Annotated in this window: 51 protein-coding genes (1 of these 51 running past the window's edge); 29 read left to right on the forward strand and 22 right to left on the reverse strand. The window is 68.9% G+C overall.

Annotated features, from left to right (window positions below):
- From arc to NM1_RS44445, 6 genes are all read left to right on the forward strand, one after another.
- Positions 1-1,052, forward strand: a 1,052-nt coding sequence (gene arc / locus NM1_RS15695) for a proteasome ATPase (protein ID WP_068020151.1), incomplete at its 5' end; no start/stop codon positions are given.
- 212 nt (positions 1,053-1,264) lie between these two features.
- Positions 1,265-2,746, forward strand: coding sequence for a serine/threonine-protein kinase (locus NM1_RS15700; RefSeq protein ID WP_068020153.1), 1,482 nt, complete (start codon positions 1,265-1,267; stop codon positions 2,744-2,746).
- Positions 2,733-3,992 carry a DUF7373 family lipoprotein gene (locus NM1_RS43045; RefSeq protein ID WP_068020155.1) on the forward strand — a complete coding sequence of 420 codons (1,260 nt, stop codon included), beginning with the start codon at positions 2,733-2,735 and terminating at the stop codon, positions 3,990-3,992. The genes NM1_RS15700 and NM1_RS43045 overlap by 14 nt, the downstream gene beginning before the upstream one ends.
- Positions 3,989-5,464 carry a serine/threonine-protein kinase gene (locus NM1_RS15710; RefSeq protein WP_068020157.1) on the forward strand — a complete coding sequence of 492 codons (1,476 nt, stop codon included), beginning with the start codon at positions 3,989-3,991 and terminating at the stop codon, positions 5,462-5,464. Before NM1_RS43045 ends, NM1_RS15710 begins: the two co-directional genes overlap by 4 nt.
- 74 nt (positions 5,465-5,538) lie before the next feature.
- Positions 5,539-6,168 (forward strand): TetR/AcrR family transcriptional regulator, encoded by a 630-nt coding sequence (locus tag NM1_RS15715; RefSeq protein WP_068020160.1) that lies wholly within the window; start codon positions 5,539-5,541, stop codon positions 6,166-6,168.
- A complete protein-coding gene (locus NM1_RS44445) occupies positions 6,165-7,694 on the forward strand; it encodes an ArnT family glycosyltransferase (protein WP_281278067.1) in 1,530 nt (509 codons plus the stop codon). The genes NM1_RS15715 and NM1_RS44445 overlap by 4 nt, the downstream gene beginning before the upstream one ends.
- A gap of 303 nt (positions 7,695-7,997) precedes the next feature.
- Here the strand turns inward: NM1_RS44445 and NM1_RS15725 are convergent, their stop codons facing one another.
- Positions 7,998-8,726 carry a peptidylprolyl isomerase gene (locus NM1_RS15725; protein WP_246011304.1) on the reverse strand — a complete coding sequence of 243 codons (729 nt, stop codon included), beginning with the start codon at positions 8,724-8,726 and terminating at the stop codon, positions 7,998-8,000.
- Positions 8,727-8,963: 237 nt separating this feature from the next.
- On the opposite strand from NM1_RS15725, the gene NM1_RS15730 reads away from it, so the two are divergent.
- The 5 genes from NM1_RS15730 to NM1_RS15750 all read left to right on the forward strand — a co-directional run bounded on the left by NM1_RS15730 (position 8,964) and on the right by NM1_RS15750 (position 13,941).
- The gene (locus NM1_RS15730) at positions 8,964-9,242 is read left to right on the forward strand and encodes a hypothetical protein (protein ID WP_147288972.1); all 279 of its coding nucleotides are present in this window, start codon (positions 8,964-8,966) and stop codon (positions 9,240-9,242) included.
- A gap of 138 nt (positions 9,243-9,380) precedes the next feature.
- Positions 9,381-10,802: a dihydropyrimidinase gene (hydA, locus tag NM1_RS15735; RefSeq protein ID WP_068020165.1), complete on the forward strand. Its 1,422-nt coding sequence runs from the start codon at positions 9,381-9,383 to the stop codon at positions 10,800-10,802.
- Between the two features lie 22 nt (positions 10,803-10,824).
- Complete coding sequence (locus tag NM1_RS15740; RefSeq protein ID WP_068020167.1) at positions 10,825-11,871, forward strand: TIGR03842 family LLM class F420-dependent oxidoreductase; 1,047 nt, start codon at positions 10,825-10,827, stop codon at positions 11,869-11,871.
- Between the two features lie 47 nt (positions 11,872-11,918).
- Positions 11,919-13,229 carry an aspartate aminotransferase family protein gene (locus NM1_RS15745; RefSeq protein WP_068020171.1) on the forward strand — a complete coding sequence of 437 codons (1,311 nt, stop codon included), beginning with the start codon at positions 11,919-11,921 and terminating at the stop codon, positions 13,227-13,229.
- Between the two features lie 31 nt (positions 13,230-13,260).
- Positions 13,261-13,941: a TIGR00266 family protein gene (locus tag NM1_RS15750; RefSeq protein ID WP_068020174.1), complete on the forward strand. Its 681-nt coding sequence runs from the start codon at positions 13,261-13,263 to the stop codon at positions 13,939-13,941.
- A gap of 155 nt (positions 13,942-14,096) precedes the next feature.
- Here the strand turns inward: NM1_RS15750 and NM1_RS15755 are convergent, their stop codons facing one another.
- Entirely contained in the window at positions 14,097-14,612 is a 516-nt protein-coding gene (locus NM1_RS15755; RefSeq protein ID WP_084519676.1) for an NUDIX hydrolase, read from the reverse strand.
- A gap of 1 nt (position 14,613) precedes the next feature.
- Positions 14,614-15,342, reverse strand: a complete 729-nt coding sequence (locus NM1_RS15760) for a GntR family transcriptional regulator (RefSeq protein ID WP_068020178.1) — start codon at positions 15,340-15,342, stop codon at positions 14,614-14,616.
- Between the two features lie 161 nt (positions 15,343-15,503).
- On the opposite strand from NM1_RS15760, the gene NM1_RS15765 reads away from it, so the two are divergent.
- The 5 genes from NM1_RS15765 to NM1_RS15785 all read left to right on the forward strand — a co-directional run bounded on the left by NM1_RS15765 (position 15,504) and on the right by NM1_RS15785 (position 19,659).
- Entirely contained in the window at positions 15,504-16,787 is a 1,284-nt protein-coding gene (locus tag NM1_RS15765; RefSeq protein WP_255286193.1) for an MFS transporter, read from the forward strand.
- A gap of 27 nt (positions 16,788-16,814) precedes the next feature.
- A complete protein-coding gene (locus NM1_RS15770; RefSeq protein WP_211339396.1) occupies positions 16,815-17,564 on the forward strand; it encodes a LamB/YcsF family protein in 750 nt (249 codons plus the stop codon).
- Complete coding sequence (locus NM1_RS15775) at positions 17,561-18,226, forward strand: 5-oxoprolinase subunit B family protein (protein WP_068020181.1); 666 nt, start codon at positions 17,561-17,563, stop codon at positions 18,224-18,226. Before NM1_RS15770 ends, NM1_RS15775 begins: the two co-directional genes overlap by 4 nt.
- A 73-nt stretch (positions 18,227-18,299) precedes the next feature.
- Positions 18,300-19,163, forward strand: coding sequence for a 5-oxoprolinase subunit C family protein (locus NM1_RS15780; protein WP_068020267.1), 864 nt, complete (start codon positions 18,300-18,302; stop codon positions 19,161-19,163).
- Positions 19,164-19,281: 118 nt separating this feature from the next.
- Entirely contained in the window at positions 19,282-19,659 is a 378-nt protein-coding gene (locus NM1_RS15785; protein ID WP_068020183.1) for a nitroreductase family deazaflavin-dependent oxidoreductase, read from the forward strand.
- Positions 19,660-19,674: 15 nt separating this feature from the next.
- Here NM1_RS15785 and NM1_RS15790 read toward each other — a convergent pair whose 3' ends face one another.
- A complete protein-coding gene (locus tag NM1_RS15790; RefSeq protein WP_211339397.1) occupies positions 19,675-21,147 on the reverse strand; it encodes an alpha/beta fold hydrolase in 1,473 nt (490 codons plus the stop codon).
- A 391-nt stretch (positions 21,148-21,538) separates the two neighbouring features.
- Here NM1_RS15790 and NM1_RS15795 point away from each other — a divergent pair, with 391 nt between their 5' ends.
- Positions 21,539-23,068, forward strand: coding sequence for a glycosyltransferase family 39 protein (locus tag NM1_RS15795; protein ID WP_246011305.1), 1,530 nt, complete (start codon positions 21,539-21,541; stop codon positions 23,066-23,068).
- Positions 23,069-23,343: 275 nt separating this feature from the next.
- On the opposite strand, the gene NM1_RS15800 is transcribed toward NM1_RS15795, so the two are convergent.
- From NM1_RS15800 to NM1_RS15835, 8 genes are all read right to left on the reverse strand, one after another.
- Entirely contained in the window at positions 23,344-24,909 is a 1,566-nt protein-coding gene (locus NM1_RS15800) for an FAD-dependent monooxygenase (protein ID WP_068020187.1), read from the reverse strand.
- A 47-nt stretch (positions 24,910-24,956) separates the two neighbouring features.
- Positions 24,957-25,571: a TetR/AcrR family transcriptional regulator gene (locus tag NM1_RS15805; RefSeq protein WP_068020189.1), complete on the reverse strand. Its 615-nt coding sequence runs from the start codon at positions 25,569-25,571 to the stop codon at positions 24,957-24,959.
- Between the two features lie 174 nt (positions 25,572-25,745).
- The gene (locus NM1_RS15810) at positions 25,746-27,116 is read right to left on the reverse strand and encodes a condensation domain-containing protein (RefSeq protein WP_068020192.1); all 1,371 of its coding nucleotides are present in this window, start codon (positions 27,114-27,116) and stop codon (positions 25,746-25,748) included.
- On the reverse strand, positions 27,116-28,570 hold the full coding sequence (locus tag NM1_RS15815) for a condensation domain-containing protein (RefSeq protein WP_068020194.1): 1,455 nt from the start codon (positions 28,568-28,570) through the stop codon (positions 27,116-27,118). Before NM1_RS15815 ends, NM1_RS15810 begins: the two co-directional genes overlap by 1 nt.
- Positions 28,561-30,051, reverse strand: a complete 1,491-nt coding sequence (locus tag NM1_RS15820) for a condensation domain-containing protein (RefSeq protein WP_068020195.1) — start codon at positions 30,049-30,051, stop codon at positions 28,561-28,563. The genes NM1_RS15815 and NM1_RS15820 overlap by 10 nt, the downstream gene beginning before the upstream one ends.
- Before the next feature lie 369 nt (positions 30,052-30,420).
- Entirely contained in the window at positions 30,421-32,481 is a 2,061-nt protein-coding gene (locus tag NM1_RS15825; protein WP_169814275.1) for a CocE/NonD family hydrolase, read from the reverse strand.
- Positions 32,482-32,729: 248 nt separating this feature from the next.
- A complete protein-coding gene (locus NM1_RS15830) occupies positions 32,730-33,917 on the reverse strand; it encodes a PucR family transcriptional regulator (RefSeq protein WP_068020200.1) in 1,188 nt (395 codons plus the stop codon).
- 18 nt (positions 33,918-33,935) lie between these two features.
- Positions 33,936-35,726 carry an AMP-dependent synthetase/ligase gene (locus NM1_RS15835; protein WP_068020202.1) on the reverse strand — a complete coding sequence of 597 codons (1,791 nt, stop codon included), beginning with the start codon at positions 35,724-35,726 and terminating at the stop codon, positions 33,936-33,938.
- Positions 35,727-36,306: 580 nt separating this feature from the next.
- On the opposite strand from NM1_RS15835, the gene glnA reads away from it, so the two are divergent.
- On the forward strand, positions 36,307-37,743 hold the full coding sequence (glnA, locus tag NM1_RS15840) for a type I glutamate--ammonia ligase (RefSeq protein WP_068020207.1): 1,437 nt from the start codon (positions 36,307-36,309) through the stop codon (positions 37,741-37,743).
- A 3-nt stretch (positions 37,744-37,746) separates the two neighbouring features.
- Here glnA and NM1_RS15845 read toward each other — a convergent pair whose 3' ends face one another.
- Positions 37,747-38,085: a hypothetical protein gene (locus NM1_RS15845; protein WP_068020271.1), complete on the reverse strand. Its 339-nt coding sequence runs from the start codon at positions 38,083-38,085 to the stop codon at positions 37,747-37,749.
- Between the two features lie 176 nt (positions 38,086-38,261).
- On the opposite strand from NM1_RS15845, the gene NM1_RS15850 reads away from it, so the two are divergent.
- A complete protein-coding gene (locus NM1_RS15850; protein ID WP_084519680.1) occupies positions 38,262-39,488 on the forward strand; it encodes an NsdA family TPR-like regulatory protein in 1,227 nt (408 codons plus the stop codon).
- Here NM1_RS15850 and NM1_RS15855 read toward each other — a convergent pair.
- Positions 39,477-40,178: a hypothetical protein gene (locus tag NM1_RS15855; protein ID WP_068020208.1), complete on the reverse strand. Its 702-nt coding sequence runs from the start codon at positions 40,176-40,178 to the stop codon at positions 39,477-39,479. The two genes, NM1_RS15850 and NM1_RS15855, sit on opposite strands and share 12 nt — an antisense overlap.
- Complete coding sequence (locus NM1_RS15860; protein WP_068020209.1) at positions 40,171-41,124, reverse strand: glycosyltransferase family 2 protein; 954 nt, start codon at positions 41,122-41,124, stop codon at positions 40,171-40,173. Before NM1_RS15860 ends, NM1_RS15855 begins: the two co-directional genes overlap by 8 nt.
- Positions 41,125-41,205: 81 nt before the next feature.
- Here NM1_RS15860 and ribH point away from each other — a divergent pair, with 81 nt between their 5' ends.
- A complete protein-coding gene (ribH, locus tag NM1_RS15865; RefSeq protein WP_068020210.1) occupies positions 41,206-41,673 on the forward strand; it encodes a 6,7-dimethyl-8-ribityllumazine synthase in 468 nt (155 codons plus the stop codon).
- A 33-nt stretch (positions 41,674-41,706) separates the two neighbouring features.
- Here the strand turns inward: ribH and NM1_RS15870 are convergent, their stop codons facing one another.
- Both NM1_RS15870 and NM1_RS15875 read right to left on the reverse strand, forming a co-directional pair.
- Positions 41,707-43,518 (reverse strand): type IV secretory system conjugative DNA transfer family protein, encoded by a 1,812-nt coding sequence (locus tag NM1_RS15870; protein ID WP_246011311.1) that lies wholly within the window; start codon positions 43,516-43,518, stop codon positions 41,707-41,709.
- A gap of 65 nt (positions 43,519-43,583) precedes the next feature.
- On the reverse strand, positions 43,584-45,047 hold the full coding sequence (locus NM1_RS15875) for a hypothetical protein (protein WP_068020214.1): 1,464 nt from the start codon (positions 45,045-45,047) through the stop codon (positions 43,584-43,586).
- Positions 45,048-45,237: 190 nt separating this feature from the next.
- Between NM1_RS15875 and NM1_RS15880 the strand changes: the two genes are divergently transcribed.
- From NM1_RS15880 to NM1_RS15890, 3 genes are all read left to right on the forward strand, one after another.
- Positions 45,238-45,648 carry a nitroreductase family deazaflavin-dependent oxidoreductase gene (locus NM1_RS15880; RefSeq protein ID WP_068020216.1) on the forward strand — a complete coding sequence of 137 codons (411 nt, stop codon included), beginning with the start codon at positions 45,238-45,240 and terminating at the stop codon, positions 45,646-45,648.
- Between the two features lie 29 nt (positions 45,649-45,677).
- The gene (locus NM1_RS15885; protein ID WP_068020219.1) at positions 45,678-46,046 is read left to right on the forward strand and encodes an arsenate reductase family protein; all 369 of its coding nucleotides are present in this window, start codon (positions 45,678-45,680) and stop codon (positions 46,044-46,046) included.
- A gap of 112 nt (positions 46,047-46,158) precedes the next feature.
- Positions 46,159-46,518 carry a nuclear transport factor 2 family protein gene (locus NM1_RS15890; protein WP_068020221.1) on the forward strand — a complete coding sequence of 120 codons (360 nt, stop codon included), beginning with the start codon at positions 46,159-46,161 and terminating at the stop codon, positions 46,516-46,518.
- A 115-nt stretch (positions 46,519-46,633) separates the two neighbouring features.
- Here the strand turns inward: NM1_RS15890 and NM1_RS15895 are convergent, their stop codons facing one another.
- Positions 46,634-48,421: a DUF4873 domain-containing protein gene (locus NM1_RS15895; protein WP_068020272.1), complete on the reverse strand. Its 1,788-nt coding sequence runs from the start codon at positions 48,419-48,421 to the stop codon at positions 46,634-46,636.
- Complete coding sequence (locus NM1_RS15900) at positions 48,418-49,317, reverse strand: AurF N-oxygenase family protein (protein WP_068020223.1); 900 nt, start codon at positions 49,315-49,317, stop codon at positions 48,418-48,420. The genes NM1_RS15895 and NM1_RS15900 overlap by 4 nt, the downstream gene beginning before the upstream one ends.
- A 99-nt stretch (positions 49,318-49,416) precedes the next feature.
- Here NM1_RS15900 and NM1_RS15905 point away from each other — a divergent pair, with 99 nt between their 5' ends.
- Both NM1_RS15905 and NM1_RS15910 read left to right on the forward strand, forming a co-directional pair.
- Entirely contained in the window at positions 49,417-50,157 is a 741-nt protein-coding gene (locus tag NM1_RS15905) for a TetR/AcrR family transcriptional regulator (protein ID WP_068020227.1), read from the forward strand.
- A 45-nt stretch (positions 50,158-50,202) separates the two neighbouring features.
- Complete coding sequence (locus NM1_RS15910; protein ID WP_068020229.1) at positions 50,203-50,934, forward strand: DUF6882 domain-containing protein; 732 nt, start codon at positions 50,203-50,205, stop codon at positions 50,932-50,934.
- Positions 50,935-51,107: 173 nt separating this feature from the next.
- Here NM1_RS15910 and NM1_RS15915 read toward each other — a convergent pair whose 3' ends face one another.
- The 3 genes from NM1_RS15915 to NM1_RS15925 form a co-directional block, all read right to left on the reverse strand.
- Positions 51,108-51,854, reverse strand: coding sequence for a TIGR03943 family putative permease subunit (locus NM1_RS15915; RefSeq protein WP_068020231.1), 747 nt, complete (start codon positions 51,852-51,854; stop codon positions 51,108-51,110).
- Positions 51,851-52,864, reverse strand: a complete 1,014-nt coding sequence (locus NM1_RS15920) for a permease (RefSeq protein ID WP_068020232.1) — start codon at positions 52,862-52,864, stop codon at positions 51,851-51,853. Before NM1_RS15920 ends, NM1_RS15915 begins: the two co-directional genes overlap by 4 nt.
- 68 nt (positions 52,865-52,932) lie before the next feature.
- Positions 52,933-54,129 (reverse strand): DUF418 domain-containing protein, encoded by a 1,197-nt coding sequence (locus NM1_RS15925; RefSeq protein WP_114699586.1) that lies wholly within the window; start codon positions 54,127-54,129, stop codon positions 52,933-52,935.
- Between the two features lie 209 nt (positions 54,130-54,338).
- Here NM1_RS15925 and dop point away from each other — a divergent pair, with 209 nt between their 5' ends.
- The 4 genes from dop to prcA form a co-directional block, all read left to right on the forward strand.
- The gene (gene dop / locus NM1_RS15935) at positions 54,339-55,838 is read left to right on the forward strand and encodes a depupylase/deamidase Dop (protein ID WP_068020238.1); all 1,500 of its coding nucleotides are present in this window, start codon (positions 54,339-54,341) and stop codon (positions 55,836-55,838) included.
- 135 nt (positions 55,839-55,973) lie between these two features.
- The gene (locus NM1_RS15940) at positions 55,974-56,168 is read left to right on the forward strand and encodes a ubiquitin-like protein Pup (RefSeq protein WP_068020240.1); all 195 of its coding nucleotides are present in this window, start codon (positions 55,974-55,976) and stop codon (positions 56,166-56,168) included.
- On the forward strand, positions 56,144-57,019 hold the full coding sequence (gene prcB / locus NM1_RS15945) for a proteasome subunit beta (protein WP_068020242.1): 876 nt from the start codon (positions 56,144-56,146) through the stop codon (positions 57,017-57,019). Before NM1_RS15940 ends, prcB begins: the two co-directional genes overlap by 25 nt.
- Positions 57,020-57,092: 73 nt before the next feature.
- Positions 57,093-57,671, forward strand: the 5' portion of a protein-coding gene (gene prcA, locus NM1_RS15950; protein WP_068020244.1) for a proteasome subunit alpha. 222 nt of this gene lie beyond the right edge of the window; 579 of the gene's 801 nt are visible here — the first part of the coding sequence; it begins with the start codon at positions 57,093-57,095; the stop codon falls past the right edge of the window.

Here is a 57,671-nt window from a genome sequence, read left to right on the forward strand (position 1 = left end):
AGATCGAGCAGATCCGCGACGCGGTGGAACTGCCGTTCCTGCACAAGGATCTGTTCCGCGAGTACGCGCTGCGGCCGCCCAAGGGCGTGCTGCTCTACGGCCCGCCCGGCTGCGGTAAGACGCTGATCGCCAAGGCGGTCGCGAACTCGCTGGCGAAGAAGATCGCCGAGGCGCGCGGTGAGGATGCCAAGGAGGCCAAGTCCTACTTCCTCAACATCAAGGGCCCCGAGCTGCTGAACAAGTTCGTCGGCGAGACCGAGCGCCACATCCGGGTCATCTTCCAGCGAGCGCGCGAGAAGGCCTCCGAGGGCACCCCGGTGATCGTGTTCTTCGACGAGATGGACTCGATCTTCCGCACCCGCGGCTCGGGTGTGTCCTCCGACGTGGAGACCACGGTCGTCCCGCAGCTGCTGTCGGAGATCGACGGCGTCGAGGGCCTGGAGAACGTCATCGTGATCGGCGCCTCCAACCGCGAGGACATGATCGACCCCGCCATCCTGCGGCCCGGCCGCCTCGACGTGAAGATCAAGATCGAGCGTCCGGATGCGGAAGCGGCGCAGGACATCTTCTCGAAGTACATCACCGAGGAGCTGCCGCTGCACGCCGACGACGTCGCCGAGTTCACCGGCGACAAGTCCAAGTGCATCAAGGCGATGATCGAGCGCGTCGTCGACCGGATGTACGCCGAGAGCGAGGACAACCGCTTCCTGGAGGTCACCTACGCCAACGGTGACAAGGAGGTCCTGTACTTCAAGGACTTCAACTCCGGCGCCATGATCCAGAACATCGTGGACCGCTCCAAGAAGTACGCCATCAAGGCGGTGCTCGAGACCGGCAACCCGGGCCTGCGCATCCAGCATCTCTACGATTCGATCGTGGACGAGTTCTCCGAGAACGAGGACCTGCCCAACACCACGAATCCCGATGACTGGGCCCGCATCTCGGGCAAGAAGGGCGAGCGGATCGTCTACATCCGCACGCTGGTCACCGGCAAGAACGCCAGTGCCAGCCGCGCCATCGACACCGAGTCGAATACCGGCCAGTACCTGTAAACCGGGAAATCGCAAGGGCCGCAACCCCGTCGGGGTTGCGGCCCTTTTGCGTTCGGTCGCCCGCGAAAGACCATGAAATCGGGGGCCATCGATTGTCTCCGCCGCCGCTGTCCGCGCTGCTAGAGTCCGAATTCGGAGGCCGGTACCTGTCACAGGTTCCGTGGTGCGGAAGTCGCCGCGCCGGCTCGGGGATCGCGGGAAGGGGAGCCCGTTTGGAAATCACCACCGGTACGACTCTCGGGGGATACCGCATCGAGCGCCGGCTCGGTTCCGGCGGCATGGGCACGGTGTACCTCGCCCAGCACCCGCGGCTGCCGCGCAAGGATGCGGTGAAGGTGCTGTCGGATGCCGCGGCGGGCGACGGTGAGTTCCACGCGCGCTTCCTTCGGGAGGCGGAAATAGCCGCGCGGCTGCATCATCCGAATCTGGTGGCGATCCGGGACCGCGGTGAGGACGACGGTCGGCTGTGGATCGCGATGCAGTACGTCGACGGCATCGATGTGGCGGAGCTGATCCGTCGCGAGGCCGGTGCACCGGATGCGGTGCGTGCGGTGCACATCCTCACCGAGGCGGCGCGGGGCCTCGACGAGATCCATCGTGCCGGCCTGGTGCATCGTGATGTGAAGCCGGCCAACATCCTGCTCGCCGAGCAACCGGACGGGGCCGATCGCGTGCTGGTGACGGACTTCGGAATCGCCCGTCCCGCGGACGATTCGGCCACCTTGGCCAGTACCGGCGGGATGGCGGCCAGCCTCGCCTACGCCTCACCGGAGCAGCTCAGCGGTGAGCCGCTGGATCGGCGCACCGACGTGTATTCCCTGGGGTGCACGCTGTTCCAGATGCTCACGGGCTCGGCGCCGTTCCCGCGGAACAGCCCGGGCGCGGTGATGTACGCGCACCTGTACGAATCGCCGCCGCCGGTCTCGCGGTGGAATCCGCGGCTGCCGACGGCATTCGACACGGTCATCGCGACGGCGATGGCGAAGGACCGGGACGCACGCTATGCGAGCTGCGGTGAACTGGCCGCGGCGGCGCGGGCGGCTCTCGGCCTACCGGGTCCGAGTCCCGTCGCGATGGCGCCGGTCCCATCCCCGGGAAACCGTCGCCTGCGCGCACCGGCGATCGGCGCGGCGCTGGCATCGGTGCTCCTGGCCGTGGCGGTCCCGGCGTGGCTGTGGTTCGATCGCGACGAGGGCGTTGGCCTGCGACTTCCGCAGCCCGTGCCCGCACCGCCGGTATCGCCGGACTGGGGTGCCCACGCGTACATGGTCGAGCCGTTTCCGCAATTGCTGCCGTACTCGCCGGACGACATCGGGTACGGCGAGCTGACCCTCTGCAAGGCCCTGGACGAGCGGAACGGGGCGGCCTCCTTCGACCGGCGCGGGCCCGACGGCCACGTGCAGTGCTTCGGCGACCGGGATCCGCTGGTTCTGCTGCGTGTCCACTGCAATGCCGACCGGACGGCGATGCGGCCGGTGTCGAGGACACGGGTCGAGGGCGAGGAGCGTTGGTCTCGTTCCTCGGGATCCGGAACGATCCGGTGGAGCAACTTCACGAATACTCGCAACGATGTCGTGGGGCGAGTCGAGGTGTACTTCGACACTCCGGACCGCAACTTCTGCCGGTTGGAGGGGATCGGCGGCGTCTCCGGCAGTGAACTGCAGGCAGGCTGGTGGCCTGATGTACCAGTGTGACAAGGGTATTCGGAAGACCGCGGAGCGGTGCGGCACCACGGTGGTCGTGGCATGCGCCGCGATGCTGCTCGCCGGCTGTGTCGTGTCCGGAAGTCCGGTGCCGTTCACCTCGCAGCTGGCGACACTGGAGGTCGGCAGATACCCTGCCGAGCCGCCGCCCGAGCCGCACGGCAGCGACGAAAAGTACGGCCGCGTCGTGGAATCGGTGCGGATGGGTGAGGCCGTGATAGATCCGGTCGAGGCCGATCCGGACCTGGCCTTCGGGCCGCCCGCGGGAGCGCAGCCACTCCCGGCACCGGCGAAGACCCTGGGGCTGCTGGCCGCGCCGACGCGGACGGTGCTGGAGCAGCGCGGCATGCTGGCGGGATTCTCGGTGACCGCGAGCGACCGGAACCTGTCGACAGGTCCGATCGTGGGCGCCTCCAGGCTGTTGACCGTGGTGTTGCTGCGATTCCCCGATGCCGAGGCCGCACGGCAGGCGGCCCAGGAGATCGACTCCGCCGACGCCGCCGTGAATACCGACAACGTGCCCCTGGCGGTGCCGGGATTCGCGCAGGCCCGGGCCCATTGGCGGCCCGCCGTGCCCACGCTGGCCGCGACCATGGCGCACGAGTCGATGGTGATCAGCCTGCTGGTGGGACACACGGCCCCCGACGCATCGGCACTGGGGGCGCTCGCCGGCCGGGCCTTCACGGCCCAGCTGGCGCGGCTGAAGAGCTTCGTGCCGACGCCGCGGGACCGGTTCGCCACCTTGCCCTTGGACCGCGACGGTATGCTGCGGCGTCTGGTGCCCGAACGACCCGGGGGGTGGCCGTATCCCGTGGTGGCAGAGCTGGGTACGGGGCCGCATGCGGGATGGGCCAGCACGGTGTGGGCGAGCGGTGTCGTCTTCGGCCCGCACGCGGTGCGGCTGCGCGGCGCGCGCCCGAGGACGGTACCGACCGTCGAGCTGGGCGCCGTGAGCGGCCATTCCTCGCTGGCCCGGTATCCGACCGCGGCGGTCGCACGCCGCGCGGTCGAGAGCGAGGATGGAATCGGGCCGCTGCGCCGTGCGGCCGCCGCGCCCAAGGGTCTTCCCGAGGCCGTGTGCGCCGAGCGGATCGATCTGCAGGAGTCCTTTGCCAAATACGAGTGCCGGATCCACTACGGCCGCTACCTGGCGCGCGTCGCCGGCCGCGACCTCGTGCGCACGCAGCAGAAGACCGCGGCGCAGTACGCGCTACTGGTAGCGAGCGGACCGGGATGACCGGGAATCCGGGTCCGGGCGCCCTGTTCGCGGGTTACCGCCTCGAGCGTGTCCTGGGCAGGGGCGGGATGGGGACGGTGTTCCTGGCGCAACACCCGCGGCTGCCGCGGCGGGATGCCGTGAAGGTGCTGTCGGACGACCGTGTGGGGGACGAGGCATCGTGCGCCGGGTTCGTGCGCGGCGCGGATCTCGCGGCGCGGCTGGACCACCCGAATGTCGTTGCCGTGCATGACCGCGGCGTGGAGCACGGTCGGCCGTGGATCGCCATGCAGTACGTCGACGGCTCGGACGTCGGCGCGCTGCTGCGCCGCGCACCGTCGGGGCTTCCGCCGCGGCGGGCGGCGCACATCGTGGCCGAGGCGGCCCGGGGGCTTGATGCGGCGCACCGGGCCGGGCTGGTGCATCGCGGCGTGAAACCGGCCGACATCCTGGTAGCGCCGCGTCACGCCGGGCCGGATCGGGTCCTCGTCACCGATTTCGGGATCGCCTGGGCCGCCGTGGAATCGGGCGCCCCGCGGGCCGAGTCCGGGTCCTCCGCGGTCGCCTGCGCCGCGCCGGAATTGTTCACCGGGCAGCCGGTGGACCATCGCGTGGATGTGTACGCCCTCGGATGCGTACTGTTCGAGTTGCTGACCGGCGTGGAGCCCTATCCTCGCGCGAATTCGGCCGCGGTCGTCCGGGCGCATATCGCGGATCCACCGCCGCGGCCTACCGCAGTGCGTGCCGGGCTGCCGCCGCATATCGATGGGGTGGTCGCCCGTGCGCTGGCGAAGCAGCCGGACGAGCGCTACCCGTCGTGCGGTGCGCTGGCGGATGCCGCGATGGTCGCGCTGTCCGGACGGCTGCCGGTTCCGGCCGGGCCGGCGAAGCGGGACCGGCGGGCGGCCCGCTGGATCGCGGGCGGGCTCGTCGTGGCGACCGCGACGGCCGGCGGCGCCGTCGCGGCGACCATGCGGTCGCCCGAGGTCGGGGTACCCGCTCCTGCCCCGACGTCGGCGGGTCCCACCGCATCGCCGACCGCTCCTGCCACCGGCGTCGTGCTGACGTGGGGCAGCCACGGGGTCGTGGCGGCGAGGTTCCCCGGGCTGCTGCCTGCGACCCCGGCCGACAGTGGCTATCAGGGAATCAGATGTGCGGCGGTGGATCCCGCGGGGCGACCGATGGACCTGACCGCGCCGGCGGGATCCGAGATGCGGGTGCAGTGCACCGGAAATCACGAGCCGGTCGACCTGCTGACGGTGCGGTGTCAGATCGGCGGCGGTGGCTACGAGGTGCCGACGGAAGCCGAGGGCAGTGAGCGATGGCAGCGGGCCTCGGGTACCGGAACGGTGACATGGGGGACGGTCCGTGACCGCGGCGCGGTGGTCGTGCGGTTCGAGACCAGTCCGCGCAACGAGTGCGGGATGGTCGTCACGGGCGGGAGCTCCGGACAGGATCTGCTCGAACGCTGGTGGCGAGGGGCGCCGATCTGACGCCGCCGTGGCACGCGATGTGACCGCGACCGGCGGAGATGACATGACCTGACCGGTCGCGCTAAAATTTGGCCATGCGGCCAGAAAATAGTCCGAATGGACAACGGCGGTCGTTCATCGAGGAGGCGCGGCGGCGGCAGATCATCGCCGCCGCCGTGGAGGTGATCTCCGAGATCGGTTACGGCAACGCCTCCTTGGCGAGGATCGCCAGGCAGGCCGGGATCTCCAAGGGCGTCATCTCCTACCACTTCGACGGCAAGGACGACCTGATGACGCAGCTGGTGATCCAGCTGTACGTCTCCGCCGCCGAACAGATCGCGCCGCGCGTCGGCGCCACCGAGGGGGCGCGCAATCAGCTGATGGCGTATCTGTCGTCGAATCTGGAATTCATCGACGCGAACCGGACGTACGTGGCGGCGATGACGGATGTGGTGCTGAATCTGCGCGACGACGAGGGGCGGCCGCGTTTCGCGATGGGGGAGGGCGAGCGCGCGATCATCCAGCCGCTGATCGACATGCTGCGTGCGGGACAGCGCACGGGGGAGTTCGGCGATTTCGATCCGGTCGCGATGGCGAAGTCGATTCGCGATTCGATCGACGGCGCGGCCGGGCGCGTGATCCGGGAGTCGAACTTCGACATGCCCACGTACTCGGCCCATCTGTGCCGGCTGTACGACGTGGCCACACGGAAGGAGAACGGGTGAGCACCAGGATGCTGGAAGACGAGCTGCCGCAAAAAGATACGCGTGCGCCGTCACCGCGGTACGCGACGGGTGCGGTCTCGGCGGTGGCCGCGATCGGGACGGCGGCCATGCTGGTATCGATCGGCCGGTACGGATTCTTCGGCGACGAAATGTATTTCATCGCCGCGGGGCGCCGGTTGGCGGTGAGCTACGCCGACCAGGGGCCGCTGCTGCCGGTGATCGCGCGGCTGATGGATCTGGTGGCGCCGGAATCGATGGTGGCGCTGCGGATTCCGGCGGTGCTGGTGACCGTCGCGGCGATCTTCGTCAGCGCGCAGATCGCGCGGGAGTTCGGCGGCGGGCGGGCGGCGCAGGTGCTGACCGCCCTCGCGTACACCACCTCACCGTTCCTGCTCGTGCAGGGAACTCAGTTGGCCACCAACACGATCGACACCGCGCTGTGGGTGCTGATCAGCTGGCTGCTCATCCGCTGGGTGCGGACGCGGCGGGACGCGCTGCTGCTGTGGGCGGCCCTGGCGACGGCCGTCGATATGCAGGTGAAGTGGCTGATTCCGTTCTTCTGGCTCGCGGTCGGCGTCGGCGTGCTGATCTTCGGGCCGCGGGAGTTGCTGCGGCGTCGCGCGCTGTGGGCCGGTGCCGCGCTGGTGGTCCTGACGATGATCCCCAGCCTGATCTGGCAGGCCGCCCACGGCTGGCCGCAGTTGGGCATGGGGGCGGCGATCGCGGCGGAACAGGACGGGATCGGCGGTCGTCTGACCTGGGTGCCGATGGCGTTGATCGCCGCGGGCCTGCTGGGCGGAATCCTGCTGCTGGGCGGAATATGGGCCCTGTTGCGCGCGGAGACGCTGCGGCCGTACCGATTCCTGGGGCTGGTGCCGCTGGTGCTCACGGTGGCGTTCCTGATCACCAACGGGCGGCCGTACTACGCGGTCGGATGCTACGCGGCCGTGATGGCGGCGGGCGCGGTGTGGTGCACGCGCAGCCCGGTGGCGCGCTGGCGGAAGGTCGTGGTGGTGCCGCTCGTCGTGGTCTCGGCGGTACTGGTGGCGGCCTCGCTGCCGCTGCGGCCGGAGGGCGATATCGAGCCGGTGCCCGACGACGCGAATTTCGCCGCGGCGCTGGGTGCGAACGGGAAACTGGGCTGGCCGGAACTGGCGGATTCCACCGGCGCGGCCTACCGGTCGCTGCCCGAACCGGAGCGCGCGCACGCGGTCGTCGTCGCCGACTCGTATTGGCAGGCAGGCGCTTTGGCGGTCTATCGGCAGGATGCCGGACTGCCCGAGATCTACAGCCCCAGCCGCGGTTTCGGCTACCTCGGGACGCCGCCCGATACGGCGACGACCGTGGTGTGGGTCGGCGGTGACGGCAGCGAACCCCGCTCGCGGTGCGCCACAGTGACCGAACTCGGCCGGGCAGATGCGCGGCTCGGGATCCCGGAGCTGACCCGCGATGTGCCCATTCGGCGGTGCGACGGACCACGGGAGCCGTGGTCGCGGGCATGGCCGGATATGTTGCGACTGGGCTGATACCAGGAGCGAGTGCGCGGCGTCGATGCCGGGCCGGGCGGCGGCCCGGGTCCGGACCCGACCACCCGTGTCCGGATCTGCGCCCGAGTCCGGATTAGTGGCCGGGTCTGGATCTGGGACCGAGTGTGGATCGGTGGTCGGGTCCGGATCTGCGACCGTGTTCGGATCGGTGGTCGGGTCCGGACTTGCGCCCGAGTCCGGATCGGTGGCCGGGCCCGGATCTGCAACCGGGCCCGGATCTGCAACCGGGCCTGGATCGGCGGCCGCGCCCGGCTTCTGCGGCCGGGTCCGGGCCGGTGGTTCTCAGCCCTGCCCGGCGGTGACGGACTCGAGGGACACATCGGTGGCCGGGGGGCCGTCGGGCGCGCCGTCCCTGGCTCCGCCCCCGGCGATGTTCTGCAGCACGTCCATTCCGGCGGTGATGCGGCCGAACGGGGTGTACTTGGGCGGCAGCGGGCTGTCGGCGTAGACGAGGAAGAACTGGCTGCCGTTGGTGTTGGGGCCGGAGTTCGCCATGGCCACCGTTCCGGCCGGATAGGTTGCGCCGGTGAGGTTTTCGTCATCGAACCGGTAGCCGGGAGTGCCGGTGCCCGTGCCGGTCGGATCGCCGCACTGCAGCACGAAGATGCTCTCGGTGGTCAGGCGGTGGCAGCGGGTGTGGTCGAAGTACTGCTCACCGGCCAGGAAGGCGAAGGAGTTGACGGTGCGCGGCGCGCGGGCGGCGTCGAGGGACAGGGTGATGGCGCCGCAGTTGGTTTGCAGCGTCGCGGAGTAGGGGAAGCCCTGGTCGATCGCCATCGCGGGTTCGGCGGGCCACTGTTTGCCGTTGGGCTGCGCGCCCGAATCGGTCATGCAGCCCGGGCCGGCGGTGTGCGCCGGCAGAGGGGCCGCGAAGGCGCGGCCGGTGACCACGATCGCGATCGCCACACCCGCGGCCACGAGCCCGATGCGGCGCAATGTCTTGCGCTGCTTGCGAATCCGGCGTTCCGGACGGTCGATACCGGGCTGTTGAGGTTGCGCGACGCTGTTCACCGGGGTTGGCCTCCTACATCAGGGTGGTACGGGGACGATATCGCCCGGCATCATTCCACGCCCGGCCGCCGCTGTGGTGGGGATGGGCGGATCGGTCCGAGTTCGGCCGGATGCGCGGACGGGGTGCCGGGCGCGGTTCCCGCGGTGCGGGGTGTGGCGGAGTTACAGTTGCTGCGCAATTGCTCGTATCCGACGGTAAGCGGCGCTGCGGCGCCGGGGCGAGAAACGGAGCAAGGGATGAAACGCGTCGCTTTCGGTCTGGCGGGGGTCTGTACGGCGATGGTGAGCGCGGGGGTGCTCGCGGCGGGCCCGGCGCCCGCCGTCGCCGTCCCCACGGGCGTCTACTGCTTCCAGACGATCTGTTACAACAGCACGCCCGATACCCAGGCCGTCACCGGGACCGTCGTGTGCCCGTGGACGGAGTTGCCGGTCACCTGGGCCATCCCGCCGCACAGCGCCGCCTCGGTCGACGCGGCGTGCCCGGCGGGCGAGCGGTCGGAGGGCGTGCGGTTCTGACCCGCCGACGCTGATTTCGGTTCCGGGGACCGCCGGAGAACAAACCGGCGGCCCCGCGGCGGAGTGATCGTTCGGCCGCGCGGGAACTGGGTGAATGCGACACTGGGCACGACGACCCCGACGCTTACGGGAGCCCTGATGACACGCATACTCGTTCGTGGCGGGACGGTGGTGTCCGCCACGGGATCTCAGCCGCTGGACGTGATAATCGACGGTGACACCGTCGCGGCGGTGCTCCGGCCGGGCTCGGCAGTTCTCGGTGCGGACCCGGCGGCGAGCGTGGACACCGTCATCGAGGCCGCCGGGAAGTACGTGCTGCCCGGTGGCGTGGACGGGCACACGCACATGCAGATGCCGTTCGGCGGCACCGAGGCGTCGGACACCTTCGAAACCGGCACGCGCGCAGCGGCCTTCGGCGGGACCACCACCATCGTCGACTTCGCGGTGCAGAAACCCGGTGTGCGCGTCCAGGATTCGATCGCCGCCTGGCACGACAAGGCGGCCGGGAACTGTGCGATCGACTACGGATTCCATCAGATCGTCGGCGACGTGAACGACGAATCCCTGAAGGGCATGGCGGAACTGGTGGCCGAGGGCGTCACGAGTTTCAAGCTGTTCATGGCCTATCCGGGCGTGTTCTACTCCGACGACGGACAGATCCTGCGGGCCATGCAGACCAGCGCGGAGCTCGGCGCACTGCTGATGATGCACGCGGAGAACGGCATCGCCATCGACGTACTGGTCGCCCAGGCGCTGCGGCGCGGCGACACCGCCCCGTACTATCACGGAACCACCCGGCCCTGGCAGCTCGAGGAAGAGGCCACGCACCGGGCGATCATGCTGGCACAGGTGACCGGGGCGCCGCTGTATGTGGTGCACGTATCGGCCAAGCAGGCCCTCGAGCAGATCGTGCAGGCGCGGAGCAAGGGGCAGAACGTCTTCGGGGAGACCTGTCCGCAGTATCTGTACCTGTCGCTGGAGGAGCAGCTGGGCGCGCCGGGCTTCGAGGGCGCGAAGTGGGTGTGCTCGACGCCGCTGCGCTCGCGCGCCGAGGGGCATCAGGACGAGCTGTGGCGGTACCTGCGCACCGGAGGCGTCACCACGGTCGCCACCGACCACTGCCCGTTCTGCATGAAGGATCAGAAGGATATGGGGGTCGGCGATTTCAGCAAGATTCCCAACGGCATCGGGGGTGTGGAGCATCGCATGGATCTGATGTTCCAGGGCGTCGTGGACGGGCGGCTGTCGCTGGAACGCTGGGTCGACGTCTGCTGCACGACGCCCGCGCGCATGTTCGGGATGTATCCGAGAAAGGGCGTCATCAGCCCGGGCGCCGACGCCGATATCGTCGTCTACGACCCGAACGGGCATACCAGCATCGGCGTGGGCAAGACCCACCACATGAACATGGACTATTCGGCGTACGAGGGCTTCGAGATCGACGGGCACGTCGACACCGTGCTGTCGCGGGGCCGGGTGATCGTGGACGGGGGCCGCTATCTGGGCCGTCCCGGCGACGGGCGGTTCCTCGAGCGCGGGCTTTCGCAGAACCTGCTCTGAGCACCGGAACGGAGTGTGCGACATGGATATCGGTGTGGTCCTGCAGTGCACGCCGCCGGCCTCGCGCGTGGTGGAGCTGGCCAGGGTGGCGGAGACACACGGGTTCTCGCACGTGTGGACCTTCGATTCGCATCTGCTGTGGCAGGAGCCCTATGTCATCTACAGCCAGATCCTCTCCGCCACAAGGAAAGTCGTGGTGGGGCCGATGGTGACCAATCCGTCGACCCGGGACTGGACGGTGACCGCGTCGACCTTCGCCACGCTCAACGACATGTTCGGCAACCGGACCGTGTGCGGTATCGGCCGCGGCGACTCGGCGGTCCGGACCCTCGGCGGACGACCGGCCACGCTCGCGACGCTGCGCGAATCCGTCGAGGTGATCCGCGAATTGGGCAACGGGCGCAGCGCGCGCGTCGGCGAGACCACGATCCGGTTCCCGTGGGCACACGCGTCGCGGCTCGAGGTGTGGGTGGCCGGATACGGGCCGCGCGCACTGGATCTCACCGGTGAGGTCGCCGACGGGTACATCCTGCAACTGGCCGATCCGGACATCACCGCGTGGACCGTCGGCCGGGTGCGGGCGGCCGCCGAGCGGGCGGGCCGCGATCCCGCCGAGATCACCGTCTGCGTGGCCGCGCCCGCCTACATCACCGACGGCACGGTGGCCGCGCTGAAACACGCCCGCGAGCAGTGTCGGTGGTTCGGCGGTATGGTCGGCAACCACGTCGCCGAGATCGTCGCGAAATACGGTGCGGGCGGCGAGGTCCCGGCCGCGCTGACCGACTACGTCGCCGGGCGGCGGGGCTACGACTACAACCAGCACGGTCGCGCGGGAAATACCCATGCCGACTTCGTACCCGACGCCATCGTGGACCGGTTCTGCCTGCTCGGCACCGCGGACGACCACCTGGCCCGGCTGGGCGAGCTGGCGGAACTCGGCGTCGACCAGTTCGCCGTGTATCTGCAGCACGACGCGAAGACCGCGACGCTCGAGGCCTACGGCGAATCGGTGCTGCCCCGCCTGGACGCACCCGTCGTCGCGACGGAAACGACCGGCACCGCGCCGTGATTGTGTCCGGTAGACCGGACAGTGGATCTGGTGAGAAGGGGAATGTGATGGACCACGTCTTCTATCCGTGGAGCGCGCAGGCGAGCGTGGACCCGGTGCCGATCACCGGCGCCGAGGGATCGTGGTTCTGGGACGCGACCGGCAAGCGCTATCTGGACTTCTCGTCGCAGCTGGTGAACGTCAATATCGGACATCAGCATCCCGACGTGGTGGAAGCGATTGTGGCGCAGGCGAAATCGCTCACCACGATCTCGCCGACCGTCGGCAACGAGGCGCGCAGCGAACTGGCGCGGCTGATCGTGGAGCGTGCCCCCGGCGACCTGAACCGGGTGCTGTTCACCACCGGCGGCGCGGAAGCGGTCGAACACGCGGTGCGCCTGGCGCGCAGCTACACCGGGCGCACGACGATGCTGTCGGCCTACCGCTCCTATCACGGCGGCACCGGCACCGCCATCGGACTGACCGGCGAGCCCCGCCGCTGGGGAGCCGAACCCACCAATGTGGACGTGGTGCGCTTCTTCGGTCCCTACCCGTACCGATCGGCCTGGGGCGCAACGACTCCCGAGGAGGAGTGCGACGCGGCGCTGCGGCATCTGCGTCAGGTCGTCGAACTGGAAGGGCCGCAACACATCGCGGGCCTGATCATGGAGACCGTGGTGGGCACCAACGGGGTACTGGTGCCGCCGCCCGGATACCTGGCCGGGGTGCGGGCGCTGTGCGACGAATTCGGCATCGTCTACATCGCCGACGAGGTGATGGCCGGATTCGGCCGCGTCGGTGAGTGGTTCGCGGTGCAGGCCTTCGACGTCGCGCCGGATCTGATCACCTTCGCCAAGGGCGTGAACTCCGGCTACGTTCCGCTCGGCGGCGTCCTGATCGCCGAACGCATCGCCGAGCGCTACGACCACGCCGTCTATCCGGGCGGACTCACCTACGCGGGGCACCCGCTGGCCTGCGCGGCCGGGGTCGCCTCGGTCGAGGTGTTCGAACGCGAGGGCATCCTCGACCACGTCCGCGCCGTGGGCGCCGACGTGCTCGGAAAAGGACTGCGGGACTTGGCGGCCCGGCATCCGTCGGTCGGTGAGGTGCGCGGGATGGGTTTCTTCTGGGCGCTGGAACTGGTGCGCGACCGCGGCACCCGGGAACCGCTGATCCCGTTCGCCGCCGCGGGCGCCGCGGCGGAACCGATGCAGCGCGTCACCGCCGCGGCGAAGGGACGGGGCGTGTGGCCGTTCAACGTCGCCAACCGCTTCCAGATCGCGCCGCCGCTGACCACCTCGGCCGAGGACCTGCGGCAGGGCTTGGACATCGTCGACGAGGCGCTGACGGTAGCCGACGGCTATGTGAGTTCGACCTGATCGACACCTTGCGGTGCTAACGTTCGCGGATGTGAAGGTGGAGTTGCGGCACAACCCCTCGTCGACGATCGCGCGCTGCGTACTGGCCGGCGGCGAGCCGATGCGGGTGGAAAGCGGTGCCATGGTGGCGCATTCGGCCGGGGTCACGCTGGCCGCCAAGGCGGAGGGCGGGATTCTCGCCGGGCTCAAGCGGTCGGTGCTGGCCGGGGAGTCGTTCTTCGTGTCGACGTTCACCGCGCCGCCGCAGGGCGGCTGGGTCGACGTCGCGCCCGCCCTGCCGGGCGATATGCTCGCGCTGCCGATCGCCCCGGACCGCCCGTTCTTCATCAGCCGCGGCAGCTGGTGCGCCAATTCCCATGGCGTACAGGTGGAGACGCAGTGGGCCGGGTTCGCGAACCTGTTCGGCGGCGAGGGCGGATTCGGACTGCGCGCGCACGGGCAGGGCGAGGTGGTGCTCGGAGTGTTCGGGGCCATCGACGTGATCGATCTGCAACAGGGCGAGGCGGTCACCATCGACAGCGGACATGTCGTCGCCTACGACCTGGCCATGAACTTCAGTATCCGCCGGGCGGTTTCGGGCCGGTCGCTGCAGTCCTTCAAATCGGGGGAGGGCCTCGTCTTCGACTTCACCGGCCCGGGTCGGGTGCTCCTGCAAACCCGCAACCCGGGCGCCTTCGCGGCTTGGGCGGGCGCGGTCACCTCCTCCGGCTGACGCCAGCCACTCTTATTACCGGCACGCTCTTGGCCGGAATCCGATCGAGACGTAGGGATTCCGGCCAAAGGCGTGCCGGTAATGACGTGGTCGAGCGTGCCGGTAATGACGTGGTCGAGCGTGCCGGGATGGCGTGGGTGGGTTCGGCCGGGAGCTCAGTCGAGTAGGTCGTCGATGAGCTGACGGGTGTCGGGGACGAACGGCCAGCTCGGATCGTCAAGGCGGGCACGGAGTTCCGCGTCGGTCCACCACCAGCCGTCGGCGATCTCCTCGGGCTGGTGCCGGATGGGGCCGTCGTAGCGCAGCTGGTAGGCGAACAGGTGGCAGCGCATCGGCGCGCCCTGCCAGACGCCGTCCCACGACGCGGTGGCCAGCGGGAGCGGCCCGTCGTCGGCGCCGAGTTCGATGCCCAACTCCTCGCCGAGTTCGCGCACCGCCGCCTCGGCGGGGTCCTCGCCGGGGCTCAGTACGCCCCCGGCGAGGCAGTCGTGCATGCCCGCGAACACCATCTTGCTGTCGGTGCGCCGATGGACGTAGAGCCGCGCACCGTCGCCCGACCGCACCAGCACTCCCGCACTGGCGTGCCACAGCCCCTTGGCGTAGACCACCGACCGCTCGGCGCTGCCGATCTCGCGCCCGGCCCGGTCGTAGACCGCGATGACCTCGCCCATGTCAATAGGCCTGATCGATACCGGCGTAGGCGGCGAGGATCTGTGACTCGGCATCGCCGAGATAGTCGGCGAGCATATCGGCCGCGTCCGCCGCCCGTCCGCCCGCGAGGGTGTCGAGCACCTCGTGATTGCGGCGCAGATACGGGTGGTGGAAGGCATTGGGATCGGCCACCACGTGGAAGATCAGCCGCAGCTCGTTCCAGACGTTCGACATCAGCGCGTCGAGCAGGCGGCTGTCGTTGAGCGCGGTGACGGCGCGGTGGAAGTCGACGTCGGCCGTGCCGACACCTGTCCAATCACCCTGTGCCGCACACTGATCCGCGCGCACCAGGGTGGCCGCGACCGGGCCCAGATCGGCGCCCGTGCGCGGATGGTCACGCAGCGCGGCGCATTCGACGATGCGGCGGCACTTGTAGACCTCGGCGACGTCCTCGGCGCTCGGAATCCGTACGAACACACCGCGATTGAGCTCGTGTACGACGAGCCGCTCCTCGATCAGCGTGCGAAACGCCTCGCGCAGGGTGTTGCGCGAAACTTTCAGCGCCGCACATATATCGGGCTCCGACAGCCGGGTGCCGGGCCGGAACGTGCCGTCCAGGATGCGGTCCCGGACGATATCGGCCACCTGGGCGCTGCGGCTGGCGCGATCGAGGCGCCCGCGGTGCGCGGCCAGCGCCGCATAGCCCTCGACCGCCGCGCCGGGCGGTGTGCTGGCAGACGCCGACGTCATCGAAGTCCTCCTCGTGGTGCCGACCGATTGTGCGGGATCGACGTTACCCGCTCGGCGCCACGATTCCAGAACGATCCGTTCGTGGTATTGCAGGATCGTTGAACGATTTCGTACGATCGAGACCTGCACCACACCCTCCCCGAGATGCCCGAGGGGTCATCATGACGGATATGCCCACCACCACCGCTTCGGCCGGTACCCGCGCGTTCGCGGGCTTCTTCGACTGGTTCCGCAGCTTCAGCGCCACCGGGAAGCGTGCCTTCTTCGGCGCCTTCGGCGGGTACGGCCTGGATTCCTACGACTTCCAGGTGCTGCCACTGTCGCTGGGCGCGATCGCGTCCTACTTCGCCATCAGCACCGGCCAGTCCGGGTTGCTCACCACCGTCACCCTGGTGGTGTCGGCGGCGGGCGGCGCTATCGCCGGTGTGCTGGCCGACCGGATCGGCCGGGTTCGCACGCTGCAGCTGACCATCGCGGTGTACGCGCTGTTCACCGTCTTGTGCGGCCTGGCCTGGAACTTCGAATCGCTGCTGGTGTTCCGCGCGCTGCAGGGCCTCGGATTCGGCGGCGAATGGGCGGCCGGGGCGATTCTGGTCGCCGAATACGCCAAGCCGGAGTACCGCGGCCGGGCGGTGGCCTTCGTGCAGAGCGCCTGGGCGGTCGGCTGGGGCCTGGCGGTCTGCGTGTACACGGTCGTGTTCCAGATGTTCGACGAGTCGCTGGCCTGGCGGGTGCTGTTCTTCACGGGTGCGCTGCCGGCGCTGCTGATCGTGTGGGTGCGCCGCAGCGTCACCGATGCCGAGGCGGTCACGGCCAAGCGCGAGCGGGCGGTCGGCGAGCGCGGGCGTTTCGGCGTGATCTTCGGGCGCGACCTGGTGCGTACTACGTTCTTCGCGAGCCTGATGGCCACCGGCGTGCAGGGCGGCTACTACACCCTGGCGACCTGGCTGCCGACCTATCTGAAGAAGAGTCGCGACCTCACCGTGGTCGGGACCGGCGGATACCTGTTCTTCCTGATCGGCGGCGCGTTCCTGGGCTATGTCACCGGCGGCGTGCTGACCGACCGGATCGGTCGCAAGCGCAACATCCAGCTGTTCGCGGTGCTGTCGGTGGTCTTCATGGTCGCCTACACCCAGATTCCGGACGGCGCCAACACCCTGGTCCTGGTGCTCGGTGTGCCGCTGGGCTTCTCCACCTCGGCCATCTTCTCCGGCTTCGGGTCATACTTGGCAGAGCTGTATCCGACCGAATTCCGCGGTACCGGTCAGGGATTCACCTACAACATCGGCCGCGGAGTGGGCGCGGTCTTCCCCACCGCGGTCGGCTACCTGGCCTCGACGACACTCGGGCTGGCGGGTGCCATGCTGTTCGGGGCGCTCGGCTACGCGATCGCGGTGCTGGCGCTGTTCGGCCTGCCCGAGACGCGGGGCCGGGAACTGGTGTGAGATAAGCGATTTCGCGAGGCGGTGAGTGTGATGATCGATCTGAACAGCGACCTCGGCGAGGGGTTCGGCGCCTGGTCCATGGGTGACGATGCCGCCCTGCTCGAGATCGTCACCAGTGCCAATATCGCCTGCGGGTTCCACGCGGGCGACCCCTCGATCATGCGGCGCACCTGCGAGCTGGCCGTGGCGCGCGGGGTGCGGATCGGCGCGCACATCTCCTATCGCGACCTGGCCGGGTTCGGCCGCCGCGCGATGGCCGTGCCGCCGCGCGAGCTGTCCGACGAATGCCTGTACCAGATCGGCGCGCTGGACGCGTTCGCGCGGGCCGCGGGGGACCGGGTCCGGTACGTGAAACCGCATGGGGCGCTGTATCACGCGGCCTCGGCGGACCGGGCCGTCGCCGACGCGGTGGCCGGTGCGGCGGCGAGCTTCGGCGGGCTCGGACTGCTCGGACTGCCGGGGTCGCAGCTGGCGGCGGCCGCGGCGGCGGCCGGAATCGAGTTCTACGCCGAGGGATTCGCCGATCGCGCGTACACACCGGCCGGGACCCTGGTGTCGCGCTCGGCGCCCGGCAGCGTGCTGGACGAGGAATCGGCACTCGCGCAAGCGGTTTCGATCGCCGTCGATGGACAGACCAGCGACGTGGACGGGGCTCGGGTCGCCGTGCATGCCCGCAGCCTGTGCGTGCACGGCGATTCGCCGGGGGCCGTGGCGATGGCGCGGGCGATCCGGGATGCGCTGGTGGGCAAGGGTATCGGGGTCGAGGCATTCGCATGAGTGAGACATCGACGCTACGCGACGTCCGAGTGCTACGGATCCTGCCCGCGGGGGACCGGGCGCTGCAGTTGGTCCCGGCCGATGCCGACACCCTGGCGGGGCTGGTGGACGAGCTGGCCCGCCGCCCGATCGAGGGAGTCCGCGACTTTCTGCCCGCGGCACAGACCGTGCTGGTCACGCTGGACCCGCGGGTGCGGGTGGACAAGGTGGAGGCCCGGCTGCGGGAGGTGGCCGAGGCCGCCGCGACGCATCGCCTCGAACCCGCCGGTGCGACCGAGGCGGTGCGGATTCCGGTCCGCTACGACGGTGCGGATCTCGCGGAAACCGCCGCACTGCTGAACATTTCGGTACCCGACCTGATCGAGCGGCATACCGGGGCCGAATGGCGGTGTACGTTCATCGGTTTCGCGCCGGGATTCGGATATCTCGAATCCCCCGAGGCGGGGCTGACGGTTCCCCGGCGTGCGCAGTCGCGCACGGTGGTGCCCGCCGGATCCGTCGCGCTGGCCGGTGGATACAGCGCCGTCTACCCGCGCAGCACGCCCGGTGGCTGGCGCATCATCGGCACCACGGAGCTGCGGATGTGGGACCTGGAACGCCCCGAGCCCGCGCTGCTGCGTCCCGGCGCCCGGGTCCGGTTCGTCAGGGCGGGGGAGGCATGAAAACGATTGCACGCGTTGCGACCAGCGGCCGCGGGCAGGAACGGTCGCTGTGTGAGGAGGTCCGGTGAACGGCATGGCGGTGCGCGTCGTCGCCCCCGGGTTGCTCAGCACGATCCAAGACCTGGGGCGGCACGGCTGGTTTCACGCCGGGGTCGGCGTATCCGGCGCCGCCGACCGGCGCTCGTTCACGCTGGCCAATCGGCTGGTCGGCAATCCCGAATCGGCGGCCGCGATCGAATGCGTGCTGGGTGGGCTGCGCCTCGAATTCCCGGAACCGGCGATGGTCGCGGTCACCGGCGCGCCCGCGCCGATGAGCGTCGACGGCCGCCCGGAGGCGACGGCGTCGGTGCTGTTCCTCGACGCGGGCCAGCGGCTGGAACTCGGCATCGCCGAGGCCGGGCTGCGCTGCTATGTGGCGATGCGGGGCGGCATCGATGTGACGCCGGTGCTCGGCTCCCGCAGCCGCGACACCCTCGCGGGGCTCGGGCCCGCACCGCTGCGGGCCGGAGACGAGCTGCCGCTCGGGCATCCGCCGCGGACATGGCCTTCGGTCGAGGTCGCGCCGGTGGCGGCGCTGACCACCGACACCGTGACGGTGCGCGCGCGGCTGGGCCCCCGGGACGACTGGTTCGGCAGTCCGGCGGATCTGTTCACCGGATACTGGCAGGTCTCCACCGATACCGACCGCGTCGGCGTGCGCCTGGACCGGGCGGACGGCCCACCCTTGACGCATGCGGGCGATGCGGAACTGCCGACCGAGGGGATGCCGCTGGGCGCGATCCAGGTCCCGCCGTCGGGACAGCCGGTGGTGTTCCTCGCCGATCATCCGATCACCGGCGGCTACCCCGTGGTCGCGACGGTGATCGACCCGGACGTGGACGTGCTGGCCCAGGTCCGGCCCGGGCAGCGGGTGCGGTTCCGGGAATGGCTGCCATGACGCGCTGCCGAATGGGGTTGCGTGCCAATGGCATAGGCGGTTGCCGGGCCGAACGCGACGCGGATCCGAGGGTGTGGGCGTAGCCTGTGCAACGCAGGACATCCGAGAGGGGAAGCTCATGCCGTTGCCGCAGGCGCTGGCGAAGTTCAACCGACGGGTCACCAACCGGGTCGCGGGGCTGGTCGCCGGGCGCGCGCCCGGACTGGCAATCATCGTGCACAAGGGCCGGAACTCGGGCCGGGTCTACCGGACGCCGGTCACGCTGTTCTCGCAGGATGGCGTCTACCGGGTCGCGCTCACCTACGGCCGCGATGTCGACTGGCTGAAGAACATCCTCGCCGCGGGGGAATTCGAACTGGAAACCAGCGGGCACACGGTCACCGGCCGCGACCCGATCGTGCGCCACGACCCGAAGGTCAGCTGGGCGCCCCAAGGCGTCCGCCAGGCCCTGAGCGCCATCGGCGCGGAGTTCTACGTCGAATGGCACCCCGCCTGACCCTCGCGCGGGAAGCTATCGGGGTGGTTGGTCGGGGTGGCAGGTGATGTCGGTGGCGGGGAGGGTTCCCGTGGCGAGGTAGCCGTTGATGGTGTCGTTGATGCAGGTGCTGAGGTCGGGGCGGAAGGTCATGTGGATGCGGACGTCCTGCAGGGTGGCCAGGCGGGAGGCGGTCAGGTGCTCGTGCAGCCGGACGCCGTGCGGGTAGGGGGTGCGGGGATCGCCGGTCGCAGCGAGGATCAGCGCGGGTACCGGGTTGCGGACCACGGTCGCGGGCTCGGCCGGGCGCGGCCAGAAGGCGCACGGCTGAATGTTGCCGGCCATCGCCCCGAACACCGGCTGTGACTCGCGGGTCGCCTCGATAGTGTTCCAGTACCACGCCGGATCCTCCGGAGCGGCGGCGTCACCGCAGGCGATGTAGGCCAGTTCCGAATTCTCCTCGTCGCGCAGCGCCTCGAGGAAGGCTTGCAGGCGTGGCGTCTGCGCCGTTCCCGGCGGACGGCCCGCCGCATCGGCGAGCTCCCGAATGCTGTCGGCCAGAGCCTGATTCGAGCGGAAGCTGTTGAGGAAGTTGTGCAGCAGGAACGGGAGCCAGTGGTCGTCGACGCGGAAGCCGTCGAGGACGATGGGTTCCCCCGCCGCCGAACGGATCAGGTCCTCGATCGTCGTCCGCACCTGCTCCGCCGTGCTGCCGAAGTGGTAGGTGTCGTCGCGGGTCGCGGCCCAGGATGCCCAATCGTCCAGGGCCGCTTCGTCGGACGGGCCCCAATCCTGCACCAGGCCTTCCCAATACCGGTCCGGATCGATCGCGCTGTCGAACACCATGCGGTCGCTGTGCTGCGGGAACAACTGGGTGTACACCGCGCCGAGGTAGGTGCCGTACGAGACGCCGAAGTAGCTGATGCGCGGCTCGCCCAGGGCCGTCCGCACCACGTCCATGTCCCGGGCCGTATTGCGGGTGGTGAGTTGCCGGGCGGTTTCCGGGTCGGGGGTCACGCAGTCCCTCGCCATGGTGGCGGCGCGGCCGGTGTCGTGCAGGAAGCCGTCGAGGTCGAGGCCCGCGGAGTGCACCATCTCGCCCGCCGCCCAGCCGCATTCCCGCCCGCCGTCGGACTTCCCGACTCCGCGCGGATCCATGCCGATGAGATCGTATTGCGCCCGTACCTGCGGGCTGAGCACATCGCCGAGCAGCTCGATGCTGTCGCGACCCGCCGCGCCGGGGCCACCCGGATTGGAGAAGAGCACGCCGCGCCGCTGTTGCGGATCCGCCGCCCGCACCCGTGAGATCGCGACAGTGATGGTGCGCCCCAACGGATTCGCGTAGTCCAGCGGAACCGGCACGGCCGCGCACTCGGCACCGGCGGCGTCCAGGCTCTCGCTGTGGCAGGCCTGCCAGTCGATCTGCTGATGTGCGAACCAGTCCGCCTCGTCCCAGTCCGATCCGAACCGCGCCCCCGGAGCCGCCAGCACCACCGCCAGCACCGCCACACCAACCGCACACCGAACTAGGTTCGCCAACAACCGTCTTAGCCTCTCCACCATCGAACTCGCAGCCACCGTAACCGCTCCACCCCGCTGCCGCCGAGTACGGGAAGCCGCACAGCGCCGGATGAAGCCCGCGCCCCACCGCACCGCAATCCCCGCCCGCGCAAGTCCCGCTTCACCCGCTGCCCGTCCAGATCGTCTCGTTGCACGCGTGACCCGTGCAGGTCTCCCTATTACCCGCTGTCCGGGCGCCCTGGCGCCCGGACAGCGGGTTACCGCAGGACCGATACCAGGTCCGGCCATAGTGGCGGCGACTCGCCTGGCGGGTGGACGTCAGGGGGCCGGGGGACCGATAGATTCGGCGGGTCCGTTGATCCGACTCGTGGAGGCGCCGGTGACCGACCTGGTGGATCGTCCGCTCGACGCAGCGCGCGCTGAGCGGCCGCCCCTGGCCGTTCCCGCGGTGGCGGTGATTGCGGTGGTATCGGCGGCGGTGCTGGTGTTCTCGGCGTCGCGGTACGGGTACTTCGGGGACGAGCTGTATTTTCTGGCGGCAGGGCGGCGCCCGGCGTGGGGGTACGCGGATCAGGGTCCGGTGCTGCCATTGGTGGCCCGGCTGATGGACGTCCTGGCGCCGGGGTCCTATCTGGTGCTGCGGCTGCCCGCGGTGACGCTGACGGTGGCGGCAATCGTGTTGTGCGCCATGCTCGCTCGGGAGTTCGGCGGCGGGCGGGCGGCGCAGGTGCTGGCGGCCGTGGGGTACGCGTCGTCGCCGTTCCTGCTGTTGCAGGGGGCGATGCTGACCACGAACGCGGTGGACACCGCGCTGTGGGTGATCATCACGTGGCTGCTGGTGCGCTGGGTGCGGACCCGCCGCGACGTGCTGCTGCTGGCGGCGGCGCTGGTGACCGTCGTCGACTTCCAGGTGAAGTGGCTGATTCCGTTCCTCTGGGTCGCGCTGGCCGCGACCAGCCTGGTATTCGGTCCCAGGGATCTGGTGCGGCGGCCGCTGCTGTGGCTGGGCGGGGCCGTCGTGGTGGTGTCGGCGATCCCGGAGCTGCTCTGGCAGGCACGACACGACTGGCCGCAGCTGTCGATGGGCACCGAGATCGCTGGCGAACAGGACGTGCTGGGCGGGAAACTGATGTTCGTGCCGATGTCGGTCATGGTGGCCGGACTGCTCGGCGCACCGCTGCTGCTGTTCGGCCTCTGGGTGTTGCTACGCTGGAAATCGCTGCGGGACTTCCGTTTTCTCGGTGCGACGCTGCTGGTGCTGTTCCTCGTGTTCATGGTTACCGGGGGCCGGATCTACTATTCGGCGGGCATGTACGGCGTGGTGATCGCGGCCGGGGCGGTGGGTGTCGTCACGGTGCTCCGGCAGTGGCGGCCGCGCTGGCGATACGGGGCGAGCGCCGTGGTGATCGCGCTCGCGGCCTGGGCGCTGGCGGTGACCCTGAACTCCACGTCCTGGCGCCCGGCGGACGAGGTCGCGCCGCCGCGCGACGATGCCGAGGCGGCACTGGCGATCGGCGTCTACGGCCGCTTCGGCTCGCCCGAACTGGACGACGCGGTGACGGCGGCGTACGACGCGCTCCCGCCCGACCGGCGGGAGCACACCGTCATCATCACCGACACCTATTGGCAGGCAAGCGCTCTGGACCAGCTCGGCCGCGACGACCTACCGCCGATCTACAGCCCCAGCCGCGGCTTCGGCTATTTCGGCACGCCACCAGACGACGCCGACGTGCTCGCCGTCGGAGGCTACGAGGCGGTGCTGCGCACCCAGTTCGAGCACGTCGAACCCGTGGGAAAGCTCGACACCCGCCTCGGCTTCCCCGGCAACACCCAGAACGTGACGATCTGGAAATGCACGGATCAGCGCAAGCCATGGTCACAGGTATGGCCGACCTGGCTCCACCTGTAGCCCCACCACGCCACCCGCCATTCCGACATACTGTCGCCGGGATCCACCCGGTGGCGGTGCGCTGGATCCCGGCCAAAACACGCCGGGACGACGAATGCCGTCGCGGCCCTGCGGCCGCCCAGTATCCCGCGCCTCGCGGCCCCGGGGCGCCTAGTATTCGCCGCTTCACAGCCCTGCGGCTGCCTTGTATTCCCCGCCTCACGGCCCCCTGGGGCCGTGAGGCGGGGATCGGGTGGATGCCGGGACGAAGTAGCGAATATCGCGGCGGTATCGGATCAGTCGGCGGGGGCGTAGGCCCGCGCTGGGCCGAACCAGCGGGTGAGTGCCGCGTGGAGGCCATCGCAGCTGGAATCCGTTGCGGCCCACGCTACATAACCATCAGGACGGATGAGGAGGGCGGTTGCCGAGGCCTCCGCATCGGTGGCGGTGATGGTGACCACATCGACACGATCGTCCCACCCCTGCGCGGCCTCGCCGAATGTTCCGGTGAGGTCCAGCAGCACCGGCCGCGCCGTCCGCAGCAGTTCGGCGACTGGCATCCGCCGCTCATCGACGGTGACGGTGAAGTCCGGAACGAGGCGCCCCGCCAGCGGATGGTCGTCGCCGATGTCGTAGCGGACATCCGATCCCGCAAGGAGATTCGCGATGTGCGCGGTGACCTCCGGGATGTGCAGCAGCTCGCCGAACAGCTGCCGCAGCGCGGTGACCTCGGGCCCGGGGGCCATCAGGGCGGTCTGCGAGAGGCTGTGCATCATGACGCGCTCGGCCACCGGATAGCGTTCGGACTGATAGGTGTCGAGCAGTCCCGCCGGCGCCCGGCCCTGCACCTCGGCCGCCAGTTTCCAGCCGAGGTTGATCGCATCCTGCAGGCCGAGATTCAGCCCGGGACCGCCCATCGCGGAGTGCACGTGGGCCGCGTCGCCGAGCAGAAACACAGCACCCTCGCGGTAGCGTTCGGCAAGCCGGGTGTTCTGATCGGCCATGCGGCGCAGCGCATGTGGCCCCGGGCCCTGCGGTGGAGTCATGGGGACCGGAACACCGAGCACGCGCTCGACGCTGTCGTGCAGTTCCTGGAAGGTGATCGGCATGTCGTCGGGAGGCGCCTCGCCGCCGTACTCGGTCACACCGATCATCGGGCGCCCGGGTACCAGTTCCGCGAACACGAACATCCCGCGCTCGACCCTGTTGTGCCCGAACGAGAATCGACCGGCACCGGGGATCTCGATCCCGCCGTCGGCGGTCCGGAGTTCGGACGGCACGGTGGCGTGGCCGAATCGTGTGATGTGGTCGTCGGCGGTGATACCGGGGAAGCCGATGCCGCTTCGCTTGCGGACCTGGCTGGTGCCGCCGTCCGCACCGACGAGAAACCGCGAGGTCAGCTCGTAGGGCCCGTCCGGGCCGGAAACGGTGATGCGCACCGTGTCGCCTCGGGTGTGGAAGTCGGCCAGGGCGTGGCCCCAGCGGACATCCACCGCCAGCTCGGCCGCCCGCCCGGCGAGCAGCCGGGTGAGGCGCGGTTGGGGAATCCCGGTCGCATACAGCGGATTGTGCTGTAGCCCACCGAGTTCCAGCGACAAGCCGCTGAAGATATAGCGGGGGATCGGTTGTGGCCGTGCGGGAACACCGGCGAGGTCGGTGAATTGATCGGCATCGGACAGCCCCCGCATATCCAGCAGCCGGACGGCCTGTCCGACAATGCCGTTGGCCTTCGGTTCGCTACTCGGCTCCGGTAGTTGCTCGAGGACGACGGGTCGCACCCCGGCGAGTGCGAGTTCACAGGCGAGCATGAGCCCGTTCGGGCCCGCGCCGGAAATGACGACGTCGATGTGTGTTTCGGGCATGGCGAATTACGCCCCCATTCGTGTCGGTTATTCGTTTGTCGGTTGTGTCAGTGGGCCGGTTCCGGGATCCCGTCCGCCATCGCCGAAAGGGCTTGGCGCAGCACGGTTGTGATGACCACCGGGGGGTCGGAGTGGACGTAGATCTCGGATGCGGCCTGATAGGCCGCGGCGACCGCTCCGGCCATCAATCGGGGGTAGAGGTCCCGGTTTGGATCGGTGCCGCTCCGCTCGGCGATGACCGCGGCCATGTCGTGAAAGGTGGTCCCCGCCAGCACGCTTCGGATCTCGGGAGATTCGACGATCTTGCGAACCTCGGCCAGTTGCGCCCGCGTGGGCCGCGCATCGGGCACCTCGTCGGCATGGAACGGTTCCAGTACCGCCGCCGTGATCGCCGCCCACATCGGTTCCTCGGCGGGCCGGGTGCGCAGCAGTTCGATGCTGCGCCGAATCCGCTCGATCTGCCGGTAGCCCAGCGCCTCGTGTTTGTTGGCGAAGTAGTTGCTGAAGGTCCGCACCGAAACCCCGGCCCGTGCCGCAATATCCTCGCGCACAACGTTTTCCAGGCCGCGTTCGAAGGTGAGCTCCAGCGCGGCATCGCTCAGCGCCCGGCGGGTGTCGAGCTTCTTCCGATCGCGGAGCCCGAGGGTACGTTCGTCGGCCATGCACCCAGTATCACCCAAAAATGCCCACTAGGCAATATTGCCCACAAGGCACGTTTATGTCAGCCGTGGCCCCGGCTCCCCGCACTCCCTGCGCGTTCCCGCACTCCCTGCAGCACGTGTAGGGAGTGCGGGAAGAGGCGAGGGTGCGGGAAGTATGGCCCGTGTGAGGGCCTGTCAGCCGCGGGCGGAGGTTTGAACAAGATCGGTGAGGACACAGAGGAATTCATCGACCACAGCGCGCGCCACCCCCGTGTCGGGAAATCGGGTGCGCAGTGTCAGGCCGTCGTCGGTGCGGGCGAACCACAGCTGGACGTCGTCCACCGGGGCGGAGCGGCTGATCTGGGTCGCCCGCCGGGGCAGCGCGCGCCCGGTGTCGCTGCGCGAACCGCCGGGGAGATGCCGGTAGTCGGTGTAGGAGACACTGAACAATCCGTCCCTGGTGCGGCGCAGGCCGGTCGGCATCGAGTCGAACACCGTGAGGGCGGGTACCTGTGCGAGCCGCTGCCCGGTCCGGATCGCCGCGTCCGCGCCCGGCACCGTCGCCGCCGGATCTGCCTCGGCCCGGATGCGAGCCGGAGCGTTGGCCACCAGCCAGCCGAATGTGTTGTGGTTGCGCGGTTCTCGCCGGGTGTGTACCGGAAATACGAGGTCGGTGTGGCCGGGCCCGCCGAGTTTGGCCACGGTGTGCGCCACCGCCGCGAGCAGCGTGGCGAATACCGAATGTCCGTCGGCGCGCGCCTTGCGGTGCAGCGCGGCCATGCTGCTCGGTGCGAGTATCGACCGGACGTCGCCCGCGGGCGGGGCGAGGGTTCCGGCGGGCACGCCGAGATCGAGTGGGAAGTGCGGCAGATCGTTTCCGGCGGCCTGCAGGAACTCGTGCCAGTCGCGCAGCAGGGGACCGGTGGTCGCTCGGGGCGCGGCCGCTTCCCTGGTGCAGTAGCACAGGAAGCTGCCCGGCTCCGGCAATCTCCCGGCGGCCGTCGCGACCGCGGCGTGCCCGTCGTCGGAGGCGACCCGGTACAGCTCGGTCAGCTCGGTGACGGCGACGGTGATCGACCACGCATCGCAGATGGCGTGATCGAATCCGCAGATCACCGTGGAGGTTTCTGGCCTGCTGATCGCTCCGAGGAAGTACGGCGGGAAGGTGAACGGCGCGCACGCCGCATCGAGCCGTTCACCCAGCAGCTCGCGCAACTCGCTGCCCGACGACACCGGCACCGCCGGTAGCGGAGTCAGCCGAATCTCGTCGTCGGCCACCAGGTGCACGGCGGGTCCGCCGGTGCCGGTGTCCGAGAAGCAGCAGTGCAGGGCGTCGTGACGGGGCAGCCAGGCGGCGAATGCGGCCTGCAGCGCCGGTTCGTCGATCGGGCCGGGCACGTCGAAGGCGGCGGCCAGCCAGGTGGTCGGGCCGCCGGTGGACAGATGCAGGGTCTGGTTGGCGGTGGGCGGCGTCGGATCGGGCGCCGCGCCGGGCTCGGCCGACACCGCCCACTCCAGCAGGGTGCCCGGCGGCACGGCCAGCTGGTCGAGAAATGCGAGATCCATTAGGTCACCTCGGAACCCGATGCCGCAGAGGTGAATTCACCGGTGGCCGCGACCTCGCGCAGCACGGTGCGCAGCCGTTCGAGATAGTTCGTGACCGAGGCGTGCGCCCGCTCGGTATCGGGGAACATCACCGCGACATGCACCCGGTCGGCCTCCCGGTTGAACCACAGCGGAGAGGGTTGTGCGATCCGCGAGGAGGACCCGAGTCCGCGAATACCGTGCAGGCCCGGCAGCGACCGCTCCAGCATGTCGCCGGAGATCGGCCGCATATCCATGTACGACACCCAGGGCCAGTCGCGGACGGGCGGCAGTTCCCGCCCGGCGAGTTCGGCGGCGCGGGGGAGCGCGGCCAGCAGTGGTATTCCGGTCAGCGGTTTGATGTCGTTGAGCGCGGCGCGGGCGCGGGCGGCGAGCTCGGTGAACCGTGCGTCGTGGCCGACCTCGAAGGCGACGGGCAGCAGATTGATGAACCATCCCTGGGTGAACTGGAACCGCGGATCGTTGCGAGTTCCGACCACATTGAGGCCGAGATACTGTGTGCGCCCTGCCAATTCGAGTTCGGTGAGCGCGACGGCCGCGTACAGACCGGAGGCGAACGATCCACCGGCGTCCGCGCAGGCGGCGGTGAACGCGTCGCACTGGTCCCCGGTCAGCAGGTCGAATCGCAGGCCGGTGCTGTCGCCGAACTCGCCGGGCTCGAGACCCAGATCCCAGGGCGTGGGCCGGATGTGGTCGGCGTTGTCGGCGAGCAGGCGGGCGAGCCGTTCCAGCTCCGGGGGCCGCCCGGACACCAGATCCCGCTCCTGCCGGGCATATTCGGCGTATCCGGCGACGGCGGGCAGCGCGGGAGCGGCGTCTCCGAGGTACGCGGAATAGAGCTGATGCAGTTCGAAGATCGCGGCGACCAGGGAGGTGCCGTCGGAGAACGCGTGATCGACGCTGAAATAGACCGTGAATCCGTCGGTTCCGTGGTCGATGGCGCCGAGCGCGAAGGCGGGCCACGCGGTCGGGTCGGGCGCCTGGAACCGGGCGGCCAAGCGGTCGCGCAGCGCCTCGCCGGAGGCGTAGGCGCCCACGAACACCGTCTCCAGTTCGACGGTGTCCGCGTCGAGCAGGTGCCGCGTCATCGTCGTGTCGTCCACATCGAACCAGCAGCGCAGGCTGTCGTGGCGGCGCAGGAACTCGGTGAACGCCTGGCGCAGCGCGGTGCGGTCCAGCGGTGTGGCGATGCTGAAGCAGAGCGACAGCTCGGTGCGGACGCTGCGGGCGACCTCGTCGGGCTCGGCCGCGCGGCGCTTCTCCCGCCAGTACCGAATATGGAATTCCTGAATGTAGGAGGGCGGGATCGGCGCGGGCGGCGCCGCGGCCGCGGCCAGCGAAGCGGTTGCGGTGGGCACGAATTCGAGTAGTTCGCCGGGCTTGGGCAGCCAATCGGTGAGGTGGATCATCTCCATGTCGACGCTCCTTGTCCGATGCTCCGGGAGGTGGGGGTGGTGCCGAACGGGTCGTGCGATGCGATGCGCAGGCGGGCGTCGCCCCGGCGGGCGTAGTCGTCGAGCAACCGGCGCACGCGCAGCACGTGCCGGTGGACGTCGCGGGTGGCGCGAGCTGTCCCGGGGTAACGCATATTGAGCGTGACGCCGGCGGTGGTGCGCAGGAACCAGAAGAAGAACTCGTCGGCCGACCGGGTGCGGCTACGCAACCACCGGGTGTCGGTGCCGGGCCAGTCGTCGGCGCCGATCATGGCGCGAATATCCATGTAGGACACCATGAGCGAGATGCGCGGGCGGATGTCGAGGAGTTCGCTCACCCGTGCGAAGGGCACGGTCGCGGCATCGCGCACGCGGCGCAGTTCGTCTCCCGACGGCGCGATGAGGTCGGCGAGACCCCGTGCGTCACAGTCGATTCGGTACGGCGCCAACCCCACGAACCAGCCCAGGCTACCCGCCCAGCGCGGTTCGTCGCGGGTGTGCATCGGCACCACGGACCGGAATTCGGCGGCGCCGGTGGGCTCGGTACCGGCTGCGGCGAAGGCCGCGAGCAGCGCGGCGACCAGGCCGTGCCCCTGCTCCCGGGTGGCGGCGGCGGCGCGCTCGGTCGCCGCGGCGTCGAGCACCTCGATCGCCAGTGTGCGTTGCGGCGCAGCCGCATGCACGGCGTCGTCGGGCAGTACCGGTGTCACCGGCCGGGCGGCGGCATCGGCCAGTACGCCGGGACGCGGGCGCTCGCCGGCAGTGCCGGACAGGAATTCACGCCAGCGGGCCACGGCCGGGTGGTCGGTGCCGGTGGCGTCGGCGCGCTGCCGCTCCTTACCGCAGAAGTCCACGTAGCTGGCGGTTTCGGGGAGTTCCGCTCGGCCGCCGGAGCGCGCCGCGGCATAGAGGGCGCGCAGCTCGCCGCCGATCGAGGTGGTCGAATACCCGTCCATCACCGCGTGATCCGCGGCCACGATCGCGGTGAACGAATCGCGCCCGTCGATGGTCACGCACAGGTGCGCGGGCCAGTCCAGCGGTGAGGTGCGGTCGTCGAGCAACTGCTGCACGAGCCGGTAGGTGGACATCGCGGTGGCGGGCTGCGCGGCCTCGACCGGACGCACCCGGACCGCGCCGGGGCCCAGGGTGTAGCGGGCGGTGCGGCCGCCCTCCACGGCGACGTGGCTGCGCAGCACCTCGTGGCGGTCGACCCACGCCTCCAGCGCGGTCTGCCAGGCCGGGCCGTCGAGCGGTCCGTCGATGCGCAGGACGTGGCCGAGCCAGCTGTGCTCCCGGGTGCGGACCCGGCTGTGCTCGAGGGCGTTTCGCAGGTGATATTCGTGGTTGTAGGAGACGGCGCGAGAGTCGCGCGGCCAGTCGGCCCAGTGTGTCCGGGCGGTGGGCAGCCATTCGGTCACCCGCCCGGCCCGCACGGGGTAGTCGGCCAGTTCGATGAACTCCATTAACATCCCTCATCCGATGTGTTCAGAAAATGTCGAACGGACGGTGATTTCCCGGTTCGGCACGGGAAATATGGGCGCACGTGTCGGGGCGTGCGCGGATTGTCGGAATTTACCGGTGACCTCGTCGTTCGCCGGAATGCGGATGACTCTAGGACATTCGACCAGTGGATGTGACGGTGAGTTCGATCACCGTAATCGGCCGTGCCGCAAAAGAAAGAGAGCTACCGACCAGTTAATTTCGGACGGTAGCTCTTCTGCCTTACCTTATGACGTGTCATGTAGTCCGATTGTGTATTCGGTTGTCAGATCGGGGGCTGAATCCGACAACCGGAATTCACCTCGGCTTCGCGCGATTTTTACGGTCGCCGATCAGCGCCCGAACGAGCGCGCGGGCGCCAGCGGCACCACCAGCTCCGACGGCCGCGCCGCATCCCGGTGGATCTGCTGCGAGGAACCGAGCAGGCGCGGCAGGTCGGTGGGGATCGGGATGGTCGACGGGAAGGTGCCGCTGGTGATCCGCAGCCGCAGGGCGTGCCCGGGTTCCAGGCGGTAGAACGTCGGCCGCAGCTTGATCTCCAGCGGCACCGTCTCGCCGGGGGTGAGCAGTCGCTCGTTGTCCTTGCGCACCGCGTGTTCGGGCGCGTAGACCGTGCCGTCGGCCGTCCGCCAGGTCTGCGCCTCGTCGAGGGTGCGCTGGCTGGCCAGCTGCGACCCGCCGGTGATGTTGACCGAGCTGCCGTCGGGGGCGACGTCGTCGAGCCACACCTGCAGGGCGGCGTCGGTGCTGGTCGAGGACGCGTGCACCGTGACGCTGGCGGGTCCTGCCAGGACCGTCGGCTCGGTGACGGGATCCATGGTGTACTTCGGTCCGGCGGTCGGCGGCAGCACCCGCTCGGTGCACGGGTTGTACGCGTTGAACACCCGGAACAAGAAGTCCAGCAGGCCGCCGGTGTACTGCGCGAGGGTCTGCCTGTTGCAGATGTTGTCGATTCCGGTGTAGTCCAGGCGATCCGACGCCTCGGCCACGGTCGGCGGCTGCGCGACCAGGCGATCGCCGTCGAGGTATCGGCGCTGAATTGTGCTCTGCTCGAACGGATATCGCGCTGTATCCGCCGCGACATTGTTCGGATCGATGACATGCAGTGGAGTATCGGTGTTGTCGACGCCGTTGGGAATGTCCTTGAGCCAGCGGTCGAACCAGGCCAGCACGATCTTGTCGGTATCCAGCCGCGATCCCGGCCCGAAGCCGAGGCCCACGTGGTACCAGGGGCCCATCAGTAGCTGAAAACGCCCGTCCGCCTGCTGATCCGGTGCCATCGGTGCGAACTGGTCGCGGCCGGCGGCGAGGTTCTGCAGCTGGGAGTAGTTGCGCCACGGGCCTTCCTGATAGAGATCCCAGAGCCCGCCCACCTGGTACATGGCGATCCCGTTGTCGGTCAGCTTGTGCAGGTCGGTCTCGAAGCGGCGGTCGGTCCAGTACTGCTCCTCGTAGGCGGTGGGCCCGCCGGTGTAGGCGTCGAGCAGCATCCGGACCGTGCTGTCGGATCCGGCGATGGCCTGCAGGTGGTCGACCAGGGACTTCAGGAACAGCTGCGGGGTGATCGGCGCGGACAGGAACGGGCCGATGAGGCTCATGTACGGCACCATCAGCGCGATGACCGTCAGCAGCAGCGGGCTCATCATGCCGTCGTGGCCGAGCACCTCGTTGAAGATGTTGTTGGGCATGGCCATCGGCACGATCGCCTTCAACGGCGAACCGGGGCCGACGGTTTCGGCCGTGCGCAAGGCGTTGAGCGCCGGGAACGAGTAGCCGTACATGCCCACCTTGCCGCTGGACCCCGGCAGTCTCGCTGCCCAGTCGACCAGTTGCGCGCCGTCGGCGCCGTCCTGCGCCGACGCCGGATTCCACGCGCCGGTGGAGGCGCCGGTGCCGCGGACGTCGGCGACGACCTCGATATAGCCGTGCCGCACCAGCATGTCCTGCGCGCTGGTGGCCTGGTTGATGATGCGGCGGGCGTCCTTCAGCTGATCGGGCAGCGGGATGTGCAGTTCGTCGATGACGCTGGTGACGGCGGCGGTCAGCGCGCTCGACACGGCACCGTAGGTGGTGAAGTTCAACACGACCGGGAACTCACCCGCCGCGCGCTGCCCGGTGGCGGGATCGGTGGGGTAGCGCACCTCGGCCTGGATCTGAGTGCCGTCGGCGAGCGGAACCACCTGTCCCAGTTGATATCCCACGCCGTACGGGGCGGGTGTGGGCTGGTAGTCGGCGGGCAGGCCGAAATTCGCGGGGGCGTCGGGCACCGGTCCCGCGGCGGGGACCGCACCGGCCGTCGGCGCGCACTGCACGGTGAGCGCGACCGCGGTGACTCCCGCGGCGGCGAAGGTGACGATGCGGCCGCGCCGGTGCGGCCGGGTCGAACTTCTCAACGAATCCACCTCTACTGAAATCCCTCTGGCCGCGCGCGACCGCGCGTGACCTCTTCGTCGGTTTCAGCACACCGCACAGAGATATGTGTCGGGTACCGGCAATAGCCAAGACCGGGGCGGAACGGGTTGTGCATCCGAACAAGATCGCCGAGGTTGTGGGGCCTAAGCGGGCGCATCTCTGGACGTCTCGCAATGCGCCGCGCGTCGGCCTCCTCGCGCCGCCCCTCGATGGCGCCGTGATCTCCGAATTATGGTGCGAACGAAGCGGATTCGAGCTTGCGCGCGATCCGCGCCGCGGACAGCGTCATGGCGTCGGTCGGCCGGTGCGGGTCGAGGCCGGTCAGCTCATGGACGCGGGCGAGCCGGTAGGTGACGGTATTGCGGTGGATGTTGAGCTGGCGGGCCGTGGCGAGCTGGTTGAAACCGCTGTCGACGAAGACCTCCAGGGTCTCGGCCAGCAGTGGCTGCGGATCCAGCGGGGCCAGGACAGTGGCCAGGCCGGGCCGGGCCGCACCACTGGCCGCGACCGTGTACTCGAACTGCAGGTCCCGGCGGTCACAGACCAGCTCCGAGCGGTTCAGGCAGCGGCCCAGTTCGGCCAGGGTCCGGGCCTCGGCGAATACGGCCGGGATATCGGCGCGGGATCGGGCCGAGCCGACACCCACCCAGAACGGCGGCGCGGACTGGCCGGTGCGGGCGGGCAGCCGCCCGGACAGGCTGGCGACCGTCGCGGTGCCGTCGTCACCCGGCTGCAGCGGCACCAGCGCCGTCCAGCCGCCGCTGTCCAGGCGCAGGAACACGCCCGGAATCGACTCGATGCAGTGCCGCAGTTCGCTGGTGTCGCCGCCCGTGCGGCCACCCGCGCCCGGCCCGAGGCGGAACACCGCGACGAGAAATGCCTCCGGTACGGCGATGGCGGGCTCGTCCGCCCACTCCACCGGATCGCGGCCGGTGAGCAGGGCGTCGGCGATGCCGCGGCGGCGCTCCAGCAGTTCCCAGCGCGGATCGTGGGCGCGGCGCACACAGGCCGTGGCGATGCGTTCCACGACCAGCGTGACGTACTGCAGCAGCGGCAGCGCGGCATCGGCGAGCAGTTCGCGTTCGCGCGCGCTGGCGGCCGCGCGCAATCGGTCGAAGATGAACTCGGCGCCTTGGCGATAGCGGCCCAGCACCTCCTCGAGGGGTTCGCCGTCGCGCACCCGGTCCAGCGCGAGCTCGACCAGCTCGCGAGTGTCCTCGGGCCCCGGCATGTTCCCGTGGCGCAGCAGGTCGAAGAACAGTTCGATATTCAGCTTCGCGCCGCGCTCCCAGCCGGGCATCACCAGCGAGCGCGGGATGCTCCGATACGGCGGAATCGAATCGGAATAGTCCCGCATGAGCGCGCCGGCGCGCAGATACAGGGCCTCGAGGGCACGGTCCCGGGTCGGCGTCTCCACTGCTTCCTCCGTCCCGCCTCAGCCGGCGTACAGGGATTCGATGGTATCGGCATAGGCCGCGGCGATCGGTTTGCGCCGCAGCTTGCCGGTGGCGGTGAGGCAGTCGGTGCCCGGCTGCCAGACCTCGGGGAGCAGCGCGAACTTCTTCACCTGCTCCACTCGTGAGAGCTTCGCATTGGCGGCCGCGATGCCCCCCTCGACCGCGGCGCGTACCCGCGGATCCCGCGCGAGGGCGGCGATGCTGTGATCGGGTAGCCCGTGCCGCTGTGCGAACGCGGTCGCGAGATCGGGATCCAGGCAGATCAGCGCGGTGTTGAACGGGCGGTTGTCGCCGATCACGGCCACGATGCCCGCGAGCGGGGTGCTCTCGGTGACCGTGTTCTCGATATTGGTCGGCGACATGTTCTTGCCCGCCGCGTTGATGATCAGTTCCTTCTTGCGGTCGACGATCTTCAGATAGCCCTCGGCATCGAGTTCGCCGATATCGCCGGTGTGCAGCCAGCCGTCGGAATCGACTGTCTCCGAGGTCTTCTCGGGATCACCGCGGTAACCGCGCATCACCATCGCGCCGCGGATGAGCACCTCGCCGTCGGGGGCGATGGAGATCTCGGCACCCGGCAGGGGAGTGCCGACGGTGCCGATCTTGACGCGCTCGGGACGCGTCACGGTGGCTCCGGCGGTGCATTCGGTCATGCCGTACCCCTCGCACAACGGCAGGCCGATCCCCAGGAAGAACTCGTGGGTGTCGCGGGGAATCGGTGCGGCCCCCGTCACCGCGATCCGCACCCGGTCCATGCCGAGCTTGGCCCGGATGGTGGACAGCACCAGGCGGTCGGCGAGCCGGAACTGCGCGGTGGCGAGCGGTCCCGGGGTCCGGCCGTCGGAGATCGCGCGCGCCCGGGCGCGGCCGGCGCCGATCGCCCAGGCGGCCAGCGCGCGGCGCACCGGATTCTCGGTGGCCAGCCGATCCTCCAGCGCCGCTTTGACTTTCACCCAGATGCGCGGCACGCCGAGAAAGACCGTCGGGTGCACCTCCGTCAGCGCCTCGGCGACCTGCTTCAGATCGGGCACCGTGGTGATCTGACCACCCTCGAGGAGGTTGAGGTAGTGCGCGAACCACCGGTTCGCGGCATGCGCGTCGGGGAGGTAGGACACCACCCGGTCGTCGATGCTGCCGCCGCCGAATTCGTCGACGATGCGGGCGTTTTCGATGAAGTTGGTGTGGGTGAGCTCCACGCCCTTGGGGCGGCCGGTGGTGCCGGAGGTGTACACGATGGTCAGGAGGTCTTCGGGATCGACTGCGCGCCAGGCGGAATCGAAGTCGAAATCGGGTGTCTCGGCGGACTCGAGGTCGGCGAGCGAGAAAGTGCCGGACGGGGCGCCGTCCACGCAGACCACATGTTCGACTCGGTGGCCCTGTTCGGCGGCCCGCGCCACCGCGTCGAGGATCTGCGGGACGAACTGCTGTTCGCAGATCACCACGGTATTGCCCGCGTTGCCGAACTGGTAGGCGAGCAGCTCCGCCGGATTGGTGTTGTAGACCGAGAAAGGCGTTGCGCCCGTGTGTAATACGGCGGTGTCGCAGAGGTGGAACTCGGGGCGGTTGGTGAGCATCAAGGCCACGGTGCCGCCCTGCCCGACGCCCAGGCCGGCGAGCCCGGTGGCGAGGGCGCGGACGCGGGAACCGTACTCGCGCCACGTGATTCGCGTGTCGTCACCGAGGGTCCGCAGCGCGACGGCGTCGGGATGGCGGGCGACATTGTTCTGGAATGCCTCGCACAGGGTGCGGGGCCGGGCTGCTGAACTCACAACCTACCTCTGGCTCACGGGTGGTCCGCGGTCACGGTGGTGGCCGCGGTGTGGTGTCCAGCACACCGCAGTGCGGCGGTCGTCGGTACCGGCAATAACGCAGAGCGAGCCCGGCTGGTTTGTGCACCGTGCACTACCGACGAGCGGCGGCCGGTCGCGTGAGCAGTGATGACGCGGTTCAACAAGGGCTCCGATCTGGCGAAACGGCGGAACTGGTCAGTAATGTTATCGGATTGTCGTCCGTTCGTCCGGAATTGCCGCAGATTGGAACCCTACTGTCCCGGACAGCTCGGGGTCGAGTGCTGTGTGCCCGGCGCTCCAGTCGAGTCGGGGTGTCCCTTGCCGTGCTTGCCGCACATTCCGCAGCTCGAGGCGGGTAGGTGCGCCGCGACCGTTCCGCCCGATCGCGGTGATCTTGAATGATCTTGGTACACAATGCGATTCGTACTCCGTAGACGATCGAGAAGTCGTATGGTGGACCACGACGAGGAGACTGCCGGACCCCGACCGGGGCGCAGCCGACCGGGACCAGGCCGCCTCGCGGAAAGTGCGCGTACCGCGAGTTCACGAGGAGTTACCGGTGATCAGCCCCACCACCGACGGAGTATCCGACTACATCCACGCCGAGAACGTCGAATACGTCGACGTGCGTTTCTGCGATGTGCCCGGCGTGCAGCAGCATTTCTCCATCCCCGCCAAGATGTTCGGCGCCGATCTTGTCGACAACGGCATCGCGTTCGACGGCTCGTCGGTGCGCGGCTTCCAGCAGATTCACGAATCGGACATGCTGCTGCTGCCGGACCTGCGGACGTGCCGGTTGGATCCGTTCCGGGCGGCCAAGACGCTGAACGTGAACTGTTTCGTGCACGACCCGCACACCCGCGAGGCCTACAGCCGCGATCCGCGCAATGTCGCGCGGAAGGCCGAGGAGTATCTGCGCAGCACGGGCCTCGCCGATACGGCCTATTTCGGACCGGAGGCGGAGTTCTACATCTTCGACGCGGTGCGCTACAAGACGACGATGAACGGCGCCTTCTACGAGGTGGATTCGAAGTCGGCGGACTGGAATACCGGCGAGAAATACAATCCGGACGGCACGGTGAACCGGGGCTACAAGATCCGGGCGAAGGGCGGCTACTTCCCGGTGGCTCCCTACGATCACGACGTCGATCTGCGCGATGTGATGTGCACGAACCTGCAGCGTGCGGGCCTGGAACTGGAGAAGGGGCACCACGAGGTCGGCACCGCGGGGCAGGCCGAGATCAACTACCGGTTCAATACGCTGCTGGCCGCCGCGGACGATCTGCAGCTGTACAAGTACATCGTGAAGAACACCGCCTGGGAGCACGACAAGACGGTGACCTTCATGCCGAAACCACTGTTCGGGGACAATGGTTCGGGCATGCATGTGCACCAGTCGCTGTGGAAGGACGGGTCGCCGCTGTTCTACGACGAGGCGGGCTATGCCGGATTGTCGGATCTCGCCCGGCACTACATCGGCGGGCTGCTGCATCACGCACCGTCGCTGCTGGCGTTCACGAATCCGACCGTGAATTCCTACAAGCGCCTGGTGCCGGGTTTCGAGGCGCCGGTGAATCTCGTGTACAGCCAGCGCAATCGCTCTGCGGCGGTGCGCATTCCGGTGACGGGAACGAGCGCCCCGGCCAAGCGCCTGGAATTCCGCTGCCCCGATTCGTCCGGCAACCCGTACCTGTCCTTCGCGGCGATGATGATGGCGGGCCTGGACGGCATCACGAACAAGATCGAGCCCGCCATCCCGATCGACAAAGACCTCTACGAACTCACCCCGGAGGAATCCGCCGAGGTAATCCAGACACCTCCCAGCCTGGACGCGGTAATCGACCGCCTCGAGGCCGACCACGACTACCTCACCCAGGGCAGCGTCTTCACCGACGACCTCATCGAAACCTGGATCCGCCTCAAGCGAGAGGCCGAAATCGGCGAAATCAACGTCCGCCCCCACCCCTTCGAATTCGACCTCTACTTCGACGTGTAGATTTCACACACCGTTCAACTCCGGCAGCTCACCGTTGCCCCACCGGGCATAGGTGGCCTCCGGCGACACGGTGATCACGTCTGCGATGGCGACGAGGTCCGCCGGAATTCGGCCGTCGAAATGGGCGGCGCTGGGTACGAATACGGCGTCGACTTCCAATCGGGTTGCGACGATGCCCAGCCGGTACACCGGGTGCACAGTGTGCGTGTCGAAGGTGATGGTCTTCCGCAGGTTGTAGCCCAAACGCTGTGCCAGGGAACGCATCTGGATCTCATCCCATCGCTGGTGAATCCCGGAGATGTCCTTGCGCAGATAGCCGATAGCGTCCGGCGCGGCATTCATGTCGTGCGCTCCTTCTGTCGGATCAATGGTGGTGAGCACCCGCTGCCGGGAACGCCGGGCTGCGGGATCGACCTGGCGGCGGGGCCGTTTCGAGCATTGCCCGAATCGGGTGGGAGTCGACGAGAATTCGCGTCCACAAGCGTCTACAGCTGCGGTAATGCGCATAGGCTGGACTGGTGGAACCCGATCCGGTCACCGGTGCCCGCCTGCGTGCCGCGCGCGAGGCGGCGGGGCTGAGCCTGTCGGCATTGTCGGCGCGAACCTATCTGAGCAAGCCGCTGCTGGGGATGTTGGAGACCGGGCAGCGCCGGATACGGCCCGAACACATTGCCGCTTACGTGTCGGCGCTCGGTCCGGGCTCGCTGGTGTTCACCGAGGCGGCGGACGGTGAGCAGGCGGCCGCGGAATGGCTTCGGCGCGTTGCCGTCTCCGATGTCGGTGGCGACACCCTCGACCGGTTGGAGATGGCGGTAGACGAACTGGCGGCGGGCTATCCGACGATCCCGCCGGACGATCTTCTGGTGCAGATTCGCGCGCATCTCGGCTATGCCGCGCGCTTGCTGGACGGCAAGAAGACCCTGACCCAGCATCGCCGGCTGTTGGTAGCGGTCGGATGGCTGTCACTGCTGGCGAGTACGTGTCATATCGACTTGGGCGAGCTACCGGCGGCGGCCGCGCGCGGGCACTTGGCGTGGGATCTCGCCGCCGAAGCGGAGCACCCCGAGATATCCGCGTGGTGCCTGGAGACGAGGGCGTGGCAGCAACTCACGGACGGCAGGTTCGTGGCGGCGGCGGAGCTGTCGCGCGCCGCTCAGGCCATCGCGCCGGAGGGCAGTTCGGCGTTCATTCAGGCGACGGCGCAGGAGGGCCGTGCATCGGCGCGACTCGGTGACAGCGAGGGCACCTACGGTGCGCTGCGCCGGGTCGCCAGACTGGTATCCGGATGGCCGATGCCGGACCGGCCCGAGCACCACTTTCACTACGACCCAGCCAAATCCGACGCCTACGTGGCCACCACCCTGGCCTGGCTCGGCGACCCGGCCGCCGAGTCCTACGCCCGGCACGTCCTCGCCGATCTGGCCGCGGCACCATCGGCCCGCCCACGCCGGATCGCCTCGGCGAACCTGGATTTGGGCCTGGCACTGGCCGCCGCCGACAAACCGGACGAGGCAGCAGACGTCGCCCTCGCGGCCGTCACGTCCGGCCGCCTGGTGCCGTCGAACTACTGGCGCATGTCCGAGGTGGTCACCCATATAGCGTCCCGCGACCAGGCCGACGCCGCCACCGTGCGCGAAGCGTTCCACGACACATACTTGAACCAGGGCAGTGTCGGTCGTGTGCAGCGATCACGGATCCGGCCGCTCACCATCGCCCGGCCGGTTCGGGGTGGCTTACAGCCCTAGCCCGTCGTTGTCGGCCAAGGCCGTGGAGATGGCGAGGACGTCTCGATCGACCGCGGTTCGGACGGCGGTGAATTCTGCGATATGGCGGGCAATCTCGGTGTCGGCGAGGACGATTCGGGCCCAGTCGGCGAGTTCCTGTTCGGGGCTACCGTGGTCGTTCAGGATCCGTGCGTGGGAGATCGGTATTCCGAACAGGACCGCCCGGACCGCCTGCACGGCTTCGCGGTGGCGTTCGTTCAACCGGGTGATCGGGATGTGCGGCGGGCGCAGCCTGCGGACGGCGCCGACCACCTGCTCGTCGACGACCGCGGTGATGTGCGCGATGCGGTTCAGGTTGCGTTCCAGGCGCACCAGTGCCGCCAACGTGGGATCAGCCAGGTCGCGCGCCCATTCCTGGATCGGCTGCCCCTCCAGCAGCAGCAGGATCCGGCGAATTCGCTCCTCGTCGATCCAGCGTCCGACTTCGGGTTGCATCCGCCCGTCGAACAGCGGGCGCAGTGGCGCCTGCAGGCGGTCCCAGGCCCGCCGGGTGTCGCGCCGGCGCTGGCCGAGATCGCGGCGGTGCTGCGCATAGGCGAGTACGACGCCGATGACCAGGCCGGTGCAGGCGCCGACTAGGAGATCGGGTACGGCCTGTGACCAATCGGGCGGAAAGGGGCCCGCTGCCGAGGCCCAGTCGGATTCACCCATCGCACGCCACCTCCCCCAGACCCTCGCGCCGGTACTCTTCGTAGAGCATGCCGAGCGCGGCGCGCAGCCAGCCGATGCCCGCCATCGTATGGTACCGGGCGGACATCGGAATCCCCTGTCCGACAACGAGACCGGACACCGACCGCAGCGTGCCGCGCTGAATCAGCAGCAATCCGACCAAGATCGCCCGCCCGCGCGAGTATCCGTCGAATCGCATGCGCAGCCGTGCGATGAGCTGGCCGTTGCGCAGTTCGCGCCGCAGCAGCCACCGCCGGGTCGAGCGCTGCAACGGCAGGCGGGTGGTCACGATCGCGTGCGGTACCCATACGCTGCTGGCGCCCGACTCCTGGAGGCGCAGAAAGAATTCCAGATCGGAACCGCCACTGAGGGAGAAGGATTCGTCGAATCGGAGATCGGGACTGTCGGCGAACCAGGATGCCAGCACGATCGTATTGTTGGTCGCCACATACTTCACGGGAGCGCCGTCGTCGCGCACCAGGGTCTGGGAATACGAGGACTGCCGCACCTCGGCATCGGCCGTGTACGGCACCAGATAGCGCACCGGGCCGGTGGCGATATCCGCGCGGTGGCGTTGCAGGCCCGACACCAGCGCGTGCAACCACCGGGAATCGGCCACCTCGTCGTCATCGATGAATGCAATGGCCCACGGCCGCAGGGCGAGTGCGACAGCCAGGGCCGTGTTGCGCGCTGCGGCAATGCCCGGTCTCGCCTCGACCGCGTAGTGAGCATCAGGGGCGAATCGCGATGTCACACCCTGCGCGGATCCGAGCGGATCGTTGTCGACGACGACCACCCGGATCGGTTGTTCGATGACCTGATCGGCCAGCGACCGCAGCAGCGCGGTCAAGCCCGCTGGTCGCCGATAGGTGGCGACGGCGACGACCACCAGCCGATCGTCCGCGACCGGTGCTGCAGCGGTGCCCACCTGTCCTCCCGGAACCCGTTGTGGATGAGACAATTTCATCATGCGGATTATCGAGCCGATGCCGGTACCGAAGGAGTTGCGGTGACTGTCACCCACGCCCGGCGTGTCGTCGTTGTCGCGAGCACCTGGCACGACGAGGCTGCGGGTGGTCTGATCCGGGGCGCCGAGGGCGCGCTGGGGCGGGCCGGTGTCGACTATTCACTGGTGCGGGTTTCGAGCACCTTTCACCTGCCCGTCGTGGTCAAGACCGCGGCGCGATCGGGTGCGGATGCCGTGGTCGCACTCGGCGTCATCGTTCGCGGGAACAGTCCGCGATTCGAATTCTTCTCGGAGGCAGTGACATCGGGTTTGATGGCGGTAGCCGTCGAGACCGGCACGCCGGTCGGATTCGGCGTGCTCATCGTCGATGACGAGGCCCAGGCGCACGACCGGGCGGGGTTTGCGGATTCGCGGGAAAGTAAGGGCTGGGAGTCGGCCGAATCCGCACTGGACGCGCTGCGCGCATGCGACGAATTGCGCGCGGCGAGTGGAGGTTCGGATGTCGTATGAGTGCCGGTCGCGTCGATTCCGCGAATAACGCACTCAGAGTGGCCGAATATCTTCCGGCTGGTCGTCTGCGCCCGGCGGGGGAGGCACCTCTGTCATTGCAGTAGGCACAGTGAGGTAGTCGCTCGGTCGATGGCGTGGGCGCGGAGCGTGGCGTTCGAGTGACCTTCGAACGTCGGCGGCGTAGGGGCCGGTCCACCACGGTTCGGTCTTGATCAGTACCGGGGCCACGCCGGGCGCGAACAGCACGGCTCGCTCGCGCGGCAGTGATCGCAGCTCGGACACGCCGAGCGTGTTGGCCGTTCCCATCGATGTCGAGTAGCTGGGACCGCTGGCGGCGAGGCCGACACCGCGCGATTCGACATCGTGGCTGCCGATGCCGTCCATCCGGTCGCGCAGGAAGGAGACATCGTCGGTACCGCCGCCGATAACCTTGATGGTGGCGGCGGACCAGAGTTCGTTCATGCCGGTCGGCCCCCAGCACCGGACGCCCTGCACCCACGACTGCAGCATGGTCATCAACCCGATGCCGTACGCGCCGTAGTAGCTACTGAGCTGTGGAAAGTCCCGCCAGGTAAGAACATTCGCGGCATCGTCGAGTACCGCCAGCAGGGGGACGGGGAGGATGAAATCCGGTGAATTCTGCGCACGGCGCACCGCGGTGTCGAGCACTGCCTCCAGGAGTGCACTCACCAGTGGCGCCGCCGCGGACCGGCCGGGTACCGACAGCGTGTACAGCGTCCAGTTGCCTTCGATGAATTCGGACTCATCGAGGCGGTACCGGGAATCGCGATCCGAGGTCAGCCACCTATGTATGCCGGGAGACTGTAGGCAGCGAACCATCCTCCTGGAAACTCCGAGAATCCGCTCCAATTGATCGAAGTCGGTGCCGTAGATCGCGCTGAGTGCCGACGCGGCCGCATGGAGTTCTCCGCCCGCGTGCATGCCGAAGCCTCCGGCGGCCACGTGCAGCGCCTCACTGGGTTCACCGCGAATCGGGTTCACCAGCCATTCCCACACCTGAGTTATGGGGCGATTGTCGACCGATGCGGCCAGAAAGAGCAGGGTGAGAAGTTCCTCGGCGATGCTCTCGGCGTAGCCGCGAGCATCGGTGTATCGATCCGCGTCCGCGAAATGTCCGGCGAGGCGGGCGGCGCGCGTCTCGCAGCCCCATCTCGGGGCATCGACCCATATCAAGGGATCCCAGTACCAAGTCGGCGACTCGCCGGCCACTCCTTCGGGGTCGAACACAAAGGTCCTACTGCCCTTTTCGTCGCGAACGCCTCGTGTCGTATCGACGACATCACGCTTGGTCGAGGTCACGACGACCGGTCCGACGGCGTCGAGGATCGCCGGGATCGCCCGGCAGGTCGACTTGCCCTGTCCGGGACCCCAAATGTCGACAGAGAGATTGTTGAACGCTCCGTACAGCCGCTGCCTCCCCGCGACGGCCGTGCCGATGGCGATGCCGGGTGGATCCTCCACCCCGAGCCGGATACCGGCCGCTGCCGCCTGCTGTCGTGCACCGTCGGCGGTGAGCGGCCGAAGCGACGTGCCGGTGCCCATGAATTTGGCGCTCGCGTCGATGACGTGTCGTCCGCGCGTGACGACGCGACGGATTACCGCCAGGACACCGAGTGCGAGCACGACGACGACAACCTGCTGAATCACTACTGTGGTGGCCGGTTGTGGCCATTTCAGTTGTCCCTGAACAAGTCCCGTGATCGCGGCGATCGGGTTGGCGGGTATCTGCTGACGGACAGCCGCTCTGGCATTCCCGATGTGCAGTGCGGCGGTCACGATGCCCAGGGCGAGACCACCGCAGAGCGCCGCTCGAACAATGAGCACGGCCTCGAGACTCAGTCTCCGCCTGACCTTCGCCATCCCACCCCTACTCGCTACCAGCAGGTAGATCAGGGTGCCAGTGAAATGCGCTTCCCAATAGGGTCTTTGGGAACTTCCGTACCGCGGGCGCGGGTATGCGGCCAGGCGGCTCCGATGAGCGTGATTGCGAAAAGTGCGATGGCGATCCAGCCGAACCAGTCGCCGAAACGAGCGTAGAGAGTTGGGGCGGATGGCTGGGGGATCGTTGCGAGGACGGTTGTGGTGCGGGAGGTGTCGGTTCGGGCCGAGGCCAGGATGTGGCCGCGGGCGTCGCTGGCTACCAGTTCGCCGAGTTGCGGGGCACGGGCTATGGCCAGGCCGGATTCGATGCCGCGAAGCACCGCCATGCGGCTGTGCAGCCAGTAGTCGTCGGTGAAGTCGAGGGCGGGGACCAGGAGCATTGTCGAGCCGAGGTTGCGGTTCGCGCGTACCAGGGCGGGGTGGTCGAGGTCGAAACAGACTGTGAGGGACCAGGGTTCGCCCGGGACCTGCCGATAGGCGGTGCCGGCCGCGAACTCGTCCTCGAGGCCGGGGATGAGGTAGTGCTTGGCGTACACCGTCCGGGACGGGAAGTCGATGGCGGCGTTGATGGTCTCGCCGGTGCGGGTGAGGACCAATCCTGCGATTACATGAATATCGCGCCGAGCTGCCACCTCGGTGAGTGGATCCGCCAGCAGTGGCAGGGTGGATTCATCTGCGCGCCAGGACTTTTCCGGAAGGACGACAACCCGCGCGCCCTGGTCTGCGAGGCGGTCGATCTCGGCGACGGCGCGGGTGACCATGTCCCGGCCTTCGGGGGTGTCGACAGGGACGAAGTCCGGTGGCTGTGCGACAGCGACCAATCCGACCCGGACCGTCTCGCGCTGCGGCTCGGTGGCGAGGCGCCAGGCGCCGAATGCGGCCACGCCGACGGCGACGACGGCCGTCGCGCTCGCGATGCGAAGTCGTTGTGCGGCAGTCACAGCCGGATGCACGAGCACTGCGATCGCCGCCGGTGCGAGCAGGATGAGGAAGGTGATGCCCCAGACTCCGGTCAGCGACGCCGACTGGATGAGTGGGCGCACATCGGCCTGCGCGTAGGCGATACTCCACCATGCCCCGGTCGAACTCGTCAGCGACACCACGAATTCGAATGCGGTCCATCCGGCGGGCAGCGCCAGGGTCGCGGCAGCGGGACGTCCGCGCGTCAGCAGGATGCCGGTCAGCGTGACGAGGCCGCCGAATACGGCTGCCGAGCCGCCCAACAGCGCGACCGTGAACGGCGCCGGCTGTTCGAGGGTGTTCGTGAGATACGTCCACATCTGCAGTTCGCCGGTCAGCCATGCGACCGTGCCGGACACGAAGGCCACGGCGGGGGAGACCCGCCCGGCGAGCAGCAAAACCGGCAGCGGTGCGAGGAACGCCAGACCGGGAACCGGGCGCAGGCCGCTGCCGAAATGCCACAGCACCGCCGACAGCGCAACCGCCGCCGCGATCACCGAAAAGCGTTTCACCCGTACAGTATTCGTCGCAACTCGAGCGCCGGTCCATAGTGCTGCGGGGTGAGCCGGGCATGCCGCCGGAGGGGGAGCGCCATCGTGCAATCACTCCGTGGGATGAGATTTCCGCAGGCCTGTCGCGGTGGCCGCGCAGAGACACTATCGTCCGCGGGGAGCCGAATCGACATCGATACCGGGAGTTGCCATGTCAGCCAAGGACCATCCCGACAACGCCCCGGGTCTGCCGATGCTGTTCCCGGCCTGGCTCGACCGGCTGCAGATGAAGTACGTGAACCCCGTGTTCAAGCGCGTCGGGCACCGCCTTCCCGCATTCGCGATCGTCGAGCATCGAGGCCGCAGGTCGGGCCGAGACTACGAGACCGTCGTGAACGCCTTCCGCAAGGGCGGGGTGCTGGCGATTCTGTTGGGGCACGGCAAGACCGACTGGGTGAAGAACGTGGTAGCCGCGGGCGAGGCGGAGGTGCGGCTCTCCGGGCGCACCGTGCGCATCACGAATCCGCGAGTACTGCCCGCCGGCACCGACGACGAGCGGCTGCCGCGGGTCGCTCGGCTGGGGGTCCGCCGCATGGGTGTGTTCATGGCCGATATCGCCTGACCGAAACACCGCTCGGTATCGTTCCGCCCATGACTTCCGAGCAGATGGAGATCTGGCACAACCCGCGGTGCACGAAGAGCCGTGCCGCGAAGGCCGCGCTGGACGAGGCGGGAATCGCGTACGCCGAGCGGCGGTATCTGGAGGATCCGCCGAATGTCGAGGAGATCCGCTCCGTGCTGGGCAAGCTCGGCCTCGAGCCCTGGGACATCACCCGAACCGGCGAGGACGAGGCGAAGGAACTCGGCATGGGCGGCTGGTCGCGCACGCCCGCCGACCGCGAGCACTGGATCGAAACGCTGGCGCACCACCCGAAGCTGATCCAGCGCCCGATCGTCGCCACGGCGGACGGCCGCGCCGTGGTCGCCCGCGACGACCAGGCCCTGAAGCCGTTCCTCTAACTCCGCCCTGATTCATTGTGCGTAATCGTGGCTGTGCCGCAGCGTAATTCGTGGCGCAACGATTACCTGACGCGTAATCGACTCCGGTATCGCGGTCGATGAAGCTGGGTGCATGAGCGAATACGACACCATTGCACAGCGGTACATCGACTCCTGGAACGAGCAGGATGCGGACAAACGCAAGGCCTTACTGGAGGAGGTCTACACGGCCGATGCCACCTACACCGACCCGCTCGCCGCGGTGGCGGGCCGCGAGGCGATCGACCAGGTGGTGGCCGGAGCCCAGCAGCAGTTCGCGGGCCTGCGGTTCACCCTCGGCGACACCGTCGACGCCCACCACGACATCGCCCGATTCACCTGGAATCTCGGCGCGCCGGACGCCGACCCGCTGGTCGTCGGCTTCGACGTGATCGTCGTCGACGACGGCCGCATCCGGCACGTCCACGGCTTCCTGGACAAGGTTCCCGGCTGATCGGAGGGAGGTGGAATATCGGCGCGCACGGGGACCCCTCAGCGACTCCGGTCGTTCCCTGTTCGCGCCGAACTGGTCCCTCGCCGTTACCGACGCGGCGTGGTCCCCGGCCCGATCAGTGAATTGCGGCCGGTTCCAACGGAAATGGCGGCTCCCCGATCCCCACGATGCGCAGGTTGCCCCACGGGTCGCGTTCCTGCAGCTTCGCGGTGGCGGGTGCGCCTCCGGGCAGGGTGAGCGACACAGACCCGCGGCCCGGATCCGGAAGGTCGGATCCGTCGGCCGCGGAAACCCGGCCGTACCAGTGGTAGCGGCCGTCGATCGGATCCGGATGCCCGCTCAACGCGACCGTCACCGGCAGCTCCACGCCGGGCGCGTCGAGCAGCGCGGGGCCCGAATACTCGTGCGCCGGTTCACGTTCCGCGGGCACCGTCAGATCGAAGTGACCCGGGTCCGGGCGACGCATGGTCCGCCAGTACGACACGCTCGACCCCGGCCAGGCGGCGCGGTTGAGCCCGTGCTCGTCCAGGTACCAGCTGTGGCAGCCGCCCGAATTCCACACGGTCCCGGCAAGTTTCGCCTGGAGGCGCCGGTTGAACTCGTGCTGCGTCGCGGCCCGGACCTCGATCCGGGTGCCGGAGGTGCGCCGCATCCGCTCCACACACTGCCGGATATAGCGCGCCTGCGCCTCGATCATGAACACGATGGACTGATGTCCGCCACCGGAATTCGGGCCCACGATCAAGAACAGATTCGGGAAGCCGTGCACGGCGACGCCGAGGAACGCCTCCATCCCGCCGCGCCAGGCCTCCTGGATCGTGCGTCCGTTCGCGCCGACGATGTGCTGTCCGGTGAAGCGGTCGGAGATCTTGAATCCGGTGCCGTAGACGATGGCATCGAACTCCCGCTCGCGGCCGTCCGAGGTCGCGATGCCGGATTCGGTGATGCGATCGACGGAATCGGTGACCAGCTCGACGTTCTCCCGCTGCAGTGCCGGATAGTAGTTGTTGGACACCAGGATTCGCTTGCAGCCGAGCCGATAGTCCGGAGTCAGCCGGCGCCGCAGCTCCGGATCGCGAACCTGCCGGCGCAGCTGCCCGCGGGCGACCGACTCGACCCGCCGCATCAGCGCCGGATTCATGAATGCCGGGATCATCGACTCGTAGCCCCAGTAGACCGCCCACCGGTACAGCCGCTGCGCACCCGGTACGAACCGGAACGCCGCATGCTCCGTCCCGGACAGTCGCCGGTCGGGTTTCGGCACCACCCAGTGCGGGGTGCGCTGGAAAACCGTCACCTGTGCGGCCTGTTTCGCGATCTGCGGCACGAACTGCACCGCGCTGGCGCCGGTTCCGATCACCGCGATCCGCTTACCCGTGACGTCGAAGTCGTGATCCCATTGCGCGGAGTGGAAGCTGGTGCCGCGGAACGAATCCCGTCCGGGAAAGTCCGGAATCGACGGCTCGTGCAGCGGGCCGGGCGCCATCACCACCACCCGAGGGCGCACCTGCCGCCCGTCGGCGAGGGACACGGTCCAGCGGTCGGCCGCGTCGTCGAAGTCGAGCGCCACCACCTCCGACCGCAACCGGATGTGCCGCCGCAGATCGTGACGATCGACGGTGCGGCGCAGGTAGTCCAGGATCTCGGGCTGTCGGGCGAACATTCGCGTCCAGCGCCGATTCGGCTCGAACGAGAATGAGTACATCAGCGACATGAAATCGCAGCCACATCCCGGATAGGTGTTCTCCCGCCAGGTTCCGCCGATCTCGTCCGCCTTCTCCAGGACGACGAAATCCTCGATCCCCGCCCGGCGCAGTTCGATCGCCGTCCCGATGCCCCCGAAACCGGCGCCGACGATCACGATCTCCGGGTCGGCGGACTCGTCCCTCCGCCGCTCGCTCATGCCCACAGTCCCCGGCGCTGCCAGATCCACTTGCCGACCGGCCCGATCATGCCCTGCTTATCGAGGAACGCACCGAGATTCGCGGCGCCGGTGCCCAGCGCCCGCTTGGCATCCGGGTTGCCGCGCGCGATCCGCGCCGCCGCGCGGCCGTCCAGCCCGGCCCGCTCGTACATGTGCCGGTTGGTCATCAGATAGACGAACAGCGGCGCCGCCACCGCGACACACAGTCGTGTATAGGCGAATTCGGCCCGCGACATGGTCGGCGCCCGGCGCGCGAGGGCATCGCGGGCGAACCCGATGTGTCTCGCCTCCTCGGTGACGTGAATCCGCATCGCCCGCGAGACCAGCGGCTGCAGCTGCGGATCGTCGAGGGTGCGGCGCTGCAGCGCGTCGAAGATCTCCTCGCCGACCAGCGCGCCCACCCACGTCATCGACCCGCGCAGGAACAGCTGCAGCGACGAGATGACCAGGCGCGCATACGGCTTCGGCCAATAGGGCCGGGCCTCGATGCGGTCGATGAGCTTGCCGAACATCATCATGTGCCGGCATTCGTCGCCCATCTCGGTGAGCGTGTAGTGCGAGTGGCGGGTGGTGGGATCGCCGTTCATCAGCTCCCGCAACAGCAGCCGGTTCAGCAGGTTCTCGAACCAGATGCCGACCGACAGCACGTTCGCCAGCTCCTGGCGGGACAGCTCGCGGCGCTGCTGCGGGGTCATCGACTCCCACAGGTCGGTGCCGTAGAGCGAGATCACCTCCGGCGGCAGGAACAGTTTCTCCGGGTCCAGCGGCGCATCCCAATCCAGGTCGACCACCGGGTCGTAGGACTTCCGCACCGACCCGGTCAGCAGGCGCTGCGCGAAGGACTCCTGGGGGAGCAGTGTGGCCTCGTTGCCCATGACAGCTCTCCAATGTGCTCGATTACCGATACAAGCTGTAACAGTCAGATTAGTGAGACAGGGTGTATCGGTCAAGGGTGCGGCGGGTATCGTTGCGGTGTGACCGGAACCAGCGGAAAGTCCGTATCGCCGCAGGCGGCGACGGCGTCCGTCGACGGCCGCAGCACCCGCTGGAACGGCCACAAGCGCCAGCGCCGCGCGGAGGTGCTCGACGCCGCCGTCGCGGTGATCGAGGAGAACGGCGTCGATGTCTCGGTGCAGCAGATCGCCGACCGGCTGCGGCTGCCGCGCCCCGTGGTGTACCGGCACTTCGACGGGCGCGCAGACCTGGACGAGCAGATCCGCCGCCGGATCCTGGAGTCACTGCTGGCGGAGCTGATGCCGACGCTGCGCGGCGACGGGACGCTCAAGGACGCGGTGCGCGGCGCGGTCGGCACGTACGTGGGCTGGGTGGAGCGGCATCCGCACCTGCACCGGTTCCTGGCCGGCGGTGCGCCGCAGGGCGATACGTCGCAGGCCCTGGCCGGTGCGCGCGACCGGATCGGCGGGCAGTTGGCCGAGCTGTTCGCCACCACGCTGTCGCGCTTCGGAATCGATCCGAACCGCGCGCGTCCGATGGCCTTCGGCATCATCGGCTTCGTCGACGGCGTGGTGAACAGCTGGCGCGCCGATTCGGCCACCGGACTGACATCGGAGCAGGTCGAGGGCATGGCCTCGGCATCGGTGCTGGCGATCTTCGAGGGTAACGCGCGCAGCCTGGGGGTGCCTCTGGAGCGCGACACCCCGGTGGCCGACCTGCTGGCGCGGTCGGAAGAGCCACGGGTCCAACAGGTCTCGTGACCCGTCGGGCGGCGTGATCCGGCCGGTTTCGCTAATCTCACCCCGGTGTCCGGATTGCCCACCTTGATCGGTCTGCTCGATGATGCCGCGCTCCTCTCGCTGGAGCATCAGTTACACCTGACCGACCTGCTCGGCGAGCATTCGTGGCAGTGCGATCTCGCGGGCGGGCGGCTGGAATTCCTCGCCGCGGACCGGACGTTCGTATGCACGGACTTCCACCTGCTGGGAACCGCGGCGGAAGGGTCGTGGCTGTGGTCGTGGGCGAATCCACGCGGCTTCCCGGCGCCGGTGACCGCGGTGGCGGAGGCGGTGCGCTACTTCGGGGTCCAGCACGGCATCGACGAACTCGCCACGGCGGAGCTGCCTTTCACCACCCTGGCGATCGTGCCGCCGGAGCCGCCGCTCGTGGTGGGCGTGATGATGGAGGCCGCGAAGATCATCTCCGGGCACTGGTGCGGGTACAACGCGGTGCTCGGCGACAACGGTGGCCGCGCCGCGTTCCTGGTCGAACACCCCGATTTCGCCCTGCCGCAACCGGAACCGGCCCGCATCGAGGCGGTCCTGACCCGCGCCATGACCGGCCCGACGCTGTCGGACCACCGTCGCGCCGTCCGCAGCTATCTGCGCCGCCGCGGCCTCACCGCCGACTTCGACCCGGACCGGCGGCACCTGACCTTCTCCGGCCCGGAACTCGGGGGAACCGTCGACTTCGACGAGGACGGCCGGATGACCGCGGTGCACGCCGAGGAACCCGAAAGGGCCGCGCTGTCCGAATAACCGACCGCTCAGATCCGGACCGGCTCGGTGCGCGCGGTCGTACGGCGGCGGGTCGTCACCACCGTGACGCAGCATCCGAGCGCGGAATTGTTGGCTGCCACCGCGATTCCGCCCCGTGCCTGTCCTGTCCCGGCGACCTGATCGTGCCACGACAGCGACCGCGTGTGTATCCCTTACCCGTAGACGCGTGCGGGAGTCGGTATCGGGTGCAGTTCGGTGACCTGGAGTGTGGGGGTCATCTGGGTTTCGGTGCGGGCGCTGTTCGGCTCGACGCGGCCGCGGACCGAGACCCAGGTGTCGTCGGGCGGGGGATCGAAGGCGCCGGACAGGTGGACGCGCAGGAGCTGGGCGTCGGCGACGCAGCAGGTGATGACCAGGCGGGCCAGGTCGACGCCGGTGCGGGTGCCGTCGGTGCGGGGCGCGCCGTCGTTCTCGGTGCGCACGACGAAGCCGAGGACGGTGATGTCACGGCGGTCCAGTGCGCCGCTCGAGTCATAGGAGGCGCGATCGATGAGTTCGTACATGCGGATGGTCGGGGCGTCGCCGACCGGCAGCGGCGGGAACGCGAACTTGCCGTCGCCGGTCTCCGCGGGCGTGCCGACACTCGCCTGGACGGCGGTCCCGGACTGCACGGATCCGGCGCCCAGCGCGGGCGGCACCACGATCAGCAGGGCCGTGATCGGTGCCAGCAGCAGCCACTGCGCGCGATCCGGATGGTGGTCGGAATCGGCTGTGGCCCAGCCCCTTCGGATGTCGCGCCCGATCGTGAGCAGTGCCAGCAGGGTGAGCGCTACGCCGCTGACGATCAGATACGGCTGCAGGCCGGGCTTGACGTAGCGCAGATAGGTGCCGTCCAGCGTGATCTTCAGTACGGCGCCGCCGATCAGCAGCAGGACGAAGTTCTGGGCCACCCGGTTCATCGCGCCCCCACGAAGATCAGGCCCGCCAGCGTGCCGCACCCGACGGCCACCACGAAGGTCAAGGGGGCGAAGCGGATTGCGAACCGCCGACCGAAGGTGCCCGCCTGCATGGCGAACAGCTTGACGTCCACCGCGGGCCCGACGACCAGGAAGACCAGCCGCGGCAACAGCGGCAGGCTCGACATGCTCGCGGCCACGAACGCGTCCGCTTCCGAACACAACGCCAGCACCACGGCGAGAAGGGCCAGGACGAGTATCGCGACGACCATCTGCCCGGCCAGGCTCTGATACCACCCGGCGGGGACCAGCACGTGCAGCGCCGCCGCCGCGGCGGCGCCGACCACGAGAAAGGCCGCGGCCTGCAGGAAATCGTGCCGCGCGGCCTCGGTGAACACCTCCCAGCGGGACCGCCCCGGGGTCCAGTGCTCATGCCCGTGCGGCCGCGCGGTGAACCACTCCGGCCGTCCGAACCGTGCCCAGAGATACCCCATCACGAACGCGGTGGCCAGCGATCCGGCGAACCGCGCCGCCACCATCCCCGGCTCCCCGGGAAACGCCACCGCCGTCGCGATCAGCACCACGGGATTCACCGCGGGCGCCGACAGCAGGAACGCGAACGCCGCCGCGCTGGGCACGCCCTGATCCATGAGCCGCCGCGACACCGGCACCGCACCGCATTCGCACCCGGGCAGCGCGATCCCCGCCAGGCCCGCCACCCCGATCGCCGCGGATTCGTTGCGCGGCAGAATCTTCCGCAGCAGATCCGGCGAGGCGAGCGCGGCGATCGCACCGCTGATCACCACGCCGAGCACGAGGAACGGCACCGCCTGCACGAAGATCCCGGTGAACACCGTCGACGCGGTCTGCAGCTTCGCATTCGACCCGAACCACCGTGCGAGCGGTCCCGCGAACACCACGCCGAGCACCAGCAGTCCGGCGAGCGCATAGGTGGACGACGCGGGTGTCGTCCTCGAAGGCCGGTGCGCGCGAGGAGGATCGGCGATCTGCATGCCGGGTATTATCCGTGCCGCAGCGCTCGGACGGCCCTCTCGGTCGTATCGCGGAGTGTCGCCCCCGGTCAGCTGGATCGCGTCAATGCCCGATAGCTGTTGTGCCACAACCATTCCACCGGGCCGCGGTCGAATCGGCGCAGCCACAGATGCGCGAAGACGAGCATGATCGCGCAGACCGCGAGGTAGATCGCGACCGTGAACGGGACCCGGGCGGCGGGGGAGACGTGCGCGGCCAGTCCGAGACCCCAGCCGTAGCACAGCGACGACGCCACCAGATTCTGCAGGATGTAGCAGCTCAGCGCCATGCGCCCGACCTCGGAGAAGCGGCGGCCCGCGAATCCGGTGCGGTTCCGTCCGACATAGAACTCGGCGACCAGTGCGAGGATGCCCAGCGCCACCAGCGGCGCGAGACCGTACCGGGTGAACAGCACCAGATTCCCGTTCCACACCCCGAGCACCAGGTCGAGCGGCGCGGCGATCGCGAAGCCCAGCACCATGAGGCGGCGGCGCAGCGGCCGTCCTGCCGGTTCGAACAGTCCGTCGCGAAACAGCTTGGCGCCCAACAGGAACAACGCGATCGACATCGGGAAGACGAACAGCGGCTCCAGCCGGAACAACCCGGCGTTCTCGACCCGGAACACCACCAGATCCCAGAACGAGCCGTCCGCATACGGATTGGGGTCCAGCGGTTCGGGATCGCTGGAACCCGACGGCGACGCGAAGGCCATGGCGGCCGCGATCAGCGTCAGCATCGCGATATGGATTCCGGCGGCGATCAGCAGCCAGCGCCGCTGCGCCCGCTCACCGGTCGCCAGCACGTACGCCACCACCCCGCCGGTGACCGCGTACCCCATCAGCACGTCGAATTCGGCGATGAACAGGAAGTTCACCAGACCGTCGAGGAGCAGCAGCCCCGCGCGCACCGGGTAGCTCCCGGGCCATGCCCGCCCGCCGCGCACCGCCGAGCGCTGCTGAATGGCCAGCCCGATCCCGAACATGATGGTGAGCAGGCCGAGGAACTTCCCCTGCGCCAGTTGCTGCAGGACCTTCTCGATCCAATCCCAGGCGCCCGTCGAGTCACCCCGGCCCTGGATATAGCCGATCAAGCCCTCGGGATTCGTGATGATCCAGATATTGGTGCCGAGCGTGCCGAGAATGGCGATGCCGCGCAGCACGTCCAGCGCGGGCAGCCGGCCCGGGCGCGCGGGTGTCGCGGCGAGATCTGTGCCGGGCGTCGTGGGCCGGGCGAACGATTCGGGCATGCCGATCATTGTCATACGCTCGTATGAACGACGTCCATCCGCCGCAGGGCTGATTCGCGATGCGACCTTCGGCCGACACGGATCGCCGCCCCGCCGAGCCACGCGGCGGACCCGGGATCGCCCGACAGCGGGCCGGTCGCACCGGCGCCCGCCTCGTCCCCGCCGCCGCCCTCAACGGAGACGCTGCGCGTCGCAGATAGGATTCGCATATGCAGCGCATCATCGGAATCGAGGTCGAGTACGGCATATCCACGCCTACCGAGCCGTCGGCCAACCCGATTCTCACGTCCACCCAGGCGGTGCTGGCGTACGCGGCGGCGGAGGGCGTGCCGCGCGCCAAGCGCACGCGCTGGGACTATGAGGTGGAGTCGCCGCTGCGCGACGCCCGCGGTTTCGATCTGGGCAGGCTCAACGGGCCCGCGCCGGTGATCGATGCCGACGAGGTCGGCGCGGCCAACATGATCCTCACCAACGGGGCCCGCCTGTACGTCGACCATGCCCACCCGGAGTACTCCGCACCCGAGGTCACCGACCCGCTGGACGCGGTGATCTGGGACAAGGCGGGGGAGCGGGTGATGGAGGCCGCCGCCCGCTACGCCTCCAGCGTGCCCGGGGCCCCGCGCATGCAGTTGTACAAGAACAACGTCGACGGCAAGGGCGCCTCCTACGGCACCCACGAGAACTACCTGATGAGCCGGGATACGCCGTTCAACCAGATCATCGTCGGCCTCACCCCGTTCTTCGTCTCCCGCCAGGTGGTGTGCGGATCCGGCCGCGTCGGGCTCGGCCAGTCCGGGGACGGCGCCGGATTCCAGCTGTCGCAGCGATCGGATTACATCGAGGTCGAGGTCGGGCTGGAGACCACCCTCAAGCGCGGCATCATCAACACCCGCGACGAGCCGCACGCCGACGCCGACAAGTACCGCCGCCTGCACGTCATCATCGGCGACGCCAACCTGTCCGAATGGTCCACCTACCTGAAGGTCGGCACCACGGCGCTGGTGCTGGATCTGATCGAGGCGGGCGAGGACCTGTCGGATCTGCAGCTGGCCCGCCCGGTCACCGCCGTGCACTCGATCAGCCACGACCCGACACTGCGGGCCGTGGTGGCGCTGGCCGACGGTCGCGAGCTGACCGGCCTTGCGCTGCAACGGATCTACCTCGACCGGGTGGAGAAGTTCCACGGCCGCGAGGGCACCGACGACGCCCGCGTCACCGACATCCTGGAGAAGTGGGCGCACGTCCTGGACCTGCTCGAGCGCGATCCGATGGAATGCGCCGACCTGCTCGACTGGACGGCGAAACTGCGCCTGTTCGAGGGCATGCGCAGCCGAGAGGGGCTGGGCTGGGCGGCGCCGAAGCTGCACCTGATGGATCTGCAGTACTCCGACGTGCGGCTGGACAAGGGCCTGTACAACCGCCTGGTGGCGCGGGGCTCGATGCAGCGCCTGGTGTCCGAGCAGCAGGTGATGGACGCGATGACCAACCCGCCCACCGACACCCGCGCCTACTTCCGCGGCGAATGCCTGCGCCGGTTCGGGGCGGATATCGCCGCGGCCAGCTGGGATTCGGTGATCTTCGACCTGGGTGGCGACTCCCTGGTCCGCATCCCCACCCTCGAACCTCGCCGCGGCACCAAGTCGCATGTCGGCAAGCTGCTCGACGGTGTGGACACGGCGGCGGAGCTGGTCGAGCAGCTCACCACCTAGCCACCACGAGATCGCGACCGGGGCACGTTGCGGTTTAATCCGGCATGTTGTCCCCCGGGCTGGGTAGTGTTGACGTACGAGCATCGGATCTTCTCCGATGCTCGCCGATGATCATTCACGAGGAGGTCGGCTGCTATGGCACAAGAGCAGACCAAGCGCGCCGGTGGCGGCGACGAGGACGACGACGCGGTCGGCGCGGACGGCGCGGGCCAGGAGCGCCGCGAGAAGCTGGCGGAGGATACCGACGACCTGCTCGACGAGATCGACGACGTGCTCGAGGAGAACGCTGAAGACTTCGTGCGCGCATACGTTCAGAAAGGCGGCCAGTGACACCAGGTGACCCCTTGCGGCTCCACACGGGGTACGCCCTGTCATCCTTCTCCGAATATCTGCGTGAGCATGCACCGGAACTGTTGCCCGGCAAGGGTTTCGGCCGCATCGCCGACGCCGCCCCGGCCGGGGCGGCGTCGCAGGATATAGCCCCGCACGGCACCACCATCGTCGCGGTCAGCTACCGCGGCGGCGTGCTCATCGCCGGTGACCGGCGCGCCACCCAGGGCAACCTGCTGGCCAGCCGGGATATGGAGAAGGTCTATCTCACCGATTCGTTCTCCGCGGCCGGCATCGCCGGTACCGCGGGCGTGGCGGTGGAGATGATCAGGTTGTTCGCCGTGGAGCTCGAGTACTACGAGAAGATCGAGGGCGTGCCGCTGACGTTCGACGGCAAGGCCAACAAGCTGTCGAAGATGGTGCGCGACAATCTGCCCGCGGCCCTGCAGGGCCTGGCGGTGGTGCCGATCCTGGTCGGCTACGACCTGGAGGCGACCGATCCGGACCGGGCCGGTCGCATCGTGTCCTACGACGTGGTCGGCGGCCGCAGCGAGGAGCGCTTCGGCTACACCGCGGTCGGCTCGGGCTCGATGTTCGCCAAGTCGTCGCTGAAGAAGACCTACCACCGCGATATCGACGAGGACCGCGCGCTGCGCATCGCCGTCGAATCGCTGCTCGACGCCTCCGACGACGACACCGCGACCGGCGGGCCCGACCTGCTGCGCGGCATCTATCCGACGGCGATCGTCATCAATGCCGAAGGGTCCGAAGAGGTTTCGGACGAGCGCCTGGCCGAGGTGGCCCGGACGATCGTGGAGCGGTCGGCGGAAGAAGGGAGCGCGACCGCATGACCGGTCAGCGGCCGGAGGCGGTAGCGGAGCGTAACCACGCAGGCCGCCCGGGCATGCGGAAAGGAATTGCAGCATGACACTGCCGTACTACGCGTCGGCCGAACAGATCATGCGCGACAAGACCGAACTTGCGCGCAAGGGCATCGCACGGGGCCGCAGTGTCGTGGTGATGGTGTACGACAAGGGTGTGCTGTTCATCGCCGAGAACCCGTCGGCGACGCTGCACAAGGTGAGTGAGCTCTACGACCGGGTGGGGTTTGCCGCGGTCGGCAAGTACAACGAGTTCGAGAACCTGCGCCGCAACGGCATTCTGACCGCCGACCTGCGCGGGTACCAGTTCGATCGGCGCGATGTCACCGGTCGTTCGCTGGCCAACGGATACGCCCAGCTGCTGGGCACCATCTTCACCGATCAGCTCAAGCCGTACGAGGTGGAGATCTGCATCGGCGAGGTCGGGTATCCGGAGCAGGCCCGGAATTCGGTGCTGTACCGGATCAATTTCGACGGCTCGATAGTGGACGAGCGCGACTACGTGGTGATGGGCGGCAACACCGAGCCGATCGTCGCCGCGCTCAAGGACACCTATCAGCCGGGCCTGGAACTCGGCGCGGCGATCAAGCTGGCGCTGCAGGCGTTGCAGAAGGGCACGCCC

Origin of the sequence: Nocardia mexicana NBRC 108244 (assembly GCF_001613165.1) — a bacterium.
Lineage (GTDB): Bacteria > Actinomycetota > Actinomycetes > Mycobacteriales > Mycobacteriaceae > Nocardia > Nocardia mexicana.

Coding starts and splice junctions, on each gene's coding strand:
- NM1_RS43045 (WP_068020155.1), top strand. CDS start 2,733: ATGTACCAGTGTGACAAGGGTATTCGGAAGACCGCGGAGCGGTGCGGC.
- NM1_RS15710 (WP_068020157.1), top strand. CDS start 3,989: ATGACCGGGAATCCGGGTCCGGGCGCCCTGTTCGCGGGTTACCGCCTC.
- NM1_RS15715 (WP_068020160.1), top strand. CDS start 5,539: ATGCGGCCAGAAAATAGTCCGAATGGACAACGGCGGTCGTTCATCGAG.
- NM1_RS15730 (WP_147288972.1), top strand. CDS start 8,964: ATGAAACGCGTCGCTTTCGGTCTGGCGGGGGTCTGTACGGCGATGGTG.
- hydA (WP_068020165.1), top strand. CDS start 9,381: ATGACACGCATACTCGTTCGTGGCGGGACGGTGGTGTCCGCCACGGGA.
- NM1_RS15740 (WP_068020167.1), top strand. CDS start 10,825: ATGGATATCGGTGTGGTCCTGCAGTGCACGCCGCCGGCCTCGCGCGTG.
- NM1_RS15745 (WP_068020171.1), top strand. CDS start 11,919: ATGGACCACGTCTTCTATCCGTGGAGCGCGCAGGCGAGCGTGGACCCG.
- NM1_RS15755 (WP_084519676.1), bottom strand. CDS start 14,612: ATGGGCGAGGTCATCGCGGTCTACGACCGGGCCGGGCGCGAGATCGGC.
- NM1_RS15760 (WP_068020178.1), bottom strand. CDS start 15,342: ATGACGTCGGCGTCTGCCAGCACACCGCCCGGCGCGGCGGTCGAGGGC.
- NM1_RS15765 (WP_255286193.1), top strand. CDS start 15,504: ATGACGGATATGCCCACCACCACCGCTTCGGCCGGTACCCGCGCGTTC.
- NM1_RS15775 (WP_068020181.1), top strand. CDS start 17,561: ATGAGTGAGACATCGACGCTACGCGACGTCCGAGTGCTACGGATCCTG.
- NM1_RS15780 (WP_068020267.1), top strand. CDS start 18,300: ATGGCGGTGCGCGTCGTCGCCCCCGGGTTGCTCAGCACGATCCAAGAC.
- NM1_RS15785 (WP_068020183.1), top strand. CDS start 19,282: ATGCCGTTGCCGCAGGCGCTGGCGAAGTTCAACCGACGGGTCACCAAC.
- NM1_RS15800 (WP_068020187.1), bottom strand. CDS start 24,909: ATGCCCGAAACACACATCGACGTCGTCATTTCCGGCGCGGGCCCGAAC.
- NM1_RS15805 (WP_068020189.1), bottom strand. CDS start 25,571: ATGGCCGACGAACGTACCCTCGGGCTCCGCGATCGGAAGAAGCTCGAC.
- NM1_RS15810 (WP_068020192.1), bottom strand. CDS start 27,116: ATGGATCTCGCATTTCTCGACCAGCTGGCCGTGCCGCCGGGCACCCTG.
- NM1_RS15815 (WP_068020194.1), bottom strand. CDS start 28,570: ATGGAGATGATCCACCTCACCGATTGGCTGCCCAAGCCCGGCGAACTA.
- NM1_RS15820 (WP_068020195.1), bottom strand. CDS start 30,051: ATGGAGTTCATCGAACTGGCCGACTACCCCGTGCGGGCCGGGCGGGTG.
- NM1_RS15845 (WP_068020271.1), bottom strand. CDS start 38,085: ATGAATGCCGCGCCGGACGCTATCGGCTATCTGCGCAAGGACATCTCC.
- NM1_RS15855 (WP_068020208.1), bottom strand. CDS start 40,178: ATGGGTGAATCCGACTGGGCCTCGGCAGCGGGCCCCTTTCCGCCCGAT.
- NM1_RS15880 (WP_068020216.1), top strand. CDS start 45,238: ATGTCAGCCAAGGACCATCCCGACAACGCCCCGGGTCTGCCGATGCTG.
- NM1_RS15885 (WP_068020219.1), top strand. CDS start 45,678: ATGACTTCCGAGCAGATGGAGATCTGGCACAACCCGCGGTGCACGAAG.
- NM1_RS15890 (WP_068020221.1), top strand. CDS start 46,159: ATGAGCGAATACGACACCATTGCACAGCGGTACATCGACTCCTGGAAC.
- NM1_RS15895 (WP_068020272.1), bottom strand. CDS start 48,421: ATGAGCGAGCGGCGGAGGGACGAGTCCGCCGACCCGGAGATCGTGATC.
- NM1_RS15900 (WP_068020223.1), bottom strand. CDS start 49,317: ATGGGCAACGAGGCCACACTGCTCCCCCAGGAGTCCTTCGCGCAGCGC.
- NM1_RS15915 (WP_068020231.1), bottom strand. CDS start 51,854: ATGAACCGGGTGGCCCAGAACTTCGTCCTGCTGCTGATCGGCGGCGCC.
- NM1_RS15920 (WP_068020232.1), bottom strand. CDS start 52,864: ATGCAGATCGCCGATCCTCCTCGCGCGCACCGGCCTTCGAGGACGACA.
- NM1_RS15925 (WP_114699586.1), bottom strand. CDS start 54,129: ATGCCCGAATCGTTCGCCCGGCCCACGACGCCCGGCACAGATCTCGCC.
- dop (WP_068020238.1), top strand. CDS start 54,339: ATGCAGCGCATCATCGGAATCGAGGTCGAGTACGGCATATCCACGCCT.
- NM1_RS15940 (WP_068020240.1), top strand. CDS start 55,974: ATGGCACAAGAGCAGACCAAGCGCGCCGGTGGCGGCGACGAGGACGAC.